Origin of the sequence: Terrimonas sp., assembly GCF_003075435.1 — a bacterium.
Lineage (GTDB): Bacteria > Bacteroidota > Bacteroidia > Chitinophagales > Chitinophagaceae > Agriterribacter.
Window position 1 is genome coordinate 301,972 of sequence record NZ_QCZJ01000002.1, and the last position, 57,671, is coordinate 359,642.

Here is a 57,671-nt window from a genome sequence, read left to right on the forward strand (position 1 = left end):
GTGAACCTTGGCAATGATACCACCATATGTGCAGGCAACAGTGTAACCATTGATGCCGGACCTGGTGCAAGCTATGCATGGAGCAACGGGGCAACAAGCAGAACGATCACCGTATCTCCGTCTTCAACAACAAGCTACTCTGTAACCGTAACCAATGCTACAGGTTGTACAGGCACTGATGCAAAACAGGTTAATGTAGGTCCTGCCTTAACGGTTAATTTAGGACCAGACAAGGACTATTGCGGAGGATATATGCTGTTGGATGCAGGCGTAACAGGTGCTACCTATCAGTGGGGAAGCACTTATAATCCTGTCGCATATATTTGGGAGAAGAATCAGCAAACCGCTGCTACCGGTCCGGGCAAGTATTGGGTGACCGTAACTAAAAATGGTTGTACTGCATCAGATACAATTGTACTGCATCCTAAAAAAGCGGTTACTGCATCATTCACTTATACTAAGGCAGGCGATGGTACCTGTGGACCATTTGAGTTAAGCGTGACAGAAAATTCAGATGTATGCTCAGGAGCAGTTAATAATCGTGAGTGGAATTTTGGAGATGGAACAATAATAAGCGGAGTTAACCAATCTGTTACTCATACATACAGTGCACCTGGTACATATACAGTAACATTGATAGTATCAACCAGTGCGCCTGCAAAGGATACAATAAAACAAACAATAACTTTTACCGGAGCAACTATCTCTGTAAATCTGGGTAACGATACTACTTTATGTTCTGGAAGCAGCCTTGTTCTTGATGCCGGCAACCCTGGTTTAACATATGTATGGAGCACCGGTGAAACAAGCCAGACTATCAGCGTAAATACATCGGGTACTTATTCTGTAGAAGTTAATAATGGCTTATGCAAAGCTATAGGTACTATACAGGTAACTGTTTCAGACGGGCTGAATATTCAGCTTGGCAATGATACTACCATATGTCCTTTAAATAGTGTAACGCTTGATGCGGGTAACTATCCTGGCGCTACTTATTTATGGAGCAGTAATGCGGGTAATAAAACGTCTCAAACCGTTACTGTCAGCCCTGATGATCCCATGACTGTATACACAGTAACTGTTACCAGGGGAACATGTACGGGCACAGGTACTAAAACTGTTTACGTTAGCTCAGCATTACCAGTAAATCTTGGCAACGATACAGCAATATGCGCCGGTTCAAATATTACGCTTGATGCAGGACACCCGGGTGCAACATACCTGTGGAATAATGGTACAGCATTCCAGACAAATACAGTTTATGAGGCTGGAACTTACAAGGTAACTGTCAATTACATGGGCTGTTCAGGCGAAGACTCAATCAATCTTGCATTGATTGCTGCACCGGCGCCGGTTGATCTGGGAGATGATATAAATATATGCTTTGGTAACAGCCTCGTACTTGATGCGGGTGAATATGCAGGTGCAACATACTCATGGAGCACAGGTGAGACTACACGCACCATTACTGTTTCTTCAAGCAATACTTATAGTGTAACGGTAGCTAATGGTTGTGGAAGTCCTGTAACAGACGCTATTAATGTTACTATGGGTAATCTTCCTTCACCGGTTATTACGCAATCAGGTTTAGAATTGATTTGCACACAGGCGGATACTTATCAATGGTATAAAGATGGCATATTGATCCCTGGCGCAACAAATCAGAGATATAAAGCAAAAGGCTACGGCGTTTACTCGGTAGTAGTTACAAATACAGCTTTAGCATGTTCAGGAAAATCTGCTGACTACTGGTTTGTGCCTGCAGGTGAATTCTACCTCGGTGATATACGGTTGAAAATAACACCTAACCCAAGTGCAGGACAAACCAAGCTTGTAGTGTCTAAATTACCGCCTAGGCCGATAAAAATGACGGTATACGACAGGATTGGAAGAAGATTGATAACCAGGGAAATATCAAATGCTGTTAATGATATAAATATGACGGGATATGCTAAAGGATTATATTTTGTAGAATGTGTGCTTGATAACAACAGAGTAATTCTTCCATTGGTAACCCAATAAAGTTTTTTCGCGAATCTGGTGGACAACAACCCATCCGACGGGGCTTCCCTGTCGGATGTTTTTTTATGCACATATCTATGGTATATTAAGGTATTCTTCGTATTTTTAAAATGCTACATAGAGCATCCGCCCCATGGCTTTGGAACAATTCATTAATTACTTCACTTTTAAAATTGTATGCCCATGGTTACTACAACAGACATCGATCAGTTTACAGAGGAATGTAATGCCTGGAGAGAAGCATTACGTTCACAACGCGAAGAATTCAACAGAATGAAAAATGAACTTCAGGAAGCATCAGCACACATTACCAGTAAAGAATCTCTGAAAGCTGTTGAACATTATCAAAACCAGTTTGATATCCAACTCTCCAACATTCATGATGTTAAGCAATCAATAAAAATGTACGCTAAGATGTGTGCCTTACAACCGGCAGGAGATGATATTATGCTGTCGGAACACGAGCGCATTGCATCGGATTATAATGATTTACAGCGTACATTACAGGAGCTTAAGCATGAATTCCGGCAATTTCTTATAAGCTATTCATAAATATCCTTTTTTGCATTTTACATCGCAGTATATAAAATACTGCGGGAGGATTTGTTATGTCCTCACCCAACTATTTTTTAACGATTAAAATTATTTGCCATGGCTGCCGAGTTCGACACATCCCATGTAAAAAACATAGTACTACTTGGGCATGCAGGCTCCGGTAAAACGGCGCTTGCAGAATGTTTACTTTTTGAAGCCGGTTTAATAACGCGCAGGGGCACCATTGCCGAAAAAAATACGGTTGGTGATTACCATGAATTAGAGCAGGAAAGAGGGAATACCATTTTTTCAAAGCTTATGCATACCAAATGGCGCGGATATAAAATTAATATTATTGACACGCCGGGTTATGACGATTTTTCAGGAGAAGTATTATCTGCGCTTCGTGTAGCCGATACCGGTATAATGCTGCTGAATGCCGCAATGGGCGTTGAAGTAGGAACAGATATTATCTGGCAATATACTGAGCAATTTAAAACACCTATGATTTTTGCGGTCAATCATCTTGATAATGAATCCGCTGATTTTGACGCAACTGTACAGGAAGCAAAACAGCATTTCGGTAATAAAATTACCATCATACAATACCCCCTTCAGCAAGGAGAAGGTTTTCATTGTATTATTGATGTGCTGAGGATGACAATGTATAAATTTAAAGATGCAGGTGGAAAGCCTGAGAAGCTACCCATCCCTGATAGTGAGCGCGAGAAGGCCGATCAGCTGCATAAAGAGCTTATAGAAGCGGTTGCCGGAAATGATGAAACCCTGATGGAGAAATATTTTGAAAAAGGAGAACTGGATGAAGATGAAATAAAAACAGGCATGAAAAAAGCAATGATCAATCATGACCTGTTTCCTTTATTCTGCCTTTCGGCAGAAAGAAATATGGGTTGTGGACGATTGATGGGATTTATTGACAATGTTTGCCCCAGCGCTAATGAAATGCCCGCACAGGTATCCGTCAAGGGTGAACCGGTTGCCTGCAATGCCGCTTCGCCGGTTTGTGCATTTGTATTCAAATCCGTGTCAGAATCTCATGTCGGCGATTTGTCTTTCCTGAAAATTTTTTCAGGCACACTAAAAACCGGAATGGAACTTATTAATGAAACTACCGGAGCATATGAAAAGATCAACCAGCTTTACGTGGTAGAGGGCAATAAGCGAATTAATGTAAATGAACTTAGTGCCGGTGATATAGGTGCTACATTAAAGCTGAAGAACACGCATGTAAATAATACATTGCACGAAAAAAACAGCCATTACGAACTACAGTCTATTGCTTTTCCTCCTGCCAATATGAGTATTGCCATAAGCAGCCAGAAAAAAGGAGAGGAGGAGAAACTCGCTTCAGCACTTCACCAGCTCAGGGAAGAAGATCCAACAATTATTGTTGAAGTGTCACCGGAACTAAAGCAAACCATATTGCATTGCCAGGGCGATATGCACCTTGCTGTAATTAAATGGAAATTACTGCATCAGTATAAGGTTGATGTTACTTTTACTGATCCGCGTATTCCATACAGGGAAACTATTCAAACTGCCGCTGAAGCAATATACAGGCATAAAAAACAATCAGGTGGCGCAGGACAGTTTGGAGAGGTACATATGCGCATTGAGCCGTGGTATGAGAACATGCCTGATCCGCAAGGACTAAATGTGCGCGGCAGGGAAGTACAGGAGTTGCCCTGGGGTGGTAAGCTGGCTTTTTATAACTGTATTGTAGGCGGTGCTATTGACCAGCGGTTTTTGCCATCAATATTAAAGGGCGTAATGGAAAAAATGCAGGAAGGCCCCTTGACAGGTTCTCATGTAAGAGATATACGGGTCTCTGTCTTTGACGGGCGTATGCATCCGGTGGATAGCAATGACATTTCGTTTAAAATAGCCGGACTGATGGCTTTTAAAAACGCATTTCAGTTATCGGCCCCGCAATTACTTGAGCCAATAGAATATGTAGAAATACTTTGCCCGGAGAACATAACTGGGGCTGTTATTGGTGATCTTCAAACACGCAGGGCAATTATTGAAGGCATTAATGTGGAAGGAAATTTTACAAAAGTAATTGCTAAAGTACCGCTTGCTGAAATGAATGATTATTCTTCTGCACTGCGTTCGCTTACCCAGGGAAGGGCTAAATTCACCAAGCGCTTTTTCGAATACGCCGTTGTGCCTTATGAAACACAGAAAAAACTCACAGAAAGCTATAGTAAATTGAGTAAAGAGGAAATGGTTGGCTGAATATGAGATCATTAAATACTGCCGTTATAAGGCGACGGGGCGAATTCAGGTGCTTTATCATTTTTATCCGTCTTTTAATCCCACAATAATATTAATGGTCAACGCCACTATGATCGTATTATAGATAAAAGAGATAAAACCATGCAGTAAGGCAAGTTTGCGTACCTTCTTTGAAGATATATCAACATCTGATACCTGGAATGTCATGCCTATTACAAAGGAAAAATAGGCAAAATCCAGGAAGTCGGGCAACTGATCATTGGGGAAATCAAGCCCACCCTGGTGGGTATCAGGTTTACTTTCATGATTGCCATAATACATATGTGCATACCGTGCAGTAAAAAGAGTATGAACCGTTATCCATGAAAGAATCATTCCGGCTAATGCAAGTGGCACGTGCAGTGCTTTTCCCGGGCTTGTTTCGTTTTTTTCCGTAAGCAGTAATATAATAGCCAGCATACTTGCGGCAGAACAAACCAGTACTATAATAAAAATGATTACCCGGCTCGGATCATCCTGTGCTGCCTGCCTGCGGATTTGTGTATGCGGTGTGGTAAAAAAAGATAGCCAGTACAATATCAACAGGCAAAAGCAAAATACATCCCAGCCCAGCATTATTCGCGAAGCGATATCTGCCTCAATGAATAAAAATGGTATGCCCGCTGCAAATGCCATACATAGCAGCAACTTTGCAATAGCGTGTTGACGGTTCAACCAATTTTGCTTTTCAGCGCTTTTTACAGCTTTACTCATGCCGCCCCTTAATGTTCTAAAAAAAATCTTATTCGTCTTTATTTTTTAAAGATAAAATATACTGCACCTACCAGAAGTACACAGCCTATAAGGTGATTAACAGTTAAAGTTAAATTTTTGAAAACGATCTTCGAAAAAATAACAAATACAACCAGCGTAATTATTTCCTGCAGTACTTTTAACTGTAACAATGAAAAAGGACCACCCAGTTGGTCTGAGCCTATCCTGTTTGCCGGCACCTGGAAACAATATTCAAAAAAGGCTATTCCCCAGCTAACCAAAATAATCAACCACATAGAAGTAGTTGCATGCCCTGTTCCTCTGCCAAAAAATTTGAGATGCCCGTACCATGCCAATGTCATAAATGAATTTGAAAGCAGCAGCAGGAGAATAGTATAAAACGATTTCATTGAAAATTTTCCGGAAATATATAAAAAGTATTATTGCCGGTAACTAAATTTCAAATTCAACTTTTAGGGTAAATCCGTTGCCGGGTGAAGAGGTCATCTCTACATTTCCCTGGTACAGTTCAATACGGTTCCTGATATTGCGCAATCCCAGTCCCTGGTTATTTTCAGATAGATTTACACCAATACCATCATCAATAATTGTAAGCTGCACTTTTGCATCAGGCTTCCTGATTATGATACTCGCATTTTTTGCCCTGGAGTGTTTTGTTATATTATTAAGCTGCTCCTGTATTATCCTGTACAGCATCAGCATGTGACTTTCTGTTAATCCCGCCTGATCAAAATCCAGCATATCTACAGTAATGTTGATGTCCTGTACTCCTGCAATTACATCTGCCAGGCTATTTACTGAATGCTCTAACCCAAGTTCTTTAAGCAGGGGTGGGGCAAGGTTTTTTGATAAGTTTCTTAATTCAACAATGGCTTTGTCAATATATTCATTGCTTTTTTTCAGCAATCCTTCTCTTATATTGTCATTTGTAATTGAATGCTCTATATATAGTTTGACCACTCCCAGTAGCTGGTTAACATTATCATGCAGCTCTTCGGCAAGTTTGCGCCGCTCGCTTTCCTGTGTATCCATAACGGTTCTGGCTAACTGCCTCCTGTAGGTTATTTCTTTTTCAGTGAGCTGTTTTTCCAGATCCCGCTGTTCTGTACGATCCTGCATTGATACAATTAACCTGAAGGGTTTTCCATCGGCGCCTCTTAAAATAGAAAACCAATCTGTAATAACTTTATAGGAGCCGTCTTTGCATAAAAACCGGTATTCATTATGAACACTTTCAATATCCTGCTCCTGCATAGCTTTATTCAGCTTGTCTATTACTTTCTGCTTGTCTTCATGATGAATATTTGATTTCCACCATTCAAAACCTTCCTTCATATCAGCTGCGTCATAACCAAACAACAATTTTATATTATTGTTGTAATACAGCTCCCTGCTGCTCATATTCCAATCCCAAAGCCCTTCCTTCGATGCTTTATTTAAAAGATTATATCTCAGGAGATTTTCCTGAGATATTTTCTCTTCAGCAATCTTCTGAGTGGCGTCTTCAATCAATACTACAAAAAAAACGTTCCCATCATCATCTGTAAAATCATTCACCTGCGCATTGCAGGATATATTTTCACCCGATTGAGTAATAATATTGAGCACCTTTTGCTCATTTTTTTCTGTTACCTGAAAAAATGCTGAAAATTGATTTGCTATACCTGCGCCCGAACTGAGCAACAATGAAAAATTTTTTCGGAGTAACTCTGCTGCATTATATTTTACTATTTCACTGAAAGCTTGATTTACATAACTGAAATTATATTTTGCATCCAGTCGTGCTATGCCGGTGGTAACGGAAGCCAGGATTAAATCGATCTCTTTATTTGAAAATGATAGGGATTTACTTTTTTCAGATTTTATTTTCATAGCAAAATTGTAATGCAACAATAAATGTAATTCAGTTCGCAGAAAAATACGTCAATTTAATTTACATAAAATGGGAGATTGAAACCATTACAAGATAGCAACTAATTTTTTAATTTGAATTATATACCCTATAATTAGGTGGAAATAATCGGCGATGGATGCAGGTAATACAGTAGTTAGTAAAAAACCAGTACCTGAAGAAATGCCTGAGACCAAAGCTATTTGGTTGAAAGCATTGCTCAGTCTTGTTTTGTATATAGGCATCTATTATTTTTTATTCCAGCAGAAAATTAAATGGATATTGCTGTTGGTAGTAGTGATGATCATACATGAAGCAGGGCATTTTATAGCCATGAAGTATTTTAAATACAAAGATGTGCAATTGTTCTTTGTACCGTTCCTCGGAGCTTTCGTTTCAGGCAGACCAGGTATTATATCACAAAGGCAAAGGATAATTACGCTATTGGCAGGCCCTTTACCCGGTATTATCACAGGAATATTACTGTTTGTAATATTTAAGTATAATCAACAGATTTTTTACTATCACCTTTCTTTAATGTTTGTTCTGCTGAATATATTCAATCTTTTACCTGTAAGCCCGCTTGATGGCGGACAATTAATTGAAAATCTTTCTTCAGGTACAAACAGGATCATTCAACCCATATTTCTTGCCGCATCAGGTATAGCTTTATTTTATTTTGCACTTGTTACACATAATTATTTTATTCTGCTTATTGTTTGGCTAATTGTAACGAGGTTGAGGGCGCAAATAATGCAGAACAGGATATATAACGATCTTGACAAATCATCCGTTCCATATAATAAATCGTACGAAGCTTTAAGTGATGAAGAATATATGAACATACGAAAATGCATCATCAGGAGAGTACCTTCTCTGAAAAGTTATGATGAAGATGAGATTTCGGATGATGAAGGACCTGTTATGGAATACGTTCAAAAGTTATTAAAAGGTACAGCTAAAAACGACATGACATTGCAGTATAAAATTGTTGTGATAGCAGTATGGATTATATTTACAGTTTTTCCAATTATTATGTATGTACTTTGTACTCCGGGGTATCATATATTTTGATTTTATAAATATAGTATGGCATGTTTGAACATTACAATTATAGCGTTGCTGATCGGTTTCTTCGTTATGTGCAGGTTGATACACAATCAGATCCTGCATCACTGAAATATCCATCTACCGAAAAACAAAAAAATCTTTCCGGTATTCTTGTGAATGAATTAAGAGCGTTGGGAATAACTGATGCTGAACTGGACGAATACGGCTATGTATATGCTACCATTCCTTCGAACTCGCAAAAAAAGATACCAGTAATTTGTTTTTGCGCCCACGTTGATACATCGCCGGATTGCAGCGGCAATGGCGTGAAACCTGTTATCCACAGAAATTATGATGGCGGGGATATTGTATTACCCGATGATCAAACACAAATCATTACTACCAACGATCATCCATACCTGAAAGAGAAGAAAGGCGATGATATTATTACTGCGTCTGGCACAACGTTATTAGGCGCTGATGATAAGGCCGGGGTAGCAGTAATTATGGATATGGCGCAATATCTGGCTACTCATCCTGAGGTAAAACACGGTACTATTAAGATATTATTTACCCCGGATGAAGAAATAGGAAGGGGAGTAGACAAGGTAAATCTTGAGAAATTAGGCGCTGACTTTGCGTATACGCTTGATGCCGGAGAGCTGGGGAGTTTTGAAGATGAAACTTTTTCGGCAGATAGTTTTACTGTTACTTTTTCAGGTGTGAGTGCACACCCGGGCTATGCAAAAGATAAACTGGTAAATGCCATTAAAGTTGCTGCTGCTTTTGTTGAAGGACTTCCCAAAAACGGGTTGTCTCCTGAAAAAACGTATGGCAGGGAAGGTTTTGTGCACCCGGTGAATATCAGCGGTATTTCAGAGCAGGTAGTTGTTCAGTTTATTGTCAGGGATTTTAATACCACAAAACTGGGCGAATATGAATTGTTGCTGCAACAACACGTTGACGAAACCATAAAGAAATTTCCCGGCGCCACGGCAACGGTACAGGTTAAAGAACAATATCGCAATATGAAAGAAGTACTCAATGATCATCCTTTGGTAAGTGAGTTTGCCATTGAGGCTATAAAACGTGCAGGTATTGAACCTAAGCCCGGCAGTGCAAGAGGCGGAACAGATGGATCACGTTTATCATTTATGGGTTTACCATGCCCCAATATATTTACAGGCGAAATGGCTTTTCATGGCAGGCACGAATATGTAAGTATACAGGATATGGAGAAAAGCGTTCAAGCCATTGTGCATTTGGCCCGCTTATGGGAAGAGCGGGGATGAATCCGGATGAAATTGTGAGGCGTGAAACGGGAAATCTGAGAAAACCATTTCAGAATAACCGTAGCTGTAAATGACCGGGTTAAGACTGGTTTACAAAAAGCGCTTTTAGTTCTGCCGCGTCATTAGGTTTCATTTTTCCGCCCAGTATTAATCTTAATTGCCTTCTGCGGATAGCGCCTTCATACAACCTTTGTTCTTTTTCTGTTTCAGGTGTAAGTTGGGGCACAGGCGATGCCTTTCCTTCAGCATTCAAAGCTACAAAAGTGTAATAAGCTTCATTACTCTTATACTTATGCTGGTTTTTAAGATCTTCACCCCAAACTTCCATATGCACTTCCATCGAGCTGGTGAATGCTCTTGTAACCTTTGCATGTATATAAACCGCATTACCAAGCTTAATAGGCGCTTCAAAAGAGATATTATCAACAGATGCTGTTACAACAGGCGCATTGGCATGCTTTTGTGCCGATAATGCCGCGGCAATATCCATCCAATACATTAACCTGCCTCCCATTAAGTTACCAAAAACATTTGTATCATTCGGCAGCACAAGCTCCGTCATCTGTATCAACGATTCACTGGCCTTTTTTGAGTTTACTTCCATACTAAAATTTACGCAAAGATAGATGAAAAACAGCCTGTTCGCCTGCCTCTTTAAAGGTATCTTGTACACACAAGTGTACCTCACCCTCCTTCTTCCTCTTCATGCAATGGCGAGGGAGCGGTGCTGCAGCGCAAAGCCAGGCAGTATCGCTGCCACATCAGCTATAAAATATAACCAGGCAAGCATTTAACCATTTTTCCGCTTTCATATTTTCTGGTTCTTTTTATTTTCAGGTTGCCATTCTTACCGTTTTTAAACTGCCGGAAATTGAGGCTCCCCTCTCCGTTGCGCGGAGAGGGGCTGGGGGTGGGGGAGAAATTTGAAACGGGAAGATTTGAAAATCTTAAATACACCCGGTAATGCATTTAAAGTGCAGTGCACCGCTGATCTTTGCAGCATAGCAAAATAACATGCAATAAGCCGCAGCGTGGCGGAATATTATTATTCATGAATGCCTGATTTAGTTCTTGCTGGCATAGAATGTTAATGGTAGTACTGCAGTTGAAGTGTGCAACGAAGCTTTATAGTACCACTGCAGCCAGGTTCATAAAAAACATATATGTATTGCAAATAAAATAGCTGTGCCCTCTTACTTTCAAATTTCCACATTTTCCAACCCTTCCAAAAACCCATCGTCCGCATCCGCTCCAATGCCATTGCCATCAGGCAATTCAACCATAAAACCATTATACCGGACGCCGCCTTTTACCGGATCAGCTTTATGACCAAGCATACAGGTATCCATATCGTAAAACCTGATATTATTTTTGGCAGCAGCAAAATGCGCAAAGGCGGTTAAAGCTACCCTGCTTTCCAGCATGCCACCCATCATACAGGGAATATTGTTTTTCTCACAAACAGTATTTATTTTTTCTGCCTCCAGTATACCTCCGCTTTTCGCGAATTTAATATTCACATAACTACAGGCATTGGCTGCAATTAAACGTTCGGCATCATGGTGATCAAACACGCTTTCATCTGCCATTACAGGTATGGGCGAAACTTTATGTAATTGCGGCAAATAATGATCGTTATACCTGCGCATGGGCTGTTCACAAAACTGAATATCATATTTACCCAATTCAGTCAGTGCATGCAAAGCGCCATCCTTTGTCCAGCCCTGGTTAGCGTCTATACGTAACCGTATATCATTACCGATAGCCTTCCTTATCTGTTTTATCCGTTCAATATCCTCATCAGGGTCTTTTCCCAGTTTTACCTTTATGATGTGCACGCCTTTGTTTTTATAATCAATAGCGGTTTGCGCCATTGCCCCGGGTGCACCGATCCCGATGGTAAGATCAGTTTCCATGCTTTTTTTATTGCCACCCAAAAAAGCATACAACGGCTGATTGCTTTTTTTAGCAGCGATATCATACAACGCCATATCAAAAGCGCTTTTAATAGTGCTGTTGTATGCTGTAAAAGCATGTAGCTCATTCATCCGGCTGTCTATATCCAGCGCGTTTTTACCCTTCCATATAGCGGCAAAATCTTTTGCCATTTCAAAACAGGTAGCTTGTGTTTCGCCAACGATCATAGGAAAAGCAGAACATTCGCCAACACCATATATTCCCTCATCAGTATATATTCTTATAAAAATATTCTGGGCATAATGCATGGTACCGGTAGCAATGGTAAATGGATGCATGGGAATGCTGAATTTGTATATAGCTGTTTGCTTTATTTTCATATTATGTACAATAGATTTGGCAAAATAAGTAAAGAAATGAGCAAAACCGGCAAATTTATTCACTAATACATATCAGCGGGTTACTTACTTTTGGGGCCTAAAGAAAAACTCCGGTATGGATAGATCTGTTCCTGTTTCTTTTGACAATACTGAAAACGCATTTGAATATAAAAGTAATGCCGCGCTGAAAAAAGCCCGGTTTCTCTTCTCTTCAATGGGCTATGCATCGCTTGTAAAATTGGGAACCGCTATTACGCCCTGGGCTATAAAAGCGGGGTTGCCTGTAAAAGGTATTATCCGCAATACGATTTTTGATCAGTTTGTTGGCGGGGAAACACTGGAAGAAACTGCCAATGTTGCAAAAAAATTAAGTGAATATCATGTAGGGGTTATACTTGATTATGGTGTTGAAGGCGGCGATTATGGAGAAGAGGCTTTTGATCATTCTATGGATGAATTCATCAGGGTAATTGATTATGCTGCCACGCAACCTAATATTCCGTTCATGAGTATTAAGGTAACCGGGTTTGCAAGATTGGGTTTGCTGGAAAAACTGGATTCCTCTGTTTCTGATCATCAGGGTTCATTAATGAAACGTTATAACCAGGCAGTAAATACTTTAACAGATGAAGAAAAGAAAGAGTGGGAGCGGGTACAATACCGGATGGAAAAGATTTGCAAAATCGCTGCTGAAAAAAATATAGGTGTGCTGGTTGATGCGGAAGAAACATGGATACAGGATCCCGTTGATGTAATAACGATTCTGATGATGGAAAAATTCAATAAAACCCGTCCTGTTGTTTACAATACCATCCAGTTATATCGCCATGACCGGCTAAAATTTTTAAGAGATTCTCTCGAAGCCGCCGAATTAAAACAATTTATCCTTGGCGCTAAGCTTGTACGTGGCGCATATATGGAAAAAGAAAGGAAACGTGCAGAAGAAATGGGCTATGCTTCACCAATACAGCCTAATAAGCAGGCAACAGATGATGATTATAATGCAGGTGTTACCTTTTGCATTGAACATCTTGATAAGATTGCACTTATTGTTGCTTCGCATAATGAATACAGCAATCTGCTTGCAGTAGATCTGTTGTTGAAAAAAGAACTTCCGCTCAATCATCCGCATGTACATTTTTCGCAATTGTACGGCATGAGCGATAATATAACTTTCAATCTTGCTAAAGCAGGCTGCTCTGTAAGTAAATACCTTCCTTTTGGGCCAATAAAAGATGTTATTCCATATTTAATGAGACGCGCACAGGAAAACAGTTCAGTAGCCGGGCAAACAGGCCGTGAGCTCGGATTAATAAGAAAGGAAATGCAAAGAAGAAAATTATAATGATGAGGAATTATTGCCTCACAACGGAAACGTATTTTCCCTTATTCACGTCTTTAATAGTATCCTTCCTGCATTAACAATTCATAAGAGTGGCTTTGTTATGTATGCCAGAGATGTATGACATCTTTTGGCATAGTTTTCATTTTACTATTCAATGAATTACAACTTTAACAATCTTAAATTACTTACTTATGAAACTGAAGAACACGTTGTTTTTTATTGCAGTGTTTACCACGCTTGGCCTACTTTCTTTATCAGCGCAAAGCCAGGTTCAGATTGGTATTAACGGTGGAAGACTTGAAGGGACGGGAAGCTCGCAATGGGGTTTTGGTGGTCATGTTAAATTTCTGGTTGCTGATAAATTTGCAATCGGTGTTGCAGCAAGAGGTTATCCTAAAAATGTAAAAACAAGCGATATTAATTTTGGTGGGAACAATTATAAAATGACCCGTGGAAACACTATTGTACCTGTTACAGGTTCGCTTGATTACTATTTTGGTAAAGCACCTGTACGTCCTTATATAGGTGCAGATATAGGTGCTTATTTCAGGCAATATGTATTGACGATTACTCAAAATAACGGGAGTAGTTCATATTATAATACCAGCGATAAGCAAACGTTTTTCGGAGCCGCCCCAAGAGCAGGTTTAAATGTAGCACTTGGACCGGTGGGCATATTCGGACAGGCAGGATACAATTTCTTATTCGGGTCAGGCGATAAAAATAATATTACTGTGCCTGGTATAAACAACGATATTGATACAAAACCAACAGATAAATTCTGGACATTTGATGTAGGCGTATTTTTCAAGATAGGTGGTGGATCTAATTAAATCCGGCAATCTTTACTCAATATATATCAACAGGAACTCCCGGACTGATGTGCCGGGAGTTTTTATTTGCAGAAGTAATTAGATGTTTCTCCTTCTTTATTTAATGTCAAAACAATTAAAATATATTTTAAACAGGAGAGTTGTATTAGTATATGCTCAGGTATCTTGATCATCATTAAAAAGTATATCAATGCTATTGTCTTTTATTGCTTCATTAACCTTGTTTTGTACCTCAGCGCCTGGTAATTGCTGTACTTTACGCAATTGCCGCTCAATAGCCCTGCTGCGAACTTCCGCCTGGTCAATGGTATTGGTTGCTTCCTGCAATTTCTTTTTGGTTCTTTCCAGCACTGTTCCAAATTTACCAAATTCGGTTTTTACCGCGCCAAGCAGATCCCATACCTCACTGCTTCTTTTTTCAATAGCCAGCGTTCTAAAACCCATTTGCAGGCTGTTGAGCAAAGCGCTCAATGTGGTAGGACCGGTAATGGTTATTTTATAATCTTTCTGGATTTGCTCAAACAAGCCAGGTGTTCTTAATACTTCTGCATACAAACTTTCAAAAGGAAGGAACATAATGCCATATTCAGTAGTGTTTGGCGGATCAATATATTTTTCTTTGATATCCCGTGCATTTTTCAGAATGGCATTTTTAAATGATTTTTTTAATTCATCAATTTTTTCAGGATTGCCGTCGTCATAAGCATCTACCAGTGCTTCATAATCTTCCTTGGGAAATTTGGAATCCACGGGCAGCCACAATGTTTTTTCAAGATTGTTGTTGTTGGGCATTTTGATAGCAAATTCTACAATAGCACCGCTGCCGGCCTTGGTTTTTACATTCCTTTCATATTGCTCATTGGTCAGTAAATCTTCAAGAATATTGGCAAGCTGATATTCCCCTAAAATGCCTCTTGATTTTACATTGCTCATTACCTTTTTTATATCTCCCACGCTGCTTGCCAGAGATTGCATTTCACCCAGTCCTTTATGCACCAGTTCAAGCCTTTCGCTGATCAGTGTAAACGAATCATTAAATCTTTTTTCAAGTGTGGTTTGCAGTTTTTCATCTACCGTATTCCGCATTTCTTCCAGCTTTTTGCTGTTATCTTCCTGCAGGTTTTTTAATTTATTCTCAACGGTTTCCCGGATCCTTTCCAGTTTTGTTTCGGTGTCATTTTTGATTTGCTCCTGTTTTATGAAAAGATCATTGAATTTTTGCCGTTGCAGCTCGTTAAAATTCTTCATGTTATTGGTGAATTTTTCTTCAAACGATTTCAGGCTGCCTGCTAATTCTGCACGGTTATCTTTTGCCGCATTGCTTAATAATTCGCTCAGCGTTCTCTGGTTGCCGGTCAAACCTGTAATGGTTTGGGTAAGTTGATCCGAAAAATTTTTCAGGGTTGTACTGAGCTCCTGGCGGGATTCACGTGCATTTTTTTGTATTTCATCCCGGTTGCCGGAAAACTCTGTTCTGATCAAGGCATCAATTCTTGAAACATCAAGGCTGGTTTTTATGAGCGTTGTTTTTATTTCATCAATATTGATTGCGGGTTTTTTAAATAAGGTGATAAGCAGACTAATTATAAGTAATAATGTACAGGCTATCAATAGCGTTTCCGGTAGTGTCATGAAATGGTATTAATGTAAGTATAGATAGTTTCGAAATTATACTATTTAATTTAATGCATCCTGTTAACACAGGTAAAACTTGTGATATAGCTCACAGGTTAATTCCTCCTTTATACAAGAATTTTGCGTCATTAAATGTTCAATCATGACAAAGGTTTTTATAATAAACGGAGGTCAGCATTTTGCGCATTCCGGCGGAAAGTTTAATGAAACACTGGTAAAATGGGACAAAGATTTTTTTACGGCACTCAATGGCTTTGAGATAAAAACTAGCAATATAAACGATCCATATCACCCGGATGAAGAAGTGCAAAAATTTGTTTGGGCTGATGTAATTGTTTACCACACTCCGGTTTGGTGGTTCGGGTTACCGCATAAGTTTAAAGAATATCTCGACAGGGTCTTTACTGCAGGGCACCGGAGAGGCATTTATTACAGCGATGGAAGGAAGCGTGAAAATCCGGCTATTAACTATGGCACCGGAGGGTCTATGCATGGAAAAAGCTACATGCTTACAACCACCTGGAACGCGCCTGCTACGGCATTTACACTGCCTGGTGAATTTTTCTGTGAAACCAGTGTGGATGATGGCGTAATGTTTGGATTTCATCATATGAATGCTTTTACAGGCATGGAAAAGATAGAAAGCTTTCACTTTCATGACCTTGAGAAAAATGCGACGCCTGAAAGAATTGCTCTCTATAAAAAGCAGTATTCAGCACATCTGCATAATCAATTTATAAACACACACAATCGTTATGAAACCGAAAATTCTTTTTGTCGTAACCAGTCATGATGCAAAAGGTAGCACTGGTGAAAAAACCGGCTATTATCTTGGGGAAGTTTCTCATCCCTGGGAAGTATTAACAGCAGCAGGATATGAAATTGATTTTGTTAGTCCGCAGGGAGGTAATCCTCCGGTAGACGGCTTTGATCTTACCGATAGTACAAATAAAAAATTTTGGGAAGATCAATACTATCATCATAAAATTTCCCACTCAATGAAACCATCTGAGGTTATTGCCGGAGATTATAAAGCAGTTTTTTTTGCAGGGGGGCATGGCGTCATGTGGGATTTACCGGACGACTTAACTATTGCAGCCTTAGCGGCAAAAATTTATGAGAACAATGGTGTTGTTGCCGCAGTTTGTCATGGCCCGGCAGGGCTGGTTAATATTAAACTCAGCAATGGAAAATTTCTTGTTGATGGTAAAAAGGTAAATGGTTTTACAAATGAAGAAGAGGAAATGGTAAAATTAACCGGTGTAGTTCCGTTTCTGTTAGAAAATAAATTAAAAGAGCGAGGGGGCATCTATGAAAAATCTGCGCCCTGGCAACTGCATGTAACTATTGACAACAGGCTTATTACAGGTCAGAATCCTCAATCGGCAAAAGCAGTAGGAAAGGCGATACGGGATAGTTTACATCAATAGTTTTTGCCTGTATTTTTGCGGTATGGAATATGCCACTCTTTTACGAAAGCACATTGAAGAGATCATTGCAGTAACGGATGATGAGTTTAATATTATCCTGAATCACTTCAATTATAAAACGATCAGCAGGAAAGCATACCTGATAGAAGCAGGACAGAAAGTATTATCAGAGTTTTTTGTGATATCGGGTTTATTAAAAGCTTTTATGTTTGATGATGCCGGCAGGGAGCATATTGTGCAGTTTGCAATGGAAAACTGGTGGATATCAGATTATCCGGCGTACAAAATGCAGGGCAGGGGAGAGATATGTGTGCAGGCGCTGGAGCCCTGTATCGTGCTGGAACTGAGTTGGGAAAATAAACAAAAATTGTGTGCACTGATCCCGAAAATGTACCAGTTTCACAATGTAAAAGCTTTTAACGGGTTTGTAGCCTTACAGAAAAGAGTGCTCTCCTTATTAAAAAACGCTGCAAAGGAAAAATATGATTTATTGTTTGAGCAGTATCCCGAATTATTTCAGCGGATATCAAAAACAATGATTGCACATTATCTTGGGGTATCAAGAGAAACATTGAGCAGGCTGACTTTGGGAAAATAGGAAAACCGGCAAGCAGTGATTATAGCAGTTAAATGCTTCAATCACATGATATCCATATATGTCAATTTCATGATGATTATGAATAAGCCGCTTTAACGGTACAAAACCTATGTCATAAACCGTTTTCTCAATTGTTCTGCCTTTTTGCCTATTAGCCAAAACGATAATGCAAGTAAAGCGAAAAACAATCCTTTGTTGGTACGATCCCAAAAATATTCAAAGTAGCGGGTATAGATATTCAGCAGAAAGAAAACAATGGTAATATCTCTCAGGGTTTCGTCTTTCTGCCTGAAAGCATACATAAGTACGGCTATCAATACAATGGTATAAGCAATCGCCCACACAAATAATTTCCCCTGCTTTATGGCCAGCCAAACATCATAGCCCCAGTTGCCAGAAACAGATAAAAACAGGCCTGATAGTAAAAAGAATATCCAGGAGCTATACCATGTTATTAAATAATAGTTTTTGAAAAACGGTTGCCTTAGAAGAACGTAAGTAACAATAATCAGAATTATCCCGAATACACTCATACGCAGCGGGTAATTCATGCCTAAGAAATAAGTTTGAGCTGCATCAGCAGACCATGCATAGGTTTGAGTAGCCCAGCTGCTGATTAATGCGATCAACATGCATATCCAAAGTAATTTTGATTGGAGGTATATAGCAGTAATACCATATATACCTGCCGTTAAAAAAATACCGGCGCCATAGTAATGATAAGTAGTATTCGAGCTTTTGGTAAAATAGGTTATAGCTACACCTGCAGTTAGTGCTATCAACACGGTAAAGCTTTCATTGGCAAGTATGGCATAACCGAATTTCTGCTTTCTTTTTTTAGCTATCCATATCAGGAACAAAGAAAGTGCGGAAAAAATAAAACCGATTACCAGTTCAGATAATGCGAAAAAATTTCTGATTTTTTCAATCCACTTTTCATCCAGTACCAGTGTGCCAAATGCAAGTAATGCGCAGGATATGGCCGCTATAGTGGCATAAAAAACAATAGAATCAAATTCATTGCGATAGGTAGAAATGGTTTTTTTCAGTTCATCAGCTTTTTGAGTATCCAGCAACTCATCTTTTTGCCATTGTTCAATAGCATCTTCCAGTAATTTTGCTTCCTTTTTATTAATTCGCATTATGGTTTTGATTTTTAAATGTAAGAAGATTTTTTTATCACAAAACCGCGCAAAGAATTAAGGTGCATTTCAGCTTTTTGTATTTAATACATTTTGGTATCAGGCAATATTCGGAATAATATTTTTTACTGTTGTTTTATTTTACCGGCTTTGGTGCATTGCAGAGATGTTATTGTACACTTCTATTCCTGAATAATACAATTTGATAGTTTATACCGCTTATTTGTAGTGTAAATCATTATCTTGGGAGTTCAATTTTTGCCATGTATTTTCCAATGCTCAGCCTGATATTATTATCCCTTTTTGTTTCGCCGCCTAAAGCCAAAACCCATCAGTTTTTTGTGTCGGTTACGGGCAATGATACAAATGCCGGAACAAAATCTGCACCTTTTGCCTCCGTTGCTGCGGCGCAAAAAGCAGCAAGGGCTTTTAAAAAACTAAACCCGGATGTTGGTATAAAAGTTTTGATTACGCCAGGCATATATGATCTTAAGCATGCACTTGTATTTAATGCTGAAGATGGAGGCACAAAAGATGCCCCTGTAACGTATACGTCAACCGGCAATGAAGCGCCGGTATTTACCGGCGGAAAAGCAATTGTGAATTGGGTGCAGTTGAGGGATAGCAGTGTATTGAACAGGCTTGATAATGCTGTACGTCATAAAATATATGCTGCTGATATTTCAGGTACAGGCATAACTGATTTGGGAGACCCTACTGAACCGGGCAGGCGGCCTGAATTATTTTGTAATAATATCTTGCAAACACTTGCCCGCTGGCCTAATGCCGGATTTGCTGTTTCAGGAAAAGTGAAAGGAAATACCGTACTTCCGCCTACCTATATTAAAGTTAATGGTACAAAAGAAGGTGTTTTTGAATATACCGATGCAACAAAAAATAAATGGGCTGATGAAGATGATGTACGTATATGCGGCTATTTCTATTGGGATTGGGCAGAAGGATTTCAGCAGGTGAAACAAATAGATACAATTGCTAAAGTTATTACATTAAATGAGCCTTATCATCACTATGGATATAAAGACGGGTTCAGGTATTTTGGATTGAATATACTGAGTGAACTGGATAGCGCCGGCGAGTGGTATCTCGACAGAAAGCAGGGCATGCTCTATTGGTATCCCCCTGCAGGTATTGAACCTGGGAAAGCCGATGTAGTATTATCGGTATTTAGCGAAGATTTTATGGTTACCTTAAAAGATTGTGCTTACCTGGATATGGAAAACCTGGCATTCAGAGAAACAAGAGGTAGTGGCATACATATTCAGGATGGAAATAATTGCCGTATAAAAGATTGCAGGCTTGAACGTATTGGCCGCGATGGCGTGCGCATTGACAGCGGCAAAGCACATACTATAACCGGTAACTACCTGGCAGGTATGGGATTTGGCGGTATAAAAGTTTATGCAGGCAGCAGAAAAAATCTTATTCATTCTGAACATGTAATTGACAATAATATTGTTGAACATTTTTCATTATTTAAGCGCACTTATGAACCGGCTGTTCATTTTACAGGTTGTGGCATAACTATCAGGCATAACCGCTTCCGGTATTCGTCTTCTTCCGCTATGCGCCTTGATGGAAATGATATGCTGGTTGAATTTAACGAAGTAAGCTTCGTGGTGAATGAATCAGACGACCAGGGTGCAGTTGATATGTTTTTTAATCCATCTTACCGGGGAAATATTTTTCGATACAATTACTGGTCGGATATTGCCGGTGGAACCCGGCATGGCGCCGCCGGCATACGATTAGATGATATGATAAGCGGCACACTGATTTATGGTAATGTTTTTGAACGATGCGGTGTACTAAATTTTGGCGCTGTGCAGATACATGGCGGTAAAGAAAATGTGGTTGACAATAATGTGTTTTATAAATGTAATGCCGCCGTCAGCTTTTCCCCCTGGAGCAAAGAGCGCTGGCTGGCTGAACTGGAGTCGGAAAGAATGAAGAAAATGTTATACGAAGATGTGGATATTAACGCGCCGGTATATACAAACCGCTATCCTGACATCAGAAATCTTAAAACAGGAATAAACGAAAACAATATTAAGAACAACCTCATCATTGATTGTAAAACTGATTATATCAGGATTGATAAAGCACAGCAATTGAGCAACAACACTACCATTGCTTCACAAGGTTTAACGGTAACGGAATATTGTGAAACTGCCACTTTAAAAAAATATGGCATGCAGTCAATACCATTAAAGGAAATAGGCATAAAGAAAAACAAGTGGCTTTCTCTGAGCAATTCATAACGAGCAATGTTTAAAGAAGTATCGCTTTAAAAATCTTCATCCGTAAGTTCTTTATTTACCATTGCCCCGGTTATGTTGCCTGCATATACTGCAGCAGCAACAGAACGCATCATAAATGTATTGTCGCCGCAGGCATATATTCCTGCAATTGTAGTCTTTTGAAAACCATCAGTTTTAATATAACCGGCTTCATTTAATTCACAGCCCAATGAAACAGGAATATCCGAATGCTGTACAAAGGCAATAGCAGCATATACTGCAGGAAAGGACATTTTGCTGCCGTCATCAAAAACTATATTCCTGATATTACCTTTTTCGTGTTCTATTGCCGAGATTTTTGTTTCAATGATTTCAATATGGTGTTTGCCAAGCTTTGCAGATTCTTCATTATTGAATACCGCTTTACCTGAGGTTAAAATGGTAATATCTTCTGTAAGATTGTTAACCAGGGATGCGAGATGGAGCGCTTTGGCTCCGTTTGCCATAATACCTGTTTTTTTATTTCGGAATTCATAGCCGTGGCAGTAAGGACAATGAATAACCGAAATGCCCCAGCATTCCGAAAAACCTTTTATATCCGGCATAACATCTTTTATGCCCGTAGCGAAAATGAGTTTCCTGCCCGTAAATGATTTACCTGCCTGAGTGGTAATAACAAAAGCATTGCCTGTTTTTTTCCCGCTAATCGCAAGCCCGTTGTGAAATATTACACTACTGTAGCTCAAAACCTGTGCTTTGGCTTTTTCAGCTATGGCTTTCGGCGTATCACCGTCATGCGTAATAAAGTTGTGTGAATGCGGCGTTTGCCTGTTGCATGGCAATCCGCTGTCAATGAGTAAAACCCGTCTCAATGAACGCCCCAGTGCCATAGCAGCCGAAAGTCCTGCATAGCTTCCGCCAATGATGATCACGTCAAAATATTTATTATCTGTCATGGGATTGTATTTGTTGAAAGAAAAATCAATTTCGTTTACCCGTTCCTGTTGTATTTGTGCTGCTTTGCTTTAGAAGGTCAAAGTTAATAATTATTTCAATATTTGCAACGTAGTTGCAAATATTGAAATAATTATTAATGAGTTTTTACTGAACAAGGAGTTGGCATAAGGTTCTTCTTTTGCGTTGCCAGGAGCATATAAAAGCTTTACAGAATAACTTGTGATAATATTTTCAAAAATATTTGAAAATTCAAAATTTAACTATAGTTTTGAATTATGAAACTGGAAGAAGCAAAACAACAATTCATCAATAGCTGGGGGGCATTCGGCACCAACTGGGGTATTAACAGAACAATGGCGCAGATACATGCATTGTTGCTCATTAGCCCTGATCCGCTGACGCAGGATGATATGATGGAAACGCTGAACATCAGCCGCGGTAATGTAAATATGAATGTTCGCGAACTAATAGACTGGGGACTTGCAGAAAGAGTAATACTGAATGGCGAACGCAAAGAATATTTTACCGCTGAAAAAGATATATGGAAAGTAGTGAAACAAATAGTGAAGGAAAGAAAAAAGCGTGAACTGGAGCCCATGCTTCAATTGATGGATAAACTGGAACAAACTGAGGGTGATAAAAAAGACAGGCATGTAAAAGCGTTTATGGATACCGTTGAAGGCATTAAGAAACTCGGAAAACATGCGGATAAAACATTAGATGCTTTAATAAAAGCTGAAGAGCATTGGTTTGTGAGTAATGTGGTGAAGATGTTTAAATAGGGGAGAAGTGGTAAGAGGTAAGGGGTAAATAGGTGGCTGTTTTTACACCTTGTGCCCTGCACCTTCTACTATGGCTGCAAATTGCGGCTTTTATTTAGTAACTAATTTTCATTATTTTCTGAAAATATAAATATTTTAATATGAAACAGAAGCTGCTTATTTATGATGATAATTGCCCGCTCTGCGCCTGGTATAGTAACCTGTTTGTGAAATATGGTTTGCTGCAATCTGAAGAAAGAAAACCTTTTTCAAGGCTCGATAATGATATTCTCCTCCGGATAGATTTTGATAAAGGAAAAGATGAGATACCCTATATAGATACAGTCACAGGCAAAGTATTATACGGCATTGATGCGCTGGTTGACATACTCTCTGAAAAAATGCCCTGGCTGCCTGCAGTTGTTAATATAAAACCTGTAAACTGGTTCTTACGAAAACTATATAAGCTCGTATCATATAACCGGAAAGTTATTGTAGCCAGAAAATGCGGAAAGGGCGATATTGATTGCGCGCCTTCTTTTAATATATTTTACCGCCTGCTGTTTCTGGTATTATTCCTGGCATTTAACTCAGCGATGGTCTATCCCATTCATACCTATGTGCTCTCAGCTATACCTGCTTATACCAAATCTTTTTACGAGGTGGAAACAGCGCATTTTATTTTGGTAGCGCTTAATTGTACACTTGCGTTTACCCTGCCCGCTAAAAGAGCGTTTGAATATATCGGACAGGTGAATATGCTGGCGTTTGAAACCGTATTGCTTTTACTGCTGCTGATTCCGGTGCTTGCCTATTTTTCCTCAGCGATATGGATTGTCTGCCTGTACTTTTTGTTGCTCACCATCTTTATCATCAGTGAATACCTGCGGAGGATGGACTATGCCGGCATCATTACCCGCAATCGCTGGCTCGCAGCAATCAATATCACTTCTTTTTCCGGAATTATTCTTTATATCATCAGTTAAATATTTCAGTATGAAAAACAAAAAAATAATTATTGCAGGTGGCACTGGTTTTATTGGTGAAGAAATGATCAGGTATTTCGGGAAAAATAATCACCTGGTTATTCTTACCCGGCAAATGATAAACGCTTTAAACAATCGCAATAAATATTATTCCCTCAGCAGTACTGACCTTGCAAACGTACAATATGTTAAATGGGATGGTATCAACACAGGTGATTGGGTGGCATTGATTGAAGGAGCGGATATTGTTATTAACCTTGCCGGTAAATCTGTAAACTGCCGTTACACACCAAAGAACAAGCAGGAAATTTTTGATAGCAGGACCGATAGTGTGAATGCCATTGGTAATGCCATCCGCCTGTGTAAAAATCCGCCGGAACTTTGGGTGAACGCATCTTCGGCTACTATATACCGTAATGCCGTGGATCGCAGGCAGGATGAATATACCGGTGAATACCATAACGACTTTTCCGTTCAGGTTTGTAAAAAATGGGAGAAGGCTTTATATGAACAGGAAACGCCTTATACCCGCAAAGTTGCGCTGCGCATGGCAATCACTTTAGGACCAGGTGGAGTGCTGATCCCTTATTTCAATTTGCTCAAATTTGGTTTGGGAGGAAGGCAGGGCAGCGGTAACCAGATGTATAGCTGGGTACATGCAGAAGATACCTGCCGCATGATAGTATGGTTATATGAACATAAACACCTGTCAGGCACATTTAATTGTTGTTCGCCCAATCCTGTGTCCAATGCTGAATTTATGCGGTTGCTTCGTAAAGCAACGGGGCATGCATTTGGTTTACCGGCTTATGAATGGATGCTCAAACTCGGCGCGCCATTAATCGGCACCGAAACAGAACTGGTATTGAAGAGCCGGTGGGTTGTGCCAACAAAAATTATAGAAACAGGCTTTCAGTTTAAATATCCACTCCTGAAAGATGCACTGGCAGATATTATACGAAAAGTACCGAGGCGGCAGTATCATTTGTTTTAAAAATAGCATTTAAAAAGATATATTAGAAGTGTAATTAAATTTGTTATTCAACGTTAAACCCTAAAAAAATGCCATATGGAAAATACTGAAGTAAATCTCCTTGCAGATATTGAATCTACTCATTTGGTTCAGGCAAGCACAGGTAAACGGTTTGCCAATTATATTATTGATCTCATCATTTTTTATATTGCCATTTTTGCATCCGCTTTTATATTCGCAATGATAAACCCCGGATTTGTTGATTGGCTTAACACTGCTGGTAACAGTGCCGGGTTTGGAGTGCTGGATCGGTTGATCGGGCTTATTTTGTATGGCTTATTTATGGGATTGATTGAGACCCTTACCAAAGGAAGATCTTTAGGAAAACTGATCACCCGCACCAGGGCGGTAAACCAGGATGGCACTACCATTTCAGCAGGTACAGCTTTTTTACGTGGGTTATGTCGTGCAGTGCCTTTTGATGGTTTCAGCGCTCTTGGCTCTCCGTCTTTTCCCTGGCACGACAAATGGACAAAAACTTATGTAATAGACATTAAAGATTCCACTATCTTCCAATCATAAATACAGCTTTAACGTATTTTTCTTTTTGCAAACAAGTATGCAGGCGCATTCTATATCTCCTTGATATATATTGCTAATAATTGTTTTTGTAAATAGATAGTATGCTTAAAAGATTAATAAGACTAGCCCTTGGTTTAGTAATTGTCGCAATAGCAGACGCAAATGTTGCTGCACAATCCATATCATTAAAAAACGCGGTAGTCAATATTGCTCCTTCAGTTCCTTCGCCCATGCGCCAAACAGTATACAAGGTGCTTTCTGAAGAAATAGCGCAACGCTCGGGTATTACACTTAAAGCTTCGGGTAGCAGTGCAGCAAAATCTGCACAAGCTATTATGATCGCATTATCATCTGACCCTGCACTCAATAGTGAAATACTTGCCAGGCTCGATAAAGCCGGACCTGAATTTAAAAAAGAAGGCTTTCGTGTAGTAAGCATGCCCGGCAATACAATATGGATCGTAGGCGCTGATGCCCGTGGTGTTTTGTTCGGTGCCGGCTGGCTGCTGCGTAATCTTCATATGGAAAAAGGCATCGTGCAGCTTAACGCGCCGGTAGATCACGCGTCATCACCTGCTTATCCTATTCGGGGGCACCAGTTAGGCTACCGTACTACGGCAAACTCTTATGATGCATGGGATGTGAAGCAATACGAGAAATATATAAGAGAGCTTGCCATATTCGGCAGCAATGCGGTTGAGGGCATTCCTTTTCATGAAGATGATTCGCCAAGCCCGCATTTTAAAATACCTGCCGCTGAAATGAATGTGCGCTTAAGTGAAATTTGCCAGGCTTATGATATGGATTACTGGGTATGGATACCGGCAACTTTCGACCTGACCAATAAAGAAAAAAGAAAGGCTGAGCTTGATATGCACGAGGCATTTTATAAAAAATGCCCGCGGCTTGATCATATATTTTTCCCTGGTGGAGATCCCGGAGATAATCATCCTTCTGAAGTAATGCCCTTCTTAAAAGAGTTACAAAGCCGTTTGGTAAAATATCATCCCAATGCAAAAGTCTGGATTTCATTGCAGGGTTTTAGCGAAGAGCAGGTAGATTATTTTTACCAATATCTCAGGCATGAAAACCCTGATTGGTTAGAAGGAGTAGTATCCGGCCCCAGCAGCCCTCCTGTAGCTGAAACGCGTTTCCGTCTTCCTGCAAAATACAAACACAGGCAATATCCTGATATAACACATTCCATTCGTTGCGAATTCCCGGTTGAAAAATGGGACCAGGCTTATGCGCTTACCCTTGGCCGTGAGTCGGTAAATCCACGCCCTTTTGCCTTTGCAAAAATTCACGAAACTTATGCGCCATTTACAGATGGTTTTGTTTCTTATTCCGATGGTTGCCATGATGATGTGAACAAAGTAATATGGAGTATGCGTGGCTGGGATCCGCAGATGAATGTAAATACTATACTTGAGGAGTATACACAATTCTTCTTTAATCCTAAAGTAGCTCAACCTGCTGCTGCCGGTATTGCCGCGCTGGAGCAAAACTGGTACGGACCACTACAGCAAAATGGTGGCGTGGAAGCCAGCTTTTCGTTCTGGAAAAATCTTGAAACAACAAATTCCTCTTTACAAAATAACTGGCGCTGGCAAATGCTTTTGCTGCGGGCATATTATGATACGTATACCCGCCGAAGGTTAATATATGAGCAATCGCTGGAACAGCAGGCTAATGAAATATTACAAACGGCAAATACATCAAATACCGCTGCTGCAATGCAGCAGGCATTGGCGTTGGTGAATAAAGCAGATAGCGAACCGGCATCCGTTGATCTGAGAAAACGTATAGAAACGCTTTGTGAAAATCTGTATCAATCTATAGGATTACAGACCAGCGTACCAAAATATAAAGCTAAAGGGTATGAGCGTGGTGCTGTACTCGATTTTGTAGATTACCCGTTAAATAACCGCTGGTGGCTGGCAGATGAATTTGAAAAGCTGAAAAAAGAACCTGCGGAAAAACAGGTAGCACGTTTGCTGCTGATAGGCAAATGGGAAAACCCCGGTAGCGGTAATTATTATGATGATATATCCAGCGTAAGCAAAGGTCCGCGGGTAAAAACCATTTCTGATGATGCCACAGATATAGCCTGGTGGGACAATGGAAAAAGCCGCAGGCGGTTATCATTCCAAACCTTTCAACGCTGCCCGGTGATTGAATATACTAATCTTGATCCCAATACAAGGTATATGATCCGTGTTTGTGGTTCAGGTGATGCACTTATCCGTGTTGATGGTCAAAGGCTTTCACCAATATTGTATAGTAAAGAATCCGAAACCTTTAAAGAATGGATAGTGCCATTGAATGCGAATGCCGATGGAAAAATGACCATTACTTTTGACGAACCGGAAGAATCAGATCTGAACTGGCGTAATCAATCCAAGATATTTGATATATGGTTGCTGAGGGGAGGGCTGTGAACTGTGGGCGATGGGCGATCAGCTGTCAGCTATCAGCGATAGGCTTTCAGCCGTCAGCCGTTAGCAGACTACATGAACATTAGAGCAAACTGTGCTATTATTCAACTTATGGCAGCCTACTTTCAATTGCTGTATAGCTGACAGCTAATAGCTAATCCCTATATTCATTATTTTTGTTCCGGGTTAAATATAGTACCCTCATCTATAATATGGAATATACCATTATTATCAGCCTGCTGATCATAGCAGCCAATGTAATTGTATCAAATAAGGGATTTAAGAACATTGAGTTTTTCAGTCGCTACTCATTTGAGGTAGAGAAGGTAACCTTATACAAACAATATGATCGTATCGTTACATCAGGTTTTCTGCATGTAAACTGGATGCATTTAATCTTCAACATGCTTTCGCTTTTTTTGTTCAGCGGAAGCCTTGCAGCTATATTAAACCCATTTTCCTATTTACTGGTATATTTTGGCAGTCTTATCTGCGGCAATTTATTTGCACTGCTTATTCATAAAAAAGATAGCGATTATAGTTCGGTTGGTGCATCAGGTGCGGTAAGCGGATTGATATTCGCAGCTATCGCGTTATCGCCCGGGTTCAGCATAGGATTATTTTTTATACCCATTGGTATTCCTGCCTGGATATTCGGGCTCGCTTTTGTGCTGTATTCCATTTATGGTATCCGTTCCCGCAAAACCAATGTCGGGCATGAAGCGCACCTTGGTTCTGCAATTACCGGGCTGCTGATTGGTATTCTGCTCGACCCATCTGTGCTGCGCTATAATTTATTCCCTATACTCGTTATATTAATACCGTCACTTATTTTTCTTTATGTCATCATTAAAAAACCACATTTGCTGATGGTGGATAATCTTTTTTACAAGCAACATTCAAAATATTATACCATCGAAGACAAATACAATTCAAAAAAAGCTAATGCTCAGAGACAGGTAGACCAGATACTGGAAAAAATTCATAAACGCGGTATGAACAGCCTTACCAGAAAAGAAAAGGAAATACTGGATGAATATTCCAAAACAGTGAGATAGATAGTGCATTTCTTTTATGGGCTTAGCTGCATTACTACTATTAAACTACAGTGGCGTCGCACACTTCTGCTTCAGTAAATAATTCAACATATTGCAACACCTTACTTAAATTGCATTATGCTTAAGCAACTATTTCTATATAGCATCATTGGTTTATTATTCTTTTCCTGCACAAATAAGCAGGCCGCTCGGCAACAGGAGATTTTGGCGCTGAAAGAAATGAACCAACTGGTAACAGTGGAGTATGTTGTTAACAAGATCATCAAAGCAAGCGATGACCAAACCTGGTATAAGTTCGGCGATAGAAAAATTTTAATGACCTGCGAAGCAACACTGAAAGCAGGCATTGACTTTTCAAAAATCAATGCCACGGATATTAATATTACTGATAAAGAAATCATACTGACACTTCCTCAGGCCACTTTATTTTCACTGAATATAAAACCTGAAGATATTAAAGTCGCATACCAGGAAATAGGCGCTTTCAGAAATGAATTTTCATCGCAGGAAAGAAATATGCTCGCTGCACAGGCGCAAACCCAGATACAGGCGAGCGCAGATTCGCTGGGTGTTTTGCAAACAGCAGAAACGAATGCCAGTCTTTTTGTAGGTAATTTTTTGCGAAACCTGGGATATGAAAAAGTAACAGTAAGATTTGGAGAAACAGGCGCTCCTGCTAAACTCAATTAACAATGCTTAAGAAAACGGTTAAATATATTGTAATTGCTCTGGTCGTTATCGTACTGGCCCTGTTGTTTAAAGATAAATGGCTTCCTTCCATTGCAAATATTTTTAAGCCTAAGCCGGTCATTATTGAGGATACTCCCATTCTTATTAAGCAAATAAATGAACTTGCGCAACTCTGCACCGTTACAATTTTTGATGAAGTGGTGGCTGATTCAGCAGAGATCAGGAAAAAATCGGCCATCGAAACATTATTACCCGATCTTTCTGCTTTTGGAGCGCTTCCCATAACCGGGAGAAGAATGGTGATTATTGCGAGGGGTAAAATAATAGCAGGAACCGATCTGAAAAAATTGCAACCAGGGTCTGTATTTATTCAAGAAGATTCTGTAAGGCTTACACTTCCGCCGGCAGAAATCCTGGATGTTATAATGAACCCTGCAGATATTGAAACCTTTAGCGAGGTTGGTGAATGGAATGATAAAGAAATAACCGCCGTTAAAATAAAAGCGCGGAACAAAATGATTGACCGCGCTATGAAACAACAGGTTCTTGAAAAAGCTGAGGAAAGAAGTATGATATTGATGGAAAATTTTTTGAGGGGAACGGGATTTAAAAAAATAAAAGTAAAACTAAATAAACCTGCCTGAGGAATTACTACTGAATTTTACAATCGTGTAGAAAATTAAATTACAATTGAGTAATATTAAAATAATTGTCATTTTTACACATATTTTCTGAATGGCTGAAATCAGCAATATATTTCAATGATTATATATTATCTTTAGCCCCCTTAGAAATCAGGGATAACGATTATTTGTTCAAAAAAATCTTTTAACAATATGAGCATCATTACAGGTAACAGGGAATATTTTCCTGGTATAGGACAAATTAAATACGAAGGTCAGCAGTCTGATAACCCGCTTGCGTATAAATGGTATGATGAGAACAGGGTAGTAGCAGGTAAATCTATGAAAGATCATTTTCGCTTTGCAGTAGCTTACTGGCATACGTTCTGTGGCACCGGCGCTGATCCTTTTGGGCCGGGCACAAAAAAATTTCCCTGGGATGAAAATGCTGATGCTGTACAAAGGGCAAAAGATAAAGCAGATGCCGCGTTCGAATTTATCACCAAATTGGGTGTGCCTTATTACTGTTTTCACGACATTGACCTGGTTGATGAAGGTAGCTCGCTTGGTGAATATGAAAGCCGTGTAAAAACAATAGTTGACTATTTAAAAGAAAAACAGAAAGCCAGTGGTGTTAAACTACTTTGGGGCACAGCCAATGTATTTTCTAATCCGCGTTATATGAATGGCGCATCTACCAATCCGGATTTTGCTTCTGTGGCCTACGCAGGTGCGCAGGTTAAAAATGCGTTGGATGCCACTATTGCACTTAATGGCGAAAATTATGTTTTCTGGGGTGGGAGAGAAGGTTATATGACGCTGCTCAATACAGATATGAAACGAGAGCTGGATCACCTCGGTCAGTTCCTTACCATTGCCCGTGACTATGCCCGCAAGAATGGTTTTAAGGGTACATTTTTTATAGAGCCCAAACCCTGCGAGCCAACGAAACATCAATATGATTATGACAGCGCTACAGTTATTGGATTTTTACGTCAATATGGCTTGGATAAGGATTTTAAGCTGAATCTTGAAGTGAACCACGCAACACTTGCCGGTCATACCTTCCAGCATGAGTTGCAGGTAGCTGCTGATAATGGTATGCTTGGCAGTATGGATGCCAACCGCGGCGATTACCAGAATGGCTGGGATACTGATCAGTTTCCTGTTAATCTGAATGAACTGGCAGAGTGTTTACTGATCATTCTTGAAGCAGGTGGTTTTGCCGGTGGTGGCGTAAACTTTGATGCTAAAACAAGACGTAATTCCACCGACCTGGAAGATATTTTCCATGCACATATTGGTGGTATGGATGCTTTTGCAAGAGCACTGGTTATAGCTGATAATATTCTGCAGAAATCGCCTTATAAAAAATTCAGGAAAGATCGTTATGCTTCTTTTGACAGCGGTAAAGGAAAAGCGTTTGAAACAGGCAAATTAAGCCTTGAAGATCTCAGGAACTATGCTGCTGAAAATGGTGAGCCAAAACAAACCAGCGGCAGGCAGGAATGGCTGGAAAATATTATTAACAGGTATATATGATAGCTTTCAGCTATGAGCTATAGGTGGTGGGTTAGCATCCAGATAGCCCATATCACGGCTCAAAGCTGACTGTCCATTTGCATATTTTCCATACCTTTGCTGGCTTTTTTAAAACCAGTAACATTAAAATATTATCATTAAATGAAACTTTCTTCCCGTTTACAAAAGTTCAATGAACCTGAAACATTGAAGATGGCTAAGCTTGGCCGTGAATTAAGAGCCAAAGGCGTAGATGTAATTGATTTAAGCCTTGGCGAACCTGATTTTGATACGCCTGATCATGTTAAAGCTTCAGGAAAAAAAGCGATTGATGATAACTATAGTCACTATACACCGGTAGCAGGGTATGCTGATCTTCGCGAAGCTGTATGTGTGAAACTTAAACGTGATAATAATCTTGATTATAAACCGGAAAACATACTGGCTTCCACAGGAGCAAAGCAGAGTTTGGCTAATGTTATTTTAGCTGTTGTTGATATTGGCGATGAAGTAATTATTCCAACGCCTTTCTGGGTTACCTATTCTGAGCTTGTTCGTTTGGCAGATGGTAAACCTGTATTCGTTCAGTCATCTATTGAAAGCAATTATAAGATCACACCTGAGCAGCTTGAAAAAGCGATTACACCCAAAACAAAGCTGTTCATGTTCTCTTCTCCCTGCAATCCTTCAGGTTCTGTATACAGCAGGGAAGAATTAAAGGGATTGGCTGAAGTATTCAAAAAACATCCTGATATTCTTATCATCTCCGATGAGATATATGAGTATATCAATTACAAGGGCAAGCATGAAAGCATTGCACAGTTTGCTGAAATAAAAGACAGGGTAATTATTGTTAATGGTTTGAGTAAAGGCTTTGCCATGACCGGCTGGCGCCTTGGTTATATTGCCGCTGATCCTGTAATAGTAAAAGGATGTGAAAAATTACAGGGACAATTGACCAGCGCTACCTGCTCTATTACACAGCGTGCCGCTATTGATGCACTCACCGGCGACCTTACACCATCTCATGAAATGTTGAAAGCGTTTACAGAACGCCGTAAGCGAATACTGGATTTGTTGAAAGAAATTCCTGGCGTGGAATGCGCGGTTCCGGATGGTGCTTTCTATGTGTTTCCGAAAGTTGATGCATATTTTGGGAAAAAAGACGGAGATGCGGTTATGGCGAATGCTGATGATCTTTGTATGTATCTCCTGAATACAGCCCATGTATCTACGGTAACCGGAAGCGCGTTTGGCGAACCAACCTGCATCCGCATTTCTTTTGCCAACAGTATGACGAATATTGAAAAAGCATTGGCACGTATTAAAGATGCGCTGGCTAAGCTGAAATAGTGAAATTTATTTTAATATCAAAAGGTCATCATAAATGGTGACCTTTTTTATTAAATTTAGGGTATGAAACCCTTTGTGCTGATATGCTGTATGATGCTGGTTTTAGAACCAATGCTGCATGCACAATCAGTGAATGCAGATTCTGCATCTGCAAAACCTGTTACCCCTCAGAGGAAAGCTACAATTGATGAATCCGCCGCTTCGCTGGCAATGTATTTTCAGTCGCTTTATAAAAACAAAACAGACCAGCTGCAGGCAGCCTATAGTTGGGTTACCACGCATATACAATATAATTACGACAGCTCCTATTATTTCAATAATGTTGATCATGAAGTGAAAGTTGCGGCAACATTGAGGAGGAGAAAAGGTGTTTGTGAAAATTTCGCTGTTTTGTTTGCTGATCTTGCCACCAGGATGGACATCCCCGCCTTTGTAGTGCATGGTTATACACCCGCAGCTGCCACCGGCAAAAACGCTGCGCATAGCTGGTGTGCGGTTTATTTAAATAACGACTGGTATTTATGTGATCCCACCTGGGACGCCGGGCTGCCATCCCGCAATAATTATTTTCTTGGAACCGCTTCACAATTTATTTCATCGCATGTTCCTTTCGATCCTGTCTGGCAACTGATGGAAAAGCCTGTGGGATATAAACGCTCAAAAGGTAATGCGGTATTTAATTATAAAGATTCAATTGCCGTATTCCTGGCATCAGACAGCCTTCAGCAGTATATGGCAATAGAAAGGCGAATGAAGCAAATGAATACTGATAAAGAATTGTTCCGGATATGGCAGAGCTATAACAGAATGAAAATAGTAATTATAGCTGAAGAGGAAAACATGAATTTATATAATGCAGCGGTGGCTGATCTGAATAATGCAGCTGCATTTTTTAACACATTTGTAAATTACCGTAACAATAAATTCCTGCCGGCAAAAACAGATAAAGAAATAGAAAAAATGCTGGATCCCATTAATGAATTAATTGCCGCGGCAAAAAGCAAGATCAGTAAAATTGGGTTAATTACAGAAAATTACCAGTATGATACTTCGACGCTTCAATCAAAACTTGACAAGCTGCTCAAAAGAAGTGAAGAACAAAAATTTTTCCTGAAAAAATATTTAACTACCAACATTGCAGAACGCGAACAGCTAATGTATCGCTGAATGTAATGTTGCGGCTTGCCTGAATATTGCCTCATTCCTTCTTTCTCAATAATATCTATACTTATCTTTACTCAATATTAAACAGGTATATGAAACAGGCATTTGCATTATCCATATTTACAATACTCATTATTTCTGCAGCAGTAGCCCAGGATACTGTTTATTTTGAAAAAGGTTTATCAGTAAGTGGCGTGCATAAGTATGGCCGTGAAGCTTTATATACTGATTTATTAGCACACCAGTTATATTCCGGAACATTGCAAAAGCCTGGTAACGGGATTGTATTCGCCACCGGAGATACCGGGCAGCAGTTGATATGGAAAGAAGTGATGGCAGATAGTCTTCACCGGTTCCGTATACCCGGCCGCATGTTTGCTAATAATAGTTATTTGTATGTTACATATATGTCAGACAAGCAAAAAAACGCTATACTGAATACTAAAGGAACCAACGCTGTATATGTAAACGGAGTGCCGCATGCCGGCGATCTTTATGCTTCCGGATGGTTACATCTTCCTGTAACGCTAAAGAAAGGACTGAACGAATTCTATATCCGGACAGGGTTCGGAACAATAGTTTCTCTTTCATTTCCAGCTAAAGCAGTCTTTTTAAATACGGAAGACCCAACAGTACCGGTAATAAACCTTGAAGAAAATAATACTGCGCTGAAAGGAGCGATTGTGGTGGTGAATAATACAGCCAAACCTGCTGCAGGTCTGAAAATGACAGCTGTTATCAATAACAGTACAATAGAAACTGTATTACCTGTAATACCGGCAATGGCTACACGAAAAGTGATTTTTAACTTCGATGCTTCATCCATAAAAGAAAAAGGTAATTTTCAGCTTGATATCAGCCTGCTGCATAAAAATACCATTATAGATAACAGCAGTACACAATTGGAAGCTGTACCGGCAGGTGAACAATACAGTAATACGTTTATTAGTGAAATAGATGGCAGCTTGCAATACTATGCGGTAACCCCTCAATCGTCATCAGAAAAAAACAATGCAGCGCTTTTTCTTTCTGTGCATGGCGCGGGAGTGGAAGCTATAGGTCAGGCGAGGGCATATAAACCTAAAGACTGGGGAACGCTTGTTGCCGCAACCAATCGCAGACCTCGCGGTTTTAACTGGGAAGACTGGGGGCGATTAGATGCAATGGAAGTATTGACCCTTGCAAAAAATAAATTTAAACCCGATCCTGCGCAAATATATCTTACCGGTCATTCAATGGGCGGGCACGGCACATGGTTCCTGGGCGCAACATATCCTGATAAATGGGCAGCAATTGCTCCAAGTGCCGGCTACCCCACATTAAAAGATTATGGTTCTCATGACGGAAAAATTCCTGACACAACTTCTTCACAAGCCGAGCAAATATTATTACGCGCAGGTAATCAAAGTGACGTAATAAAACTGGCAGAAAATTACAAGCCGCTGGGTGTATATATCTTCCATGGCGATTCAGACAGAACGGTTTCTGTTGAATATGCAAGGCAGATGCGCAAAGTGCTGGGCGGGTTTCATACTGATTTTGCCTATAAGGAATACCCGGGCGGAAGCCACTGGTTCAGTAATGAAAGTGTTGATTGGCCGCCGCTTTTCAACTTCTTTAAGGTGCATACATTATTACCCGACAGCGCTGTAAATAATATTGATTTTAAAACTTCGAGTCCCGGCATATCTGCTGCATTCAGATGGGCAACCATTATGCAGCAGGAGTATCCACTGCAATTCAGCCGCATAAAATTAACCAGGGATATTAAACAAAGAAAGATAACAGGTTCAGCAGAAAATATACGCCTGCTAAAATTATCGCTTGCACAATTCGGCAATAACGCTGCGGTACAAATTGTACTGGATGGTGCAAGCAACCTCTCTTATGTCACAACCAGTGCTACAGATGAAATATTCCTGATAAAAAATAATGATACCTGGAGTATAGGAAAAGCGCCTTTGCTTTCAGAAAAAAAACCTTTGCGTTATGGCACTTTTAAAGAAGGATTCAACCATCAAATGGTATTTGTATATGGCACAAAAGGAAATAAAGCTGAGAATGATTGGGCGTACAACAAAGCTGTGTATGATGCTGAGTCATGGTATTACCGTGGTAATGGCGCGGTAGATATTATTCCTGATAAAGCATATAATTTAAACGCGTACCAGGGACGCAATGTTATTCTATTTGGCAATGCACAAACCAATAGCGCATGGCAATTATTATTGGGTGATTCTCCAATACAGGTAGAGAGAAATAAAATAAAAGTTGGTGACAAAACTTATGAAGGAGATGATATTGCAGCATATTTTGTGTATCCGATAAAAAACACAGATACTAATTCCATTGCTGTTATCAGCGGCACCGGGCTGAAAGGAATGAATGCTGCAAATGCCAATCAGTATTTTGCCGGGGGCAGCGGCTTCCCGGATTTTATGATTTTCAGGTTAAATATGTTGAAAGAAGGCAGCAATGCTATTGAAGCTGTCGGATTTTTTGATAATGACTGGAAACTGGATGAAAGAAATAAAATCACGAAATAAATTATTCCAGGCAAAAAGCCCTCGAAATACTTCATCCAATACAAAGTGTTAACCTTTTTTGTGTGATCGCCTGGTATATTTGTCCTGGGGCGGTGCTGTTTTATTTGTGAACTCCCTGTATTTATCATTGATATATACCAGCATTGCTGCTTTATCATTTGCCCTGCAAAATTTATAAGTAGGCCTGTAATTCAGCATGAATGTTTGTAAAGAATCGCCTTTTAAGCCTGTAAGCTGTGAGATATATTGATAAGGGAATTTGGAATCTATATAATATTCCTGCTCCTGCTGATAGAATGTTTTCTTAAACCTGCGCTGCTCTTTCTCTTTTTTTGAGAACCTGGTAATCGGGCTGAATGTAACACCAACACCATCTGTTGGCGTATTCCCTCTGCCACCAACCAGTTTGCTTTTGGAAGTTCCCAATACGTCTGCAAACTCTTCCGCCCTGCTTATGGAATCTACCTGGTATTTGCTTAATCCACCAATGTCTATATCTTCAAGCTGGATGATATTTTGAAGAAGATAGATATCTAAACCATCGGTTAACATTGATTGTTTCACTATAATGGTATCAGAAATATAACTTACTGAAGAAAAGATAATTCTGTCGCCTAAGGAAGCTGGTATTTTATAATTACCTCCCATATCGCTTATTGATATGGCATTGGTATTAACATTCTTTACGGTTGCCGCAATTACCACCCGCTCATATCCCCTGTCAAATATTTTTCCGTGCAAAGAAGACTGACCCCAGCCGTATACACAAGTCATCATAAAAATAAGAAATGCCCCTAAAAATCTAGTGTTCATAAGTAGCGCAAAATAAACCAGATAAATCTGTTTAGAAAAAACTTTATCAACCATTTTCACAGTGATGAACAGGAATATATTTAAGCCTGGCTATTATTACCTGATAAAAGAGCCGCGTTTTTCGCGGCTCTTTTATATACTAATTATTATAATATGAAATTTATTAATTCCAGTCGTTATTTACTTCTGCAGCAACATTAGGATTATAATTCTTTTCCACATCAGGGATAGGGAATAGTACGTGCTTATCCTGAAAAGGCTTTGTGCCGTCGCCCGGTTCGGCAGCTCTTTCGGTATTAATGGTTTGTTGGGCTATTCCCCAGCGTATTAAATCAAAATAGCGTGATTGCTCACCACATAATTCTAACTGCCTTTCACGCATCAGGATATTCATTGCAGATGCCTGATCTCCCAGTGTTGTGTATTTAACGGCGCCAGCTCTTGTTCTCACATCATTAATATAACCCAGCGGTTCCGCACCTGTATTAGATTCCTGGATATAGGTCTCCGCCAACATCAGCAATACATCTGCATAGCGTATTACCTGGGCATTGATTGAACTGGCAGGACCACCATATGTTTTTACCAAATTGTAGTACTGGTATTTTTTCCATTTATAATCTCCCTGCTCATCACCGGTATTGAATGGAAAGATAACCGGTCCATCATCGCACTGCTCGCAATATACGGTAGCGCCACCGCTGGCCGCATTTCCATAAAAAGTTGATTTAGCCCTGGGGTCAATATAATTACCACCTCCCGCGGGGTTGGGGTAGGTAAATGCCTTTACCGCAGCAGTGGTAATATATACATTGTTCCAGTCATTAAAGCCGTATTCCTGTGCTCTGTCTGAATGGGTAGCTTTACCACCCCAGGTTTCCTGTCCGCCAAAAACATAATACTGATTGCCAATACCCCAGTCTGTCCATTCTCCGTTCATTACCTGGAATATATTTTCAGGGCTGGTTTGATTGGTTGTACTGAAAAGATGATCGTAAGATGGGTCGAGCGCATAATTATAAGGAGCTTGTGTTAGTTTTAATAATTCTGTTCTTGCATCGCCCCATTTTTTCTGGTATAAATACATCTTGCCTAACAAAGCAGTTGCCGCACCCTTGGTAGCTCTTCCTAAATCTGCACTTGCATAACTCGCAGGTAAATCTGCCTGGGCATCTTTCAAATCAGTTTCTACTGCGGCCCAAATGCTTTGTACAGCGGAACGTTCGGGGTAATTATTATCTACCATACTTTGATAGTCGGTAATCAAAGGTGCATCACCCCATAGCGCTGCGATATTAAAATAACTATACGCCCGCAGAAATTTAGCTTCAGCTATATATTGCTTTACTTTATTCTGATCATCTGCATCTGCCGGATTCCAGGCTGCTGCTCTGTCTATTACAATATTTGCCCTGAAGACCATGCGGTATAAACCTCTCCAAAGATCTGCTATCTGGGGTTGATTCGTTCCGAAAGTATATGCCGCCAATTGAGCAAGATCTCCCTGCATATTGTTGGTTCTTTTTGCTTCATAACCGGCCAGATCAAAAATAAAATAATACTCCCTTGCCCAAAGACCATTATGAAGTAAAGTTGCGTAAGTGGCTACTGTTGCCTGGTTAAGCGCATCGCTGTTGTTAAAATAGGTTTCATAAGAATAAGCACCCTGGCTTTCAATTTCAAGTAATGATTTTTTGCAGGAGCTGATAGTGATAATCAAACCTATTACCACCGAAAAACGAATAAAATATTTCATGTAATAAAAATTATATTATTAATAATAGGTTTCTTAAAATCCAAGTTGTATACCGGCGAGGAATGTTCTGGGTTGTGGTATTTGCCCGTCGTCAATACCTCTGTTGAAGATGAATGACTGACCGCTTTGTACCATTACTTCAGGATCATACCCTGTATATTTGGTGATAGTAAATAAGTTTTGGGCCGCAACATATATCCTGATGCTTTTAAAACTTCCATTAATAAAGCCGCTCAGTTTTTCCTGGTTAAATGTATAACCAATAGTAAGGTTCCTTAAGCGGGCATAGCTGCCATCTTCCAGCCACCAGTCTGAAGCGCGGAGATTGCCGCTTGAATTAGCGTTTTGACCGAGCCTGGGTAAAGAGGCGACATCACCAGACTGACGCCATCTGTCAAGAATAGCGGTTGTTGCATTATGACCTGTTGCCATAATCATGGTATTGAAACGGGTTGCATTTAAAAGTTTCAGACCACTTACCCCGGAAAATACTATATTAAGATCAAAATTTTTGAAGCTGACCCCTGCATTAAATCCATATACCACTTTTGGAATAGGATTACCTAATATTTCCTGGTCGGCAGATGTAACCTTGTTATCGCCATCCAGGTCTTTAAAAATAAAATCTCCTGGTTTTAACCCTTCCTGGTATTCTGTTGCAGGAGTGCCGGTTTTGGCATTCAGCGCATCAATTTCTGCCTGGGTTGAAGCTACTTTATCCAGCCTGTATCCATAAAAAGCGCCAATGGCTGAACCGGCTGCTGTATAGGTAAATGTAGATAACTGATCAAATGCGCCTGCTTGAATAGGTGCGGCAAATTCGCTGCCCAGCGATAATACTTCGTTTTTATTGAACGCTGCATTTATGCTTACATTATAGCTAAAGTCTTTTGAAGTTTTGTCGGCATATCCCACCTGGAATTCAATACCCGTATTTTGGGCGTCAGCAGCATTTACTGTTTTGCTTGATTGAAAACCACTAAGGTCAATACCTGTGCTGGAAGGAATGGGCACCGAAACAAGTAAGCCGCTACTTTTTCTTTTATACCAGTCAACAGTAATGCTTAATTTATTATTTAAAAAACCAAGATCTAATCCTATATCTGTTTGATCAGTTTGCTCCCATCTTAAATTGGGATTAGCCAATGTACTTACCGTCGTACCTGGCACAAAAGCTTCGTTGGTACCAAAGGAGTATACAAGGTTACCGGTTGGGTTTCCTGCAAATGTGAGCGGTGAAGTAAGAAAGTTAGGAATATTATTATTACCCGTGCGCCCCCAGCCAACACGTATCTTTCCTTCAGATAAAAAAGGCAATGCAGTATTTATAAAATCTTCATTGCTGAAACGCCATGCAAGGCCGGCTCCGGGAAAGTTACCGAACCTGTTGTTGGCACCAAAGTTTGAGGCTCCGTCACGCCTGAAGCTTGCTGTAAGAATATACTTATCATCAAAGCTATAGTTTATACGCGCAAAATAGGAGATAACAGATGGGCGCGCATAGTTATAGCTTGAACCGTTAACCGTTTGTGTGGATGCTACACTGATGTTCTGAATATTATCATTAGGAATGTTTGAGCCCAGGCCGCTCAGTCCGGCGGTATTGCCTGAGCTGAGATAGCTGTTACCTAATGTGGCAGATATGCTATGCAGTCCAAATTTTTTGTCGTAAGAAAAATAGTTTTCAAATGTGTAATATGAGTAGTCATTATATGATTGAGTGGCCTGCCTTGAAAAACCCAGGTTATTGGATGCAGTATAGGGATACTGGTATCCAACATTTCTTCCGCCACCAATGGTTGCAGATAGCTGGCTGCGGAATTTAAGCCCTTTAATCAGGCTGACTTCTCCATATAGTTGTGGAAAGAAAAGATACTCTTTGTTCTTTTGTGTTTTCACATTTATTTCCTGGAGCGGGTTATTTACATTGCTGAAATCATCAACGTTAGTAACAATAGAATAGCCTCCTAAAACAGACGCATCATAAATGGGTTTATATGGAGCATAGCCAATAGCAGAAATCACATTGGTTAATAAACCAGTAGTGGTAGTCTGCCTGATGTTTAAGGTTTGCCCGAATTTGAAACGCCCTAATGTTTCTTCAAGAGAGAACCGTGCATTTATTCTTTTATTCTTCAGATCTTTAATAGTAGACTGCTGCGTGATATAGCCAAGCGAAAGATTGTACACTACTTTATCACTACCTCCGTTTATGTTCACGTTATTTTCAGAAACCAGTCCTTTTTGAAATATTTCTTTTTGCCAGTCAACTCTGTCAACCAGCACATCCTGTGTGTTGAATTTTGCAGGTAAAGTGTTATTGCCGGTTGCTGCAAAATCCTTTAACGCATCAATATACTCTGCTGCATTTAATACATCCAGTTTGCGCCAGGCCTGCGCTACACCCCATTGTGATAAAACAGAAACTCTCGGCGCGCCGGAACGTCCTTTTTTAGTAGTAACAATTACCACACCATTTGCCGCGGCGGCGCCATAAATGGCGGTGGAAGAAGCGTCTTTGAGCACGGTAATATTTTCTATATCCTGGGAACTAAGGGTATTAAAAAGATTTTTATCTCCCTGTATTCCATCAATAACATACAAAGGATCAACACTGGTAAATGACCCTGTGCCGCGTACAATAATCTGCGCATCAGCACCTGGTGTTCCGTTAGACTGTACCACCTGAACGCCGGCAGCTTTTCCTATTAGTAACTGAGACGGGTTGGTTGAAGTATTTGCGCCAGCCTCTTTTGCATTTACCACACTTACAGCTCCGGCAACTTCTTTGCGCTTAGCTGTACCATAGCCAATTACAACCACTTCTTCAAGCCCTGCAATAGCCGGCTCAAGCGATACGGATACAAGCTGATCAGGATTTCTAACCACTACTTCTTTGTCAAGGAAGCCAACATAAGAAATAATGATGGATGTATTTGGTTTAGGAATACGAATAGAAAAATTTCCATTTTCGTCTGTTAATGATACTGTGGAGCTTCCTTTTATTTTTACGGTAGCACCAGCCAGTCCGGCTCCGCCCGGACCTGTTACTTTACCTTGAATGTTTAGTTCATTTTGTGCGAATACCTGTTGGATTGGGATGAGATACAAAAGTATCACCATCATCATTGACGAGATCGTTAGTTTTTTTCTCATAACAAATTTCAGTTTTAGATTGTTAGATTATTCACTCTTTTTCTCAGGCAGGGTTAAAATTTTCTATTTCAAAAAGGAGTCCAGGTATATATAAGTTTGTTATTGTAAGACGTTGATGCCGCCTGCTACATACACTAATGGCGCATTCCAGTTAATGGCTATTTCATTAGATGCATATGAACATTCTTCATCAGTATAAGAAGTTTCAACTGCTGTAAATGGATAATAACATTTATCCTGTTTTCCCGGGTTGGCTCCGCCTGCCAATAAGCCGGGAACAGGTTCATCAATACCATCTGCCTCAGACGGGCGATGATGAATATGAAGGGGTGACTTATTGCCAATGCCAGTCACAAAACAATAACCTGTTGCATTTCTTCCTAAAACATAATCCAGGTTAGAAAGTGCAGCTTCAAAGTATGTTTTATTGCCTGCGAGCAGGTATGCTTTTAATAAAAACATGCTTTGGTTCATAGCAACGGCATTGCTACCCCAAACAAAATCACGAGGCGATTGACCCATTGCCGTTTTAAAAGCAGCATTCCCCCCTGATGTTAATGTGTTGGCAAAGGCAAGCATGTCACTTCGTAATTTAGTGGTGTTTAATTTGCTGCCTGTAAATACAGATGTATACTTTAATGCTGTATATACACCCAGCATATCTACTTTGTTCCAGGTAGGAATAGAAATATTGGCGTTTGAAGGAACATGACTATTGCTTAAATATGATGTATTACCCGTAGTTGCGCTGAGTTCTACTGCTGCCCAAAACCATTCATCCGACAGGCTTTTATCGCCATAGGCTCCGGTACTGATAACCGGAGCAAAATGCTTATTCATTTCCTCCTGGTTATACACTACTGCCGCATTATTTACAGACCACTGCCACGCTGATTCTGCTGCTTTTATACAACTATCAGTTAAACCGGGAAACTTTGATTCAAATTTTTTATAGACACGTGCCGCCTGTGCCATTACCGCCGCAAAATCAAGTGCGGCTGCTGTGCTTTTTTGCACTACGTATCTTGGCGCTTTTGTTACTCCGGGCATTACTTTTCCGTCAAAAGAAGCATTGGTACATTTATGGTATACACCCCCGTCATCTTTATCCTGCATGGTAAGCATCCAGCGAAGATTATACAATACTTCATTCAATATATCGGGCACTCCATTCCCTGTTTCCGGAATATTTATGGAAAGAGCCTGATAGTAATCAGGAAAGTCTTCGTATGCAGACATCAATGTTCCCATCGTAATACCACTGTTTACAATGTATTTATTATAATCTCCTGCATCGTACCAACCTCCCGGTGAAGCAAACATATACCCGGCGGCTTTTTTAGCTGAAGCAGCAGAAGGATGGATTAAAACATTGGTGTCGGGATGTCCCGCAGGCCGTTTCCACTTACCTGCATATTTTTCTTCAAGTGTAATATCAGAACGTTGATAGTAAAATGCTTTTAGCGAAGCGGTACTTACTGTATTAAACACATTTTTTTGTATAGCAAAAGCAGGGGAGGGCGGAATACCTTTTACACAAACTACAAAACTTCCTGTTTTTTTAAAGTTTGAAAAATCCGCGATGCGGTTAATGGTAGATGAATAAACAGATTGTATGGGTGCCTGGAGCATGGCTCTGTAAACGGTATCTTTTTTATCAGCCGTAAGAATATAAAAATCTTCGGATGCGGGTGAATAGGTAACCACTGCAATCTTTGTCCCGGCAGGATTAAATCCGCATTGGTTTAAAACAATGGCAGGAGCTTGCGCATAACAAGTAATTGTTGTAATAAATAAAGACAGTATGAGCAAATTGCTTTTCATGTATTATTTTTTGTCTACTGCTAATATTACTGTCCCGCGTGCAGGAACAGTTACTTTTACCCCGTTAGTTGTTGAAGCGGCATTTGCTTTAATGGAAGTATAATTCGACGGTCCGCCTGCTTCAAGTGTTGTGCCCATCCCGTTTATACTTACTTTCCTGGAAAATTCTCCATTATCATTACCGCCTTCAAGACTATACCAGTAAAACCCGTTTCCCGGTTTAAAGTTTTTCCATTTTAATTCAACTGTTACAGATGTGGTACCTGTATTTATAAGTGTTGTATTGATCTGTCCTGAACTGAAAGTGGACGCGTATGCTTTAATATCTGTACTGCCGGATACGCTTGCCGGTACTAACCGGTCGCCCAGTAATTTTTGAAAAAAATACATATAGTAAAAAGAGGGGCGGGGTGTCCACTTAGCTATATCCGGTTCACCTCCATCACTGAATAAACCATGATCATTGCCGTTGCTCCAGCCGTTCAGCAAATCCCATCTTGCGGCCAATCCATATTTGTTTTTTATTGTTTCTCCCAATATAATTGTTGCAAATAAACCGCTGATGTTTGATACCTGTTGCTTCGATCCGGTAGCAAACATATTCCACTCTGTTAAGGCAACAGGTTTTATAACACCTCCGTAAGTTTGTATTTGCGAGGTAATAAAATTTATCATGGTTGCGGGAACTGTAAGTGCAGCATTCAATATATCCTTTGCGTTTGAATTTGTTTCATACGGAGTGAAATAATTGTGCGCTATGTAATAGTCATTAACTCCGTTTAACTCAGGTATCATGGTTTGATTCCATGTTTTTACGGTATTGGTTTGCCAGCCTTCTGTAGCCGATTCGTATGTTACAGCGCCAATGTAAATGATCTTGCCAATTTCAGTTGCAGCTTTGCGCATGGAGTCTGCAAATACTTTAAAATGCTGCGCATATAATTTACCGGTTAAATATTCCGGCTGGCCGTCTTTATTTTTTGAAACATCAATACGGTAGCCAGCTTCCCAGTCTCCATAATTTTCATTACCTATTTCCCAGTATTTTGTTCTGCCATTATCATACCTAACCCAATCAGCGGCAAGATGAGCCGCTGCTGCAACAGGATCATCGCTGGTGCCATAGCGGGCATAACCGTAATTAATAGTGATCACTCCTTCGTTATTACCGCTTTGCTGGCGCATTTGATAATACTGATCAGTGCTGGCGCTCCAGTTGTTATTTATCTTTCCATACCAGTATCCCGAATTTTGTAAAGTGCCGCCTGCATTCATCAATTGTGAAGGCGCATCTGCCGGAGGTGAATCCTGTGGGCGATTCCAGAAATATATATCACTTGCGCTGCCGGCCGGCCAACGGATAACATGTGGCCTCAGGTTGGTGATATGATTCATGAATAGCGGCTGATCTACCATCGGCGTCATCCAGGTATTGGCATTATGCCCGGTAATGGTTGTTGGTATTTTAGTAATGATGGAGGATGCATCTACTGTTACAATATTAGTGGTAGCCGTATTCGGAACTACCACTTCAGTATATTCCGGTGTAGTAAATGTTTTTGCCTGCCAGTCGTTTAAGAAAAAATCGATAGTGTTAGCAACAGCAGGATCTGTAACAGGTCGCACAATTGTTGTATCTGTTCCTCCTGTTGGTGGGTCTGGATCGACGTTGGTAGTGTTGCTCTTTTTGCAGGAAAGCGTCAGTATAGCTGAGACGCCAGTTGAGAGAATAAGATATTTTATACTGAATACAGTCATTAGCTTAGAAGAAGATTTAAAAATAAGACCTGCATGATAATATTCTTATACAGGTCTTACGAAGTGTGTGAAAAGTTTTATCTGGTTTTTCGTTATCTTAATCCGATATGATCAATATAAATGGTCCCGCTCCATCCCCTGTCCTGCAGTGTAAATTCATTAATACTTGCCGGCGAAGCAATATCAGTTAACGGCACAAGGAATTCAGTCCATTCACCTTCCACAATCTTTACAATTTTTTCTTTGCCTGCTATTAACACGTTTAATTCTTTATCGCCTGTGCCTGTTGTTCCGAATATGGAGAATACAACATAGGTTTTACCCGATGTTGATGAATTTCCACCACCCATTTGTAATGCGCCCCCCCAGTCACCGCCAAATATTACTTTGATGGATTTCTCACCATCTCTTACATTATCGTTATTGGCTATATCGGAAGATCCGCCTCCCCAGCCTCCCCATTTCTGCCAGCCATTTGCCATCTCGTCATCATAAAAAACTATTGCCAATGGCGCTAATGGAGGCAGGTCGCCGATTAATTCTAAAGCTGCTGATGATTCCACCGGCACTTTTGAATAAGGTACCAGGGTAATATTTCCTTTATTGGCTTCTTCAGGCACTGTAACAACAATTTCTGTAGATGTTTTACTTACAAAATTTGTAACAGGAGCAATTAATCCTTTAAATAAAATGCCTTCAACAAGATCAAGATTTTCCCCACTAATAGTAATATTATCGCCACGTTCAACAGGGTTAGGAGCGAATTTCGCGAATGTTGGAAGTGTTAATTCCAGTGCATTTTCTGTTTCAATTTCAAGAGGTTCGGTACCTGAAGTTGATATAATTAACTTGCCCGTTTGGGCAGTAAGAGGAACTGTTACTACAAGCTCAGATAATGATTTACTTACAAATTCTGTTACAACAACATCCTTCTCAAAACGTATTTCTGTTATCCAGTTCATGTATTCACCCTTCAGTATTATATTCTCTCCGGGTTTTGCTTTTAAAGGCACTTCGCTTATTACTACCGGCACTTCAAAATTGATTGGTGCTTTTGAAGTAATATTACCTTGTGGCGTTTTTAAAATAACTTTCCCAGATCCTGCCAGCTCTGGTACGGTTAACACAATCTTTTCAAAAGTCTGCTCTTTAAAATCTTTCTGTTCAATAGTAATGTTTGCCATTTCTATCGCCGTTACCTTATCAAGGTTATTGCCTATAAAAACAATGTCCTCACCATGCTTTATGCCAGACGGTCCGAAACTCAATAATTCTATTATGTCCGATTTTTTCTCCTCTTTCTTGCAGGATTCAAATATGCCCAATGATACTATTAAGAAAATACCAGTTAATAATCGTTGGATATGTATCAGTTTCATATTTTATAAGTTTAATAAGAGCATGGTAAACTGTTAACGGCATACCGTAGCTCTGTAATGAATTATTTGAGTACTTTGGGAACTATCCTGAAGTTATCGAAAGACATATCACAATCAAGGTCTCCCGCACCATGAAATAAAACCCTCGTGTAATAACCATCAGGACTAACGGTTAATGGTGCACCGTAACTTTCTGCAATTACTTCAAAAGGAATTACCACTGTTTGCCATTCGCCATGAGTATCATACGGGGGCGCCCATAAGTATTGATTGTTATTGAAGTCACTTGCCAATCCTACATTCAATTTTATCATGTTATTGTTGTAAGGTTTTTGTGTATTCAGTTCAAATTTCAGATTATAATCTTCTGGTTTCAATATAGCCTCATCAGGAATATTTTTGCTTATCGGCCCCATTGCACTCGGTGGCCCACCAGCTGCCTCCAGCCAGTTCCATGAACTGATAGCTTTATTTACCCTGAAATAGTTACCATTAATAGCGGGAGGATCATCGCTACCGGGATTAGAAACCACAAAAGATGAATTCCACCAACCGGTAAAAGGATCACTGCTTATAAAAATATTCCTGTTATCCCTGAACCAGAAATCCGATTTAGTTTCTCCAAAATTGGTGGTAATAGTAATTGGCCCTGGCTCTGCTCCGGCGGGAACAACAACACTTAACATATCATCGGCAATGCCTGTTATTTCACCTTCAACACCACCGGTAAAAGTTACTTTAACAGGTGCATAAAAATAATCACCACGTATCACGGCTGTCCCTCCTTCGGGTACATACTCACAATTCATGCTCGTAATAAGGGGTTCACTGATTTCTACTGTAAAATCATGTAATAATTCTTTACCGTCTGAAAAAATGATTTTCAGTTTATTAGTGATCTCAACAGGAATTTGACTGGGAATACTTACCAGTATAGTTGTATTGGTAATATATGTAGGCGTTAAAAGGGCCTTCTGATCATTAAACCAAATTTCTTTAGCATTTTGAAGATTTTCTCCAACAATGGCTATCAGGTTGCTCTGGTATGCACCCACAATTAAAGAATCTGCAGATTCTGGCTTGGTAATTCGTATATAACGTATACGTGGATCGCCATTATTAGGAAGCGTTTCCTTATTGCAGGCTGTAAATACAGATGCAATCAGAAATACTGCTGTAAAGGCTATTAAGGTTTGTATTGATTTCATTGTAAATTATTTGATGTACAGGTTATTGTTGATATTCTGTTGCAGGTTTCAGCAGATTGGGAGCCTGGCTTAATTCTGCATCAGGAATAGGTAGCCGGAAATTTCCGGAATTGGCAGTAATATTTCTTTCACTAAACCAGGAAGTTTTGGTAAAAGTCCATTGCGTTGGATTAGGAAACTGATCAGGTTCTGTAAAAAACAGCCCTCTGTCCTGAGCGCTCAAAATGTCGTATGCTTTCTGAGGATTGTAATAATGCAATGAAACCAGGTCGTACCATGCCATACCTTCCATTGCAAATTCTTTAAATCTTTCCTTTAATATTACATCCATAGTAATCGGGTCTTCAAATGCAGGTAAACCGGCTCTCATATGAACTTTATTAAAATACTCCAGCGCGGTTACATCTGTTGTTTCAGCATTGTTGCTTAAAACTGCTTCTGCATAAATCAGATACATTTCTGCAAGACGTAACATGTAAGTATCATTTCCGTAGCGCTGGCTTGCAGAAGCACCGCCCACATCTTCAGCTTTGCCGGTTACATATTTTTTGATAGCTAAAAAATTATTATCTGTTCCTGTAAAAGGGTAAATTAATTTTTGCTTTCCACCTGTTATAGTTTGTGTTATTTCAGGATATGAAGCTCCGGGCAGCATAAATGTGGCTTTTAATCGCTGATCAAGTGTTCTTCCTTTTAATTTTCCATCAGATGTTTCATTAAATCCATCATACATACTGATCATCCACCACGTTGCACCTTTGTCGCCTCCCCACCCGTCGCCGTTCGCAATATCCGGGCTATAAGCAAGGTAAGCAGGTGTTGAATTTTGTGTGCCCCATGTGGTAGGACCGGAGTATACCCACTGTAGAGAAAACAATGATTCAGCGTTGTTATCGTAAGGAAATAAAAACAGGTTAGCATAGTTGCTCAATAAAGCTGCGCCGCTGTTTTTAATTACTCTTTCTGAAAAATACCTTGCACTGTCAAGAAAAACCTGGTTTCTTGCACCACCGCTGCTTTCAACACCGGCTCTTGTTAAATAAAATCTTGCCAACATTCCCTCGGCAGACCATCTTGTTAAACGACCCGGACGTAAAGGTGTTTCCGGAAGATCTTCAGCAATCGCACGCATCTCTTTAGTTAAAAATCTCCAGATGCTTGGAATCGTATTTCTTGTAACACTCGTATCTGCCAGTAAGGTGAGGTTGTTTTCAATAACAGGCACTTCTCCCCAATTCATTACAAGAAAGCGGTAAGCTAAAGCCCTCATAAATCTCGCTTCAGCAATCGCCATCTTTTTAACACTTTCAGATACTTCTGCGCCGGCATAAGTATTAATATTCTGAATGGCGAGATTTGATTGCCCCACCACAATAAAAAAAGAACGCCATGCGGATCCATTTTCAGGTGTGCTTCCGGTTGTATTGAATAGTACATTACCTCTGTCATTCCATGCAGAGAAAGCTGTACCACCTCTGAAATCGCCAAGATTGTAAGAGGCCTTATCATTGTAATCAAACCAAACTTTACTGTATAATAGTGCAGTAGCAGCTAATACCTGGTCATCTGTTTTATAAAAATTACCATCGGTAATAGCATCGGTAGGTGGTTTGATAAGAAAATCTTTGGAACATGCAGTAAAGAAAACAGTTATCATGCATGCAGCGTATGTATATATTTTAATCGTTTTTTTCATGAGTGGCATTTTAAAAGTTTACACCTAAGCTTAAAGAAATTACCGGAGTGAGCGGATATCTGCCATAATCAAGCCCTATAGCCTGGTTAGAAGCGCTTGCATCACGTCCAACATAAGCGCCAACTTCGGGATCAAATCCTTTGTAACGGGTTAATGTGTAAATGTTTTGAGCGCTTATTGAAAATCTTGCCCCTTTTATAAATTGCTGCCTGTTTAAAAAATCCTGCGAAAGGTTATATGAAAGTGTTATGTTCTTGATCCTGATATAAGAGCCATCTTCAACCCATTTATTTGTATGGCGGGTATAGTTGCCATTAGGGCCATAAGAAATGCGCGCAACATCAGTTCGAGGGTTTTCAAGCTGCACTACTCCATTTACCTCAGTAGGCCTTGCGTATTCCATTGCTTTGATCAACAGGTTCTGGCTTACATTGGTGTTATTAGGATTAGAATTAACTCTTGCCAGGTAGTTGTATATATCATTTCCGTAAGTACCTGTTAGAAGAATGCTCAAATCGAAATTTTTATAGGAAAATGTATTAGTAAACCCTGCAAATAATTTAGGCCATGGATTTCCGATGAAAGTTTCATCATACACGTCAATTTTACCGTCAGGTGTACCATCAGGACCACTAATGTCTTTGAACTTAACATCACCAACCCAAAGCCCGTTGGTTTGATCAATTGGCAATCTATTACCATTATTGTCAACCGGAACCGGGCTTTTTTCAATTTCTTCAATGCTTGTAAATAACCCTTCTTCAATATACCCTCTGAATAACCATGGAGCTTGCCCTACAACGGAACGTTGTGTCCAGTCACCCAGCCACCAGGATGTTCTGTTAATAAGTGCTGCTTCAGAATAGAATCTTTCAATGGTACTTTTAAATGCGGAAATATTGAAGTTGGTTTCCCATTTAAAATTCTTATTAGCAATGTTTGTTGTAATAAGCGTAGCGCCCCAACCTTTTGTTTGTATATCGCCCACATTGATATAAGGTGATTCTACAGAGCCTGTACCATTGGTGCCCATATACCATGGCAAAGGATTCGGCATTAACAGGTTATTTGTATGCTTAATATAATAGTCAAACTCTAACTGAATTCTGTTATTGGCAAAGCCAAGGTTTAAACCAAAGTTGTTGGTTTTTGTTTCCTCCCATTTCAAGTCCGGATTTTTGTATCTCCCGGGTAAAAATCCTGTGCCTGTTGGTGTAGCACCGGCAATCATTGGTGAGTATATAAATGCGCCACCACCCTGGTTACCTGTAACTCCTGTTTCAAATCTTAATTTAAACTCGCTTATGAAAGGTACTTTGAAGAAGGGCTCTTGTGAAAGACGCCATGCAACTGATAATGATGGAAAGTAGCCGATCTTATTATTTTCACCAAAATTTGCAGAGCCGTCTCGGCGAATGGTAGCATTCAATATATACCGGCTGTCAAAATTATAGCTTAACCTTCCTAAGTATGATTCCATTCCCCATACACCTGAACCGCCGGAGTTAGTAGCTGTTGTTTCATCGCCTGCATTCAAATCAAGTATGTCATTCGTTAAAAATCCGGTACGGGATGAACTCACATTTTTCCAACGGGATTCCTGAGCTTCGTGTGTCAGCATCAGTCCAACGCTATGCTTACCAAATGTTCTGTTATAATCAAGCATCTGGTTCCAGTTCCAGTATGTATTAAAATTGTTACCATTGGTCAAGGTCGGTCTGTCATTAACAGCCCAACCAATTTTATATTGCGGAATATAGTAGGTGGAGTTTTGGTATCCTACATTGGCATTAAATGAAGATCTGAAAACTAATCCTTTGGTGATATTTATTCCAAGATTTAGTCCTCCCAGGAATTGCCTTCTAACAAAATTATTAGTGGTCATATTCGCTATCGCAATAGGATTTACGGGAGCGAACTGGTTGGCTCCATTGTTTATATCACCACCGCCCCATGTTCCGTCAATATTTTTTACAGGTATCTGAGGCGTTAGCCTGATAGCGTTTGAAATAACATTTTCCTGGCTCGTAGTCAGAACTTCATCTGTTTGGTTGAAGTTAAGGTTAGCGCCTAATGTTATCCATTCTCTCGGTTTATTGTCAAGATTCACCCTGAAAGAATATCTTTTAAAACCGGAACCAATAGCAATACCATCCTGATCAAGATACTCGCCAGACATATAATATGTTGTTTTATCATTACCCCCGCTCATGCTGAGAGCGTGTTTACTCATAGGAGCATTATTAAATAATTCTGATTGCCAGTCTGTTCCTTTTCCAAGAAGCGAAGGATCAAGAAATTCCTGCGGAACTTCACCACCTACTATAGCACGCATTTCTTTTACCATCTGCGCGTACTGTTGCAGGTTCATTACCTCGAGATGTTTAGGTGGTGTTTGTACGCTGTACAAAAAATTATATTCAAGTTTAGCCTGGCCTGATTTGCCTCTTTTGGTTGTAATGAGTATTACACCATTGGTGGCGCGTGATCCATATATTGCTGTAGCAGAAGGTCCTTGTAAAAGTTGGATATCCTGTATATCGGAAGGGTTAAGGCCAGCTATAGGATTCGTTGAGCTTTGTGCGCCAAAAGAAACACTTTCGCCCATTACCTGTACCCCGTCAATAACATACAGAGGTTCAGTTGTGCCATTAACAGTACTAACACCTCTTATATTAACAGAAATACCTCCGCCCGGCTGACCACTATTTTGAGTAATGTATACCCCGGCGGCTCGTCCCTGAATAGCTTGTTCAATAGTAGTGTTGATGGTTTTATCTATATCTTTAGCAGAAACCGTTGTTTGTGCTGATGTTAAATTAGCTCGTTTGGCAGTGCCATATCCTATAACAACAACTTCATCAAGTTTTTGAGCCAACTGCTCCATTCTTACTTCGATCAAGGAAGAAGAACCGATATTAATCTCCCGCGTAATCATACCAACAGAGCTGATGACCAGGTTTTTTGCATTAGAAGTAACCTGAAGCGTAAATACCCCAAGCTGATCGGTTGCAGTTACAGCTTTGGTTTCTTTTACTTCTACAGAAGCCCCTTGTACCGGATTGCCCTGGTTGTCTTTAACTGTGCCGGTAATTTTTCGGGTACCTCCTTGCTGGGCATGTACATTTGTAATAAGCAGTAGCGCTAAAAGAGAACATAACAGAGCTCTCACTTTAGCCGCCGTTTTGTTTTTGTTCATATGCGTGCAATTATGGTTTTAAAATGTAGATGATTAATATTTAATGTTCATTTTTATCGTTTGCTCGTTACCGTTATATGATATGGCAGTATCGGCCTGGGCAGAAAAATCAATGTTCGTTTTCTTGTCTTTATCTATCCATACTATTCTGAAAATTTTATTTTTAGATATGCCTTTAAAGTCTCCGCTGCATTTGCCGATGGTAAGGGTTTGACTCGCTTCTTTGTAGCTAATGGGAATATTGCAAAACGCGCCTTTTTCATAATTATAATTCACGCCTTCATCTTCATATAAATTAAAGCTGGCATCGCGCCCTGTATAAATATATAAGGTAATTTTATCTGTATTGGTGTCGTTGGTATGCTGAATATCCGGTCCAACAGGAATGATTGATCCTTCTTTTACGAACAGCGGCATTCTTTCATACGGCGCCGCAGCATCAATATACTGACCGCCTTCGTTGTACTTGCCCGTATACATATCGTACCACCCTTGACCTGCCGGTAAGTACAATTTTCTTTCTACCGCATGTGGTTTATATACCGGGTTTACAAGTATAGATGAACCGAACATATATTGATCACCAATATTCTTTACATTAGGATCTGATGCAAAATCCATGATCAGCCCACGCATTAATGTATAGTTGTTGTGGTAAACACTGCCGGTTGCTGAATATATATAAGGCATCAACCTGTAACGAAGCTGGTTGTAATACAACATGCTTTTATAAGCCGGATGATTTTCCGGCGCTATATTATATATCTCTCTATAAGGATATTGACCATGCGATCTGAATAAGGGACAGAATGCGCCGAACTGGTACCATCTTGTATTTAATTCTCTCCATTCTTCAAGCGCTTCTCCCTGGGGGTTGGGTTTATCATATTTATCTTCTACAAAAAATCCCCCTATGTCCGTTGTCCAGTAGGGGAGACCGGATAAAGAAAAATTAATACCCGCCGGTATCTGTCTTTCCAGTTCATCAAATCTTGCTGCTATATCTCCGCTCCATGTTGCTGCGCCATAGCGCTGCATACCTGCATAAGCTGAACGAGTAAGAATGAAAACACGTTGATCGTTATTGGTTTGTCTTTGCCCTTCATAAATGCCTTTAGCGTTTTGAAGTGCATAACCATTAAAGTATTGTGTAGCAGGACCGAGTGCCGTTGGGTTCATTAATGTCTTACGTTTTTCGATAGTGGCATTAGAGAGAATATCCGGTTCCGTTGCATCTAACCACCATGCATCAACGCCTTTGCTGAATAGTTTTGAATTGAGTAAATTCCAAAATCCTTTTCTCGCATCCGCATTGTAAGCATCATAAAATGTTGACACGTATCCTTTACCTATCCAGTCGCGGGTTTCATCTTTTATATTTTGTTTGTAGAGCCAGTTGTTTTTATCAAATAATTTATAAGTCTCAATGCCTTCGTAAAACTTAGGCCAAACCGATATCATAAAATGAGCATTATACTCATTATGCAATTTTTTAATCATTCCATCCGGATCAGGAAACCTGGTTGAATCAAATTCCTGGCTGCCCCAGGCATCTTCCTTCCAGTAACTCCAGTCGAGCACGATATTGTCCAGACCAATTTTTCTTTTCCTGAATTCAGCCACCGTGCTTTCAATTTCTGCCTGGGTTTTATAACGTTCGCGGCTTTGCCAAAAACCCAAGGCCCATTTGGGGAGAATAGGAGCTTTACCTGTTAATTCACGGTAACCGCTGATGATATCATCAGCGGTTTGGCCGTAAACAAAATAATAATCTATTGCCTCTGCTGCCTCAGAATAAATAGTCATCTTATTATTTAAAGAAACAGGGTTAGGACTAAGCCATTTTAAAGAAACAAAAGCCTGGATTGACTCTGGTATCCATTCTATTTTGATAGGATATTTTTTGTTTTTTTCAAGTTGAACGGCAAAAAATGAAGGACCTGGATTCCAGCCTTCACGCCATTTGTCCAGCAATAATTTTCCATCAAGCCAGTATTTGATATAGCCTGATGCCGAAAGATAGAATTTATGCTCGCCGGTGGTGTCAGCACTTATATATCCTTCCCATTTTACTTTTCCTTTATCCATCGGAAAACCGGCAGGAATATTTTTTAATGATGAGAGAAAAGCATAATCAATTTTATCTTCCTGCTGTTTTACAAATATTTTGCTGCTGTCTGTTCTATCACTGTATGTGGCAGTTAAACCTTTTGATATGCCATCGGATCCTGTAAGCGATAAAGAAGATATGTCTTGTTTCTTACGGTTATCGCCAAATGAAGTAATGGAGTAATTATCCCACAATAATCCATATTTACGGGACGAAACAAGAAAGGGTACGGATACAGTGGAATTATATTGGGTCAGATCAACATCCTTATCTTTATAATTGATCATACCGGTTTGCGGTTGCCCCAAGCCATAAAAAGCCTCTTCTGTTGGCGATTCAAATACCTGGCTCACCTGGTACAACGGTTTTTCGTCAACTTTAACCGGGATAATTGTTTTTCCGCCACCTGCTTTTTCCTGCAGAATAATATTTCCACTGCTGTCTTTAAAAATTATTTCACCGGTAGCAAAGGAAACTGTTGCTGATATACTATTGGTTTTTAAAATTGCTTCAGTGGCATTATGTTGTTCTGTCCAGGCAACTGCAGGCAGTTTTGTGTGATCCCGCATAAGACTTTCGGTTGTTGGAAATTCTCCTGCGCCTGTAGCTGTTATACGAATAATTTTTGGAGTGATGGCTGTTAATCTTATTAAAGATGCACCACCCGGAGCTGCCTGTTTAAGCTTAATGATAATGCCGTCATCTAATGTAATTATTTCCTGCCGGGAAGTGCATGCAAAAAGGAAGGGATAAACACATGCTGTTATAATATAAATACTTTTCTTTATACAAGGCAACATTCAGCAATCGTTTCGGTTAAAAGAAAATTGATACTCCAAAACTAATAACCCGATTAAAAAAGCAGGGTAGCCAAATGTTCAAAATAAGGCGTTCAAATGTTCCGCCTAAGGGGTGCATTTGTTTATTTATGGGGCATCAAATGTTAACCATATTTCATTATCAGATTGTTTCTGCAATAGTTATGAGTTTTAAGGCACCACATTCGTATTTTAATTATTATTGCATATAGCCTTTGTTTGCTGTTATGTTCAAAAAGTCTGTTCAACTTATTGCGTGTTTGCTTTTTTACTGCTTGTGGGGATATTCACAAAAAAATGAATATCAGTTCATGCACCTTGATGTGCGGCAGGGGCTTTCGCATAACCAGGTAAATACCATTTTTAAAGATGATAAGGGGTTTATGTGGTTTGGCACCATGTCGGGGTTGAACAGGTTTGATGGCTACGACTTTAAAGTATTCAGGAATGACCTGCTCGACACCACTACGCTAAGCGATAATTATATCAGCAATATTTTTGAGCTGCCAGACCGTAAGCTGTGGATAGTAACAAGAAATGGTAATAATATATATGATCCCAAAAAAGAATCTTTTGCACGTAATGATCAGCAATACCTTGCCTCTCTTTCCCTGCCTGCCGGAAACGTAACATTTATTTTAAAAGATAAAAAAGGCGATTTCTGGTTTGTATACCAGAATCTTATTGGAGTATATAAATATTCTCCGTCAACCAGGAGATCTGTAAAAATCCTTAATCTGTCTGAAGCCGCAACAGGAATATCAGCCAATGATGTTACTATGTTAGCACCGGACCTGGATAATAATATATGGGTTATTCACCGCAATGGAATTATTGAAAAAATTGATAACGCTTCGGGTAAAGTAAGTTTCCGGTCAAACGAATTGCAAACAAGAAATGCAGGTAAAAATGAAAACTACTTCCTCTTTATTGATAAAGATA

The 57,671-nt window shown here is 39.9% G+C and carries 42 protein-coding genes (1 of these 42 running past the window's edge); 24 read left to right on the forward strand and 18 right to left on the reverse strand.

Annotated features, from left to right (window positions below):
• The 3 genes from DC498_RS26370 to DC498_RS03970 form a co-directional block, all read left to right on the forward strand.
• Nucleotides 1–2,022, forward strand: a 2,022-nt coding sequence (locus tag DC498_RS26370) for a PKD domain-containing protein (protein WP_206197521.1), incomplete at its 5' end; no start/stop codon positions are given.
• A 183-nt stretch (nucleotides 2,023–2,205) separates the two neighbouring features.
• Nucleotides 2,206–2,574, forward strand: a complete 369-nt coding sequence (locus DC498_RS03965) for a hypothetical protein (protein ID WP_133176757.1) — start codon at nucleotides 2,206–2,208, stop codon at nucleotides 2,572–2,574.
• A gap of 99 nt (nucleotides 2,575–2,673) precedes the next feature.
• Complete coding sequence (locus DC498_RS03970; protein ID WP_116872827.1) at nucleotides 2,674–4,815, forward strand: elongation factor G; 2,142 nt, start codon at nucleotides 2,674–2,676, stop codon at nucleotides 4,813–4,815.
• A gap of 63 nt (nucleotides 4,816–4,878) precedes the next feature.
• Here the strand turns inward: DC498_RS03970 and DC498_RS03975 are convergent, their stop codons facing one another.
• The 3 genes from DC498_RS03975 to DC498_RS03985 are packed head-to-tail and all read right to left on the reverse strand — an operon-like array spanning nucleotide 4,879 to nucleotide 7,461.
• Nucleotides 4,879–5,568: a DUF1345 domain-containing protein gene (locus tag DC498_RS03975; protein ID WP_116872828.1), complete on the reverse strand. Its 690-nt coding sequence runs from the start codon at nucleotides 5,566–5,568 to the stop codon at nucleotides 4,879–4,881.
• A 38-nt stretch (nucleotides 5,569–5,606) separates the two neighbouring features.
• Nucleotides 5,607–5,978, reverse strand: a complete 372-nt coding sequence (locus DC498_RS03980; RefSeq protein ID WP_116872829.1) for a DMT family protein — start codon at nucleotides 5,976–5,978, stop codon at nucleotides 5,607–5,609.
• A gap of 43 nt (nucleotides 5,979–6,021) precedes the next feature.
• Nucleotides 6,022–7,461, reverse strand: coding sequence for a PAS domain-containing sensor histidine kinase (locus tag DC498_RS03985; RefSeq protein WP_116872830.1), 1,440 nt, complete (start codon nucleotides 7,459–7,461; stop codon nucleotides 6,022–6,024).
• A 154-nt stretch (nucleotides 7,462–7,615) separates the two neighbouring features.
• Here DC498_RS03985 and DC498_RS03990 point away from each other — a divergent pair, with 154 nt between their 5' ends.
• Entirely contained in the window at nucleotides 7,616–8,554 is a 939-nt protein-coding gene (locus DC498_RS03990; RefSeq protein WP_116872831.1) for a site-2 protease family protein, read from the forward strand.
• Nucleotides 8,555–8,574: 20 nt separating this feature from the next.
• Nucleotides 8,575–9,822, forward strand: coding sequence for a peptidase T (gene pepT, locus DC498_RS03995; protein WP_116872832.1), 1,248 nt, complete (start codon nucleotides 8,575–8,577; stop codon nucleotides 9,820–9,822).
• A gap of 79 nt (nucleotides 9,823–9,901) precedes the next feature.
• Here pepT and DC498_RS04000 read toward each other — a convergent pair whose 3' ends face one another.
• Together DC498_RS04000 and DC498_RS04010 are read right to left on the reverse strand one after the other, a co-directional pair.
• Nucleotides 9,902–10,426 (reverse strand): acyl-CoA thioesterase, encoded by a 525-nt coding sequence (locus tag DC498_RS04000; RefSeq protein WP_116872833.1) that lies wholly within the window; start codon nucleotides 10,424–10,426, stop codon nucleotides 9,902–9,904.
• A 595-nt stretch (nucleotides 10,427–11,021) separates the two neighbouring features.
• A complete protein-coding gene (locus DC498_RS04010; protein WP_116872968.1) occupies nucleotides 11,022–12,119 on the reverse strand; it encodes a mandelate racemase/muconate lactonizing enzyme family protein in 1,098 nt (365 codons plus the stop codon).
• A 115-nt stretch (nucleotides 12,120–12,234) separates the two neighbouring features.
• On the opposite strand from DC498_RS04010, the gene DC498_RS04015 reads away from it, so the two are divergent.
• Both DC498_RS04015 and DC498_RS04020 read left to right on the forward strand, forming a co-directional pair.
• Nucleotides 12,235–13,464: a proline dehydrogenase family protein gene (locus tag DC498_RS04015; protein WP_116872835.1), complete on the forward strand. Its 1,230-nt coding sequence runs from the start codon at nucleotides 12,235–12,237 to the stop codon at nucleotides 13,462–13,464.
• A gap of 191 nt (nucleotides 13,465–13,655) precedes the next feature.
• The gene (locus DC498_RS04020) at nucleotides 13,656–14,297 is read left to right on the forward strand and encodes a hypothetical protein (RefSeq protein ID WP_116872836.1); all 642 of its coding nucleotides are present in this window, start codon (nucleotides 13,656–13,658) and stop codon (nucleotides 14,295–14,297) included.
• A gap of 156 nt (nucleotides 14,298–14,453) precedes the next feature.
• On the opposite strand, the gene DC498_RS04025 is transcribed toward DC498_RS04020, so the two are convergent.
• Entirely contained in the window at nucleotides 14,454–15,929 is a 1,476-nt protein-coding gene (locus DC498_RS04025) for a DNA recombination protein RmuC (RefSeq protein WP_116872837.1), read from the reverse strand.
• A 145-nt stretch (nucleotides 15,930–16,074) separates the two neighbouring features.
• On the opposite strand from DC498_RS04025, the gene DC498_RS04030 reads away from it, so the two are divergent.
• Genes DC498_RS04030 through DC498_RS04040 form a run of 3 tightly spaced genes read left to right on the forward strand, consistent with a single transcriptional unit; the run spans nucleotide 16,075 to nucleotide 17,960 of the window.
• On the forward strand, nucleotides 16,075–16,725 hold the full coding sequence (locus DC498_RS04030; RefSeq protein WP_116872838.1) for an NAD(P)H-dependent oxidoreductase: 651 nt from the start codon (nucleotides 16,075–16,077) through the stop codon (nucleotides 16,723–16,725).
• Nucleotides 16,688–17,362, forward strand: coding sequence for a type 1 glutamine amidotransferase domain-containing protein (locus DC498_RS04035; protein WP_116872839.1), 675 nt, complete (start codon nucleotides 16,688–16,690; stop codon nucleotides 17,360–17,362). The genes DC498_RS04030 and DC498_RS04035 overlap by 38 nt, the downstream gene beginning before the upstream one ends.
• Nucleotides 17,363–17,384: 22 nt before the next feature.
• Nucleotides 17,385–17,960, forward strand: a complete 576-nt coding sequence (locus tag DC498_RS04040) for a Crp/Fnr family transcriptional regulator (RefSeq protein ID WP_116872840.1) — start codon at nucleotides 17,385–17,387, stop codon at nucleotides 17,958–17,960.
• A gap of 107 nt (nucleotides 17,961–18,067) precedes the next feature.
• Here DC498_RS04040 and DC498_RS04045 read toward each other — a convergent pair whose 3' ends face one another.
• Entirely contained in the window at nucleotides 18,068–19,102 is a 1,035-nt protein-coding gene (locus DC498_RS04045) for a hypothetical protein (protein WP_116872841.1), read from the reverse strand.
• A gap of 263 nt (nucleotides 19,103–19,365) precedes the next feature.
• Here DC498_RS04045 and DC498_RS04050 point away from each other — a divergent pair, with 263 nt between their 5' ends.
• A complete protein-coding gene (locus DC498_RS04050) occupies nucleotides 19,366–21,381 on the forward strand; it encodes a right-handed parallel beta-helix repeat-containing protein (RefSeq protein WP_116872842.1) in 2,016 nt (671 codons plus the stop codon).
• A gap of 26 nt (nucleotides 21,382–21,407) precedes the next feature.
• Here DC498_RS04050 and DC498_RS04055 read toward each other — a convergent pair whose 3' ends face one another.
• Complete coding sequence (locus tag DC498_RS04055; protein WP_116872843.1) at nucleotides 21,408–22,316, reverse strand: NAD(P)/FAD-dependent oxidoreductase; 909 nt, start codon at nucleotides 22,314–22,316, stop codon at nucleotides 21,408–21,410.
• 276 nt (nucleotides 22,317–22,592) lie between these two features.
• Between DC498_RS04055 and DC498_RS04060 the strand changes: the two genes are divergently transcribed.
• The 12 genes from DC498_RS04060 to DC498_RS04115 all read left to right on the forward strand — a co-directional run bounded on the left by DC498_RS04060 (nucleotide 22,593) and on the right by DC498_RS04115 (nucleotide 37,012).
• Nucleotides 22,593–23,099 (forward strand): GbsR/MarR family transcriptional regulator, encoded by a 507-nt coding sequence (locus tag DC498_RS04060; RefSeq protein ID WP_116872844.1) that lies wholly within the window; start codon nucleotides 22,593–22,595, stop codon nucleotides 23,097–23,099.
• A gap of 140 nt (nucleotides 23,100–23,239) precedes the next feature.
• A complete protein-coding gene (locus tag DC498_RS04065; RefSeq protein ID WP_116872845.1) occupies nucleotides 23,240–24,064 on the forward strand; it encodes a DCC1-like thiol-disulfide oxidoreductase family protein in 825 nt (274 codons plus the stop codon).
• 10 nt (nucleotides 24,065–24,074) lie between these two features.
• On the forward strand, nucleotides 24,075–25,058 hold the full coding sequence (locus tag DC498_RS04070; RefSeq protein ID WP_116872846.1) for a TIGR01777 family oxidoreductase: 984 nt from the start codon (nucleotides 24,075–24,077) through the stop codon (nucleotides 25,056–25,058).
• 75 nt (nucleotides 25,059–25,133) lie between these two features.
• Nucleotides 25,134–25,619 (forward strand): RDD family protein, encoded by a 486-nt coding sequence (locus DC498_RS04075; RefSeq protein ID WP_116872847.1) that lies wholly within the window; start codon nucleotides 25,134–25,136, stop codon nucleotides 25,617–25,619.
• A 101-nt stretch (nucleotides 25,620–25,720) separates the two neighbouring features.
• Nucleotides 25,721–28,060: a hypothetical protein gene (locus tag DC498_RS04080; protein ID WP_116872848.1), complete on the forward strand. Its 2,340-nt coding sequence runs from the start codon at nucleotides 25,721–25,723 to the stop codon at nucleotides 28,058–28,060.
• A 209-nt stretch (nucleotides 28,061–28,269) separates the two neighbouring features.
• On the forward strand, nucleotides 28,270–29,115 hold the full coding sequence (locus DC498_RS04085) for a rhomboid family intramembrane serine protease (RefSeq protein ID WP_116872849.1): 846 nt from the start codon (nucleotides 28,270–28,272) through the stop codon (nucleotides 29,113–29,115).
• A gap of 117 nt (nucleotides 29,116–29,232) precedes the next feature.
• The gene (locus DC498_RS04090) at nucleotides 29,233–29,805 is read left to right on the forward strand and encodes a DUF4230 domain-containing protein (RefSeq protein WP_116872850.1); all 573 of its coding nucleotides are present in this window, start codon (nucleotides 29,233–29,235) and stop codon (nucleotides 29,803–29,805) included.
• A 2-nt stretch (nucleotides 29,806–29,807) separates the two neighbouring features.
• Entirely contained in the window at nucleotides 29,808–30,449 is a 642-nt protein-coding gene (locus tag DC498_RS04095) for a DUF4230 domain-containing protein (protein WP_116872851.1), read from the forward strand.
• Nucleotides 30,450–30,641: 192 nt separating this feature from the next.
• Nucleotides 30,642–31,970 (forward strand): xylose isomerase, encoded by a 1,329-nt coding sequence (xylA, locus tag DC498_RS04100; protein WP_116872852.1) that lies wholly within the window; start codon nucleotides 30,642–30,644, stop codon nucleotides 31,968–31,970.
• Between the two features lie 141 nt (nucleotides 31,971–32,111).
• A complete protein-coding gene (locus tag DC498_RS04105; RefSeq protein WP_116872853.1) occupies nucleotides 32,112–33,302 on the forward strand; it encodes a pyridoxal phosphate-dependent aminotransferase in 1,191 nt (396 codons plus the stop codon).
• A gap of 63 nt (nucleotides 33,303–33,365) precedes the next feature.
• Nucleotides 33,366–34,469, forward strand: a complete 1,104-nt coding sequence (locus DC498_RS04110) for a transglutaminase domain-containing protein (RefSeq protein ID WP_116872854.1) — start codon at nucleotides 33,366–33,368, stop codon at nucleotides 34,467–34,469.
• 89 nt (nucleotides 34,470–34,558) lie between these two features.
• Nucleotides 34,559–37,012 (forward strand): prolyl oligopeptidase family serine peptidase, encoded by a 2,454-nt coding sequence (locus DC498_RS04115; protein ID WP_116872855.1) that lies wholly within the window; start codon nucleotides 34,559–34,561, stop codon nucleotides 37,010–37,012.
• A gap of 48 nt (nucleotides 37,013–37,060) precedes the next feature.
• Here DC498_RS04115 and DC498_RS04120 read toward each other — a convergent pair whose 3' ends face one another.
• The 10 genes from DC498_RS04120 to DC498_RS04165 all read right to left on the reverse strand — a co-directional run bounded on the left by DC498_RS04120 (nucleotide 37,061) and on the right by DC498_RS04165 (nucleotide 56,711).
• Nucleotides 37,061–37,825, reverse strand: a complete 765-nt coding sequence (locus DC498_RS04120; protein WP_133176758.1) for a hypothetical protein — start codon at nucleotides 37,823–37,825, stop codon at nucleotides 37,061–37,063.
• Nucleotides 37,826–37,988: 163 nt separating this feature from the next.
• The gene (locus DC498_RS04125; protein ID WP_116872857.1) at nucleotides 37,989–39,581 is read right to left on the reverse strand and encodes a RagB/SusD family nutrient uptake outer membrane protein; all 1,593 of its coding nucleotides are present in this window, start codon (nucleotides 39,579–39,581) and stop codon (nucleotides 37,989–37,991) included.
• A 33-nt stretch (nucleotides 39,582–39,614) separates the two neighbouring features.
• A complete protein-coding gene (locus DC498_RS04130) occupies nucleotides 39,615–42,737 on the reverse strand; it encodes a SusC/RagA family TonB-linked outer membrane protein (protein ID WP_116872858.1) in 3,123 nt (1,040 codons plus the stop codon).
• 99 nt (nucleotides 42,738–42,836) lie between these two features.
• A complete protein-coding gene (locus DC498_RS04135; protein ID WP_116872859.1) occupies nucleotides 42,837–44,561 on the reverse strand; it encodes a glycoside hydrolase family 9 protein in 1,725 nt (574 codons plus the stop codon).
• Between the two features lie 3 nt (nucleotides 44,562–44,564).
• Nucleotides 44,565–46,319 carry an alpha-L-arabinofuranosidase gene (locus tag DC498_RS04140; protein WP_206197522.1) on the reverse strand — a complete coding sequence of 585 codons (1,755 nt, stop codon included), beginning with the start codon at nucleotides 46,317–46,319 and terminating at the stop codon, nucleotides 44,565–44,567.
• 92 nt (nucleotides 46,320–46,411) lie between these two features.
• Nucleotides 46,412–47,698, reverse strand: coding sequence for an IPT/TIG domain-containing protein (locus DC498_RS04145; protein ID WP_116872860.1), 1,287 nt, complete (start codon nucleotides 47,696–47,698; stop codon nucleotides 46,412–46,414).
• 62 nt (nucleotides 47,699–47,760) lie between these two features.
• On the reverse strand, nucleotides 47,761–48,906 hold the full coding sequence (locus tag DC498_RS04150; RefSeq protein ID WP_116872861.1) for a glycan-binding surface protein: 1,146 nt from the start codon (nucleotides 48,904–48,906) through the stop codon (nucleotides 47,761–47,763).
• Between the two features lie 22 nt (nucleotides 48,907–48,928).
• Nucleotides 48,929–50,602, reverse strand: coding sequence for a RagB/SusD family nutrient uptake outer membrane protein (locus DC498_RS04155; RefSeq protein ID WP_116872862.1), 1,674 nt, complete (start codon nucleotides 50,600–50,602; stop codon nucleotides 48,929–48,931).
• A 10-nt stretch (nucleotides 50,603–50,612) separates the two neighbouring features.
• A complete protein-coding gene (locus DC498_RS04160) occupies nucleotides 50,613–53,801 on the reverse strand; it encodes a SusC/RagA family TonB-linked outer membrane protein (RefSeq protein WP_116872863.1) in 3,189 nt (1,062 codons plus the stop codon).
• 33 nt (nucleotides 53,802–53,834) lie between these two features.
• Nucleotides 53,835–56,711 (reverse strand): TIM-barrel domain-containing protein, encoded by a 2,877-nt coding sequence (locus tag DC498_RS04165; protein WP_116872864.1) that lies wholly within the window; start codon nucleotides 56,709–56,711, stop codon nucleotides 53,835–53,837.
• A gap of 329 nt (nucleotides 56,712–57,040) precedes the next feature.
• Here DC498_RS04165 and DC498_RS04170 point away from each other — a divergent pair, with 329 nt between their 5' ends.
• Nucleotides 57,041–57,671, forward strand: the beginning of a protein-coding gene (locus tag DC498_RS04170) for a hybrid sensor histidine kinase/response regulator transcription factor (RefSeq protein ID WP_206197523.1). The gene runs 3,425 nt beyond the window's last position; 631 of the gene's 4,056 nt are visible here — the first part of the coding sequence; it begins with the start codon at nucleotides 57,041–57,043; the stop codon falls past the right edge of the window.

Excerpts from the sequence above, each read along its gene's own strand:
- DC498_RS04110 (WP_116872854.1), top strand. The coding sequence starts at position 33,366 with ATGAAACCCTTTGTGCTGATATGCTGTATGATGCTGGTTTTAGAACCA.
- DC498_RS03975 (WP_116872828.1), bottom strand. The coding sequence starts at position 5,568 with ATGAGTAAAGCTGTAAAAAGCGCTGAAAAGCAAAATTGGTTGAACCGT.
- DC498_RS04010 (WP_116872968.1), bottom strand. The coding sequence starts at position 12,119 with ATGAAAATAAAGCAAACAGCTATATACAAATTCAGCATTCCCATGCAT.
- DC498_RS04140 (WP_206197522.1), bottom strand. The coding sequence starts at position 46,319 with ATGACTGTATTCAGTATAAAATATCTTATTCTCTCAACTGGCGTCTCA.
- DC498_RS04090 (WP_116872850.1), top strand. The coding sequence starts at position 29,233 with ATGCTTAAGCAACTATTTCTATATAGCATCATTGGTTTATTATTCTTT.
- DC498_RS04070 (WP_116872846.1), top strand. The coding sequence starts at position 24,075 with ATGAAAAACAAAAAAATAATTATTGCAGGTGGCACTGGTTTTATTGGT.
- DC498_RS04130 (WP_116872858.1), bottom strand. The coding sequence starts at position 42,737 with ATGAGAAAAAAACTAACGATCTCGTCAATGATGATGGTGATACTTTTG.
- DC498_RS04015 (WP_116872835.1), top strand. The coding sequence starts at position 12,235 with ATGGATAGATCTGTTCCTGTTTCTTTTGACAATACTGAAAACGCATTT.
- DC498_RS04045 (WP_116872841.1), bottom strand. The coding sequence starts at position 19,102 with ATGCGAATTAATAAAAAGGAAGCAAAATTACTGGAAGATGCTATTGAA.
- DC498_RS03980 (WP_116872829.1), bottom strand. The coding sequence starts at position 5,978 with ATGAAATCGTTTTATACTATTCTCCTGCTGCTGCTTTCAAATTCATTT.
- DC498_RS04035 (WP_116872839.1), top strand. The coding sequence starts at position 16,688 with ATGAAACCGAAAATTCTTTTTGTCGTAACCAGTCATGATGCAAAAGGT.
- DC498_RS04030 (WP_116872838.1), top strand. The coding sequence starts at position 16,075 with ATGACAAAGGTTTTTATAATAAACGGAGGTCAGCATTTTGCGCATTCC.
- DC498_RS04105 (WP_116872853.1), top strand. The coding sequence starts at position 32,112 with ATGAAACTTTCTTCCCGTTTACAAAAGTTCAATGAACCTGAAACATTG.
- DC498_RS04150 (WP_116872861.1), bottom strand. The coding sequence starts at position 48,906 with ATGAAATCAATACAAACCTTAATAGCCTTTACAGCAGTATTTCTGATT.
- DC498_RS04120 (WP_133176758.1), bottom strand. The coding sequence starts at position 37,825 with ATGAACACTAGATTTTTAGGGGCATTTCTTATTTTTATGATGACTTGT.
- DC498_RS04145 (WP_116872860.1), bottom strand. The coding sequence starts at position 47,698 with ATGAAACTGATACATATCCAACGATTATTAACTGGTATTTTCTTAATA.
- DC498_RS04080 (WP_116872848.1), top strand. The coding sequence starts at position 25,721 with ATGCTTAAAAGATTAATAAGACTAGCCCTTGGTTTAGTAATTGTCGCA.
- DC498_RS04060 (WP_116872844.1), top strand. The coding sequence starts at position 22,593 with ATGAAACTGGAAGAAGCAAAACAACAATTCATCAATAGCTGGGGGGCA.
- DC498_RS04025 (WP_116872837.1), bottom strand. The coding sequence starts at position 15,929 with ATGACACTACCGGAAACGCTATTGATAGCCTGTACATTATTACTTATA.
- DC498_RS04075 (WP_116872847.1), top strand. The coding sequence starts at position 25,134 with ATGGAAAATACTGAAGTAAATCTCCTTGCAGATATTGAATCTACTCAT.
- DC498_RS04095 (WP_116872851.1), top strand. The coding sequence starts at position 29,808 with ATGCTTAAGAAAACGGTTAAATATATTGTAATTGCTCTGGTCGTTATC.
- DC498_RS04165 (WP_116872864.1), bottom strand. The coding sequence starts at position 56,711 with ATGTTGCCTTGTATAAAGAAAAGTATTTATATTATAACAGCATGTGTT.
- DC498_RS04160 (WP_116872863.1), bottom strand. The coding sequence starts at position 53,801 with ATGAACAAAAACAAAACGGCGGCTAAAGTGAGAGCTCTGTTATGTTCT.
- DC498_RS03970 (WP_116872827.1), top strand. The coding sequence starts at position 2,674 with ATGGCTGCCGAGTTCGACACATCCCATGTAAAAAACATAGTACTACTT.
- DC498_RS04000 (WP_116872833.1), bottom strand. The coding sequence starts at position 10,426 with ATGGAAGTAAACTCAAAAAAGGCCAGTGAATCGTTGATACAGATGACG.
- DC498_RS04020 (WP_116872836.1), top strand. The coding sequence starts at position 13,656 with ATGAAACTGAAGAACACGTTGTTTTTTATTGCAGTGTTTACCACGCTT.
- DC498_RS04050 (WP_116872842.1), top strand. The coding sequence starts at position 19,366 with ATGTATTTTCCAATGCTCAGCCTGATATTATTATCCCTTTTTGTTTCG.
- DC498_RS04055 (WP_116872843.1), bottom strand. The coding sequence starts at position 22,316 with ATGACAGATAATAAATATTTTGACGTGATCATCATTGGCGGAAGCTAT.
- pepT (WP_116872832.1), top strand. The coding sequence starts at position 8,575 with ATGTTTGAACATTACAATTATAGCGTTGCTGATCGGTTTCTTCGTTAT.
- DC498_RS04085 (WP_116872849.1), top strand. The coding sequence starts at position 28,270 with ATGGAATATACCATTATTATCAGCCTGCTGATCATAGCAGCCAATGTA.
- DC498_RS04155 (WP_116872862.1), bottom strand. The coding sequence starts at position 50,602 with ATGAAAAAAACGATTAAAATATATACATACGCTGCATGCATGATAACT.
- xylA (WP_116872852.1), top strand. The coding sequence starts at position 30,642 with ATGAGCATCATTACAGGTAACAGGGAATATTTTCCTGGTATAGGACAA.
- DC498_RS04125 (WP_116872857.1), bottom strand. The coding sequence starts at position 39,581 with ATGAAATATTTTATTCGTTTTTCGGTGGTAATAGGTTTGATTATCACT.
- DC498_RS03990 (WP_116872831.1), top strand. The coding sequence starts at position 7,616 with ATGGATGCAGGTAATACAGTAGTTAGTAAAAAACCAGTACCTGAAGAA.
- DC498_RS03965 (WP_133176757.1), top strand. The coding sequence starts at position 2,206 with ATGGTTACTACAACAGACATCGATCAGTTTACAGAGGAATGTAATGCC.
- DC498_RS03985 (WP_116872830.1), bottom strand. The coding sequence starts at position 7,461 with ATGAAAATAAAATCTGAAAAAAGTAAATCCCTATCATTTTCAAATAAA.
- DC498_RS04065 (WP_116872845.1), top strand. The coding sequence starts at position 23,240 with ATGAAACAGAAGCTGCTTATTTATGATGATAATTGCCCGCTCTGCGCC.
- DC498_RS04135 (WP_116872859.1), bottom strand. The coding sequence starts at position 44,561 with ATGAAAAGCAATTTGCTCATACTGTCTTTATTTATTACAACAATTACT.
- DC498_RS04040 (WP_116872840.1), top strand. The coding sequence starts at position 17,385 with ATGGAATATGCCACTCTTTTACGAAAGCACATTGAAGAGATCATTGCA.
- DC498_RS04115 (WP_116872855.1), top strand. The coding sequence starts at position 34,559 with ATGAAACAGGCATTTGCATTATCCATATTTACAATACTCATTATTTCT.